Consider the following 53,283-nt stretch of genomic DNA (forward strand, 5'->3'; position numbering starts at 1 on the left):
CGCCATAAACTCCCGGTTACTCACCGGCAGCCTGGAGATGGCAAAAGCAGGAAGCTCGATTTCGAACCGCGGCTTTTCGTTGTCAAAGGCAAAGTCTTCATGGGCGAAGGCCTCTGACTCTCCGGGCATTCCGATCAGCCAGCGCCCGGCGGGAATAACCGCGTCGCCTCGGGCCTGATCGTTACCGGGCTCACCCGGGGCAACCCGCTCGGGCTGAAAGTCCGGAATGGCCGGATAACCAATGGTCTGGCGACACCAGATAATCGATTCGATGTGCATGTTCTGATGAAAAATCGAGTAGCGGTAAAGGTATAGCTCCCGGTCCGTGAGGGTTTTAGTTTTGATTCGTGCAGCCACCCGGTCGTAGATGGTGTCGAAGTAGGCAAGCGTTTCCTCACGTCCGGGAAACAGGTCACGACGCCAGCGGTCCCTGTGGTCAATGTGGAACGAATCCCAGAGCTCGTCCATGGCCGGATCATAACTGGCAGTGCCGTCCAGCAGGTTGAACACGAACACTTCGTAAAAGAAGGCGGCATGCCCCATCTCCCAGAGTGGCGGATTCACTCCCGGATGGTAGGGAACATCCAGCTTGTCCTCGGGCAGGGAGGTAATCAGGGCGCGCGTCCGCTGACGCGCGGTCTCAAGCTCGGCTAACAGGGTTGCTTTATCCACGCGCTGTCTCTCCGGGTGAAATTTCCTAGACGCTACGATAACAAACCAGGATTCAGATGAATGCACTGTCTGCACTTCTTTCCTTTTCCCCGCCACCATTTTGTGGACCGATTCAACACAAAAAGCCCCGCCGGGATCACCGTGCGGGGCTCTTCAAGCCTTCAGGACTGTTTCAGTCGTTCAGGACTCTTTAAATTGTTCAGGACTGCTTCCTAGAACTGGTTCATGGTGTTGTCTTTACCGCCGGCCTTGAGCGCCGCATCACCTGCGAAGAACTCTTTGTGATCATCGCCGATGTTGGAACCGGCCATGTCCTGATGCTTCACGGTTGCGATGCCCTGTCGGATTTCCTTGCGCTGGACACCCGCAACGTAAGCCAGCATGCCCTCGTCACCGAAGTAGCCTTTGGCCAGGTTGTCGGTAGACAGCGCCGCCGTATGGTATGTCGGCAGGGTGATCAGGTGGTGGAAGATACCGGCTTCGCGAGCGCCATCGCGCTGGAAGTTGGCTGTCCACTGATCCGCCAGCTGGCCAAGATCGGTGTCATCGTACTTGGCGTTCATCAGGTCCGCACGCTCGTACGCGGAAACGTCCTTGCCCTCTTCCTTCCAGGCATCAAATACCTGCTGACGGAAGTTCAGGGTCCAGTTGAAGGACGGGCTGTTGTTGTAAACCAGCTTGGCGTCGGGCACCACTTCCCTGATGCGGTTAACCATGGCTGCGATCTGGCCAACATGGGGTTTCTCGGTTTCGATCCACAGCAGGTCAGCGCCGTTCTGCAGGCTGGTGATACAGTCCAGAACCACCCGGTCTTCGCCAGAACCCGGCTTGAACTGGAACAGGCCGGACGCGAGACGCTTGGGACGAACCAATTGGCCTTTCTGCTTGATCACAACGTCGCCGTTGTTGATGTCTTCGGCTTTCTCGATCACTTCGCCGTCGATAAAGCTGTTGTACTGGTCGCCCAGATCGCCCGGCTCATTGGTCACGGCGATCTTCTGGGTCAGGCCTGCGCCCAGCGAATCAGTGCGCGCAACGATGACGCCGTCATCAATGCCCAGCTCAAGGAACGCCAGGCGCACAGCATTGATCTTGGACAGGAAGTCGGCGTGAGGAACGGTCACTTTGCCGTCCTGGTGGCCACACTGCTTTTCGTCCGACACCTGGTTTTCCAGCTGGATGCAGCAGGCGCCGGCTTCGATCATCTTCTTGGCCAGCAGGTAAGTGGCTTCCGCGTTACCAAAACCAGCGTCGATGTCGGCAATGATCGGCACAATGTGGGTTTCGTGGCTATCGATCTGCTTGATCAGCTCTTCCGCCCTGGCATTGTCGCCGGCGTTTTCGGCTTCTTCCAGGGCGCGGAACAGGTGGTTCAGTTCCCATGCGTCGGCCTGGCGCAGAAAGGTGTAAAGCTCCTCGATCAGTCCGGAAACCGCCGTCTTTTCGTGCATGGACTGGTCAGGCAGTGGGCCGAACTCGGAACGCAGGGCGGCAACCATCCAGCCGGACAGGTACAGGTAGCTGCGCTTGGTAGTACCGAAGTGCTTCTTGATCGACAGCATTTTCTGCTGGCCAATGAAACCATGCCAGCAACCCAGTGACTGGGTGTACTTGGAGGTGTCATTATCGTAGTTCGCCATGTCTTCGCGCATGATCTTCGCGGTGTACCTGGCGATATCAAGACCGGTCCTGAATTTGTTCTGGGCGCGCATGCGGGCGGCGTGCTTGGGATTGATGGCGTTCCAGGTAGGATGCTGCTCCAGAATGGAAGCAATGGCGTCAACGTCGTTTGCGTATGGCATATCTCAGTCCTGTCTTCTAAGGTTTGAGGTGTTCTTCAGATAAAGTTGAAAAGCGATTCCGACGAGCCAGCAACTGTCCAAAACCGATCAGATTACTGGCGTTGGCAATTACTTTAGGGGCTCTGATTTTATAATTGAAATTTATATAAATTATTTTCGGCATTTTCCTTGTGAATGATATTAACAGAATCTAGCAGGCGTCGATGTTCTATCTTAAAGCTTTCAGCCACTCTTTTCTGCACGCCCTGAAAAACTTGCTCCCGATTGTGGTGGTTGTGGTGTTTTTCCAGCTTGCAGTTTTGCATCAGGTGCCGGATAAAGCCCCAAGCATGGCCTTTGGCCTGCTCATTGTGGCTGTTGGCGTCGCGCTTTTTCTGCAGGGACTGGAATTGAGTATTTTCCCGATCGGCAAGAGCCTGTCCAACCAGTTTGCACGCCGGGGCTCAGTGCCGATTCTCCTGGCCTTCGGATTTGCCATCGGGTTCTCTGCCGTGGTTGCGGAACCGGCGCTGATTGCGGTTGCACAGCAGGCCCAGGAAATAAGCGCCGGAAGAATTGAGGCGCTGACGCTACGACTGCTGGTGGCGACATCTGTCGGCACTGTAGTAGCGCTGGGAGTATTCAGGACGATTATGGGCTACCCCCTGCACTGGTTCATGATCGGGGGGTATATCACTGTCGTCATCGTCACCTGGTTTGCGCCCGAGGAAATCGTCGGCCTGGCGTACGACTCTGGCGGCGTCACCACCAATGTGGTGACTGTGCCCCTGGTGGCAGCACTGGGCATCGGGCTGGCTGCTTCCATTCGTGGCCGGAATCCTCTTACCGACGGTTTCGGGCTGGTGGCACTGGCGGTAATGGTGCCGATGATTACAGTTCAGCTATACGGCATTGTGGTCTACTCGGGGCAACAGTCCGAAGGCGAACTGATCATGGATACGGGTTCCACAGAGTCCACGACAACCGGGCCCCTCAAGGCTCTGCTGGAGCTGGCAGAGATGGTGCGGGACGTTCTGCCCATTATCCTGACCATCCTGGTATTCCAGTATCTGGTCCTGCGGCGGCGCCTGAACAATCCCCGCAGGATCCTGTTCGGCTTTGCGCTGGTGCTTCTCGGACTCTATGCCTTTGTGGTGGGCCTGAAACTGGGGCTTTTTCCGATTGGTACCAGCATGGCTGAACAACTGATGAGCCTTGACGGGTATCATTTTGTCTACCTGTTTGCGTTCATGATCGGATTCGCCACGACCATGGCAGAACCGGCGCTTATCGCGATTGGCCACCAGGCTGAAGAAGCCGCTGCCGGCACCCTGAACGGCAATGCCATCCGGCTGTTTGTCGCTGTGGGCGTTGCCATTGGTATCACCGTTGGCGTGCATCGGATTATAGCGGGGGACTCGATTCACTATTACGTAATGGGAGGCTATCTGGTGGTAATTCTGCTGACCACTATTGCGCCCCGCTACATTATTGCGCTGGCCTACGACCTTGGCGGCGTGACCACCTCTGAGGTCACGGTACCGCTGGTCACAGCGCTGGGCATTGGCCTGGCCAGCAGTATCGAGGGCCGAAGCGTGCTGATTGACGGCTTCGGGCTGATTGCTTTTGCCTCGATCTTTCCCATTATCACCGTGATGGCCTATGCCATCGTTATTGACCACATCGCTGCCCGCAGGAAAACAGTCACATGAAATTCTCAGTACTCGTCGCTATTGTGCCGGAAGACCAGGAACAGGCCTGCATCGATGCAGCCCGGGACCTGGGGGCTGGCGGTATTACGGTCATGTCCGGGCGTGGCATCAGCAATAAGGCCAAAAAAACCTTCTTTGGCCTGACCTATGACGGCAGCCAGACTGTGCTGGTGATGGTGCTTGAAAAAGGACTGTCACTGGATATCCTGAAAGCCATCCAGCACATTCTGATGCCGAAAAAGAAGGACTCTCAGGGCCTGGTATTCACGCTGCCACTGGAACACCTGGGAGGCATCGATCTGTCCCAGGTGGAAAAATTCGAACAACATGTAAAAGACTCACTCTGAGCGGAGAACCGGCATGAAACTTGTCAAGGATGTGATGATTCGGGACACCATCAATGTGTCAGCATTTGCCAGCCTGCGTGACGCTCTCTCGCTGATGAAAAAGCACAATGTGAAATCACTGGTGGTGGATAAACAGAACGGGCACGATGCCTACGGCCTCATCACTTACACCAACATTCTCAAGGCCGTCATTGCCGAGGACGGCGATATTGATCTGCTGAATGTCTACGACGTCTGCGCCAAACCGGTGATCAGCGTCGGCGAGCATCTGGGCATCCGCCATGCGGCCAGCCTGATGAGCCAGCACCGGGTGAAGCGCCTGCTGGTTCTTCAGGACAACGACCTGATGGGCTTTGTGGTGATGGACGACATTATGGCCGCCCTGCTGGACACCATTGACTGAACCGGAGTCAGACTCACGACCTGCACAGGACAATTAACCGGTCATCGGAATTCAGGTCGAGGTAGTCGTCGCGCGGCGGATTAAGAGCCACATGGTGACCATTATGACCGGCACGCCCACGCCAGATGCCCATCGCCACCTCGCCTTTTGCCGCCACCACTTTTTCCAGTACCTTAAAATCGGCGCTGGCCGGTATCGGGTAGTCGTTGGGAGCCCGGAACTGTATCTCGGCGCCACCGACGGTGAACAGCTCATCCAGTACCACCCTCAACTCCCGCCGTAATGCCACCTGGGCAAGAACATGGCTGACAATCATCGGGCTGACCATCATTTCGCTCTGGTGGCCGGCCAGCAAATGACGATTATCCGGATCACTCAGTTCCATGATCAGCTGGGGACGCTGGCTGCCCTCACTGAGCAGGTCTTCCAGCTGGAGGTAGCCCACCATTGCCCGGGCGTCGGCCTCCTCCCCGGAGGCCAGCCGATCGCTGCTCAAAAGCATGATGGCGTCGAAGTTGAGGGGGCTGACCCGCCTGAGCTCGCCTTCGACCATGTAATCCGCTTCCACATGCCGGCAGACTACCGCGTGCTGCTCGCCCAGGTAACGATGGATTTCCTGCTGTCGCTCATGGGCGGGAACGACCGAAACAATATCCAGTTCGAACCGCCTCTGGCTGTAACTGCAGAACTCGCCGATCAGGCTTGGCACCCGGCGGTTCCAGCCCAGCACCAGGACCCGGTGCACCTTTTCAGAGAAAGTCAGGCCCTGGCTGACTGGCTCTGCGCGGTTAATCACCGGCAGTGCGGGGTTTTTAACCTGCGCGTCGGTGTCTGCATAATCCCGTGCCAGCAGGACAACCCGGTCTTCAGCAGCAATCGCTGTATCTGATGCCGCCGGCAATTGCACATTCCAGCCTTTGCCCGCCGGTTTCAGGATACCAAGAACAATGGCATCGGCCCGCCGGGCAGCCAGCTCACCCAGGGTCAAGCCCGCCAGAGTCTCGCCGCCGCGGATGTAAATTTCGCAGCCTTCACCGGCTGTCAGTAACTCATTGTAGATTTCCGACAACCCCGGATGCAGGATGTTCTGGACCATCAGTCGGCCGATCGTGGCATCACCGGCGACCACCTCCACCTCGCCGGGATAGGCCCGCTCAATCACAGGATGTTTGCGTATATCCTGAATTTCAGCCACCACAAACGGCAGAGGAGCACTCAGCTGACGCGCCTGGGCGGCGATTGAAAGCAGGGCCTTTACCGTTTCCACATCGGAGGTTACCAGGCTGCCAGCCTGATAGGCCGCGCTGGGCACGATCACAGCAGAGGCATCCAGACAGGCAACGCGCTGCAACGCATCAGGCTGAATAGCGGCGCCCGAACGCAGAATGATCTGGCGCGCCTTGCGGCCGATTCCCGGCTCTGTTCGCAATTCATGCACCTGGGCAGACGAGGCTGTCTCCGAGAGCACCACCAGCCGCAAACGATTGGTGTCGTGCTTCTCCAGAAATCGCCGCATACGTCCGGAGGAGCCCAGCAGCTCAACCAGCAAAGGCAGGGTCTGGCTGGTCCAGCCCAGCACCACAATATGATTGCTCAGGGTGACCGGGGTCAGCCCCCGCTCAAGATCGGTCATCTTGGCAATCAACCAGCGCGTGAGGATCGCTACCAGCGTACCCATGAAGACGACATAGCCGCTGACAGTCAGAATCGTGGAAACGAAACGTTGCCAGTTACCGGCATCGTCGCCCAGGTAGCCGGGGTCGGTCAGGCGCAGAAATGCCCACCAGATGGCATCGCCCACATCACTGAAGGAATCCCCCAGGGGCAGCACCAGCACACCGCCAATCAATGAGATCAGGCCGATAAATACAGCAACAACCAGGAGCTGAAACCCGGCGCCCTTGATGAGCTGGCGCTCCACCAGGAATTTGACGCGATCGATGAGTCGGAATGGCAGCATGGTCTTCCTTTGGCTTCAACCGGAAACCTAGCTAGCATAGCTTAAAACCGGAAACAAAAAGCTGACAACCGACCGTGTTTCGTGATCGTATAGCTGACTATGAAAGATTTATCCCGGACCCTGACACTACTTTCGTGCCTGTTCTTTGCGGGCTGTGCTTCGCTGCCCGCAGGTAATGCGGATGTGCTACCGCCACAATCCCAGTACGATGCCATCATTGCTGACAGCAGTGGCAGCCTGCTGACGGTCAATCAGTTGGCTGAGGCGCTGGCGCCCGCCGATGTGGTGGTCATAGGCGAATACCATGGCCATCATGGAGCCCACCTGCTGGAGGCGCTGATTCAGTCCACGCTTTACCGCAAGCGGCCGCAGCAGGTGCTGAGCATGGAGCAGTTCACCCTGACCGACCAGCCAGAGCTGGACAGATACCTGTCCGGAGAGACCGGTGAGGAGGAACTGATTGCCGATACCGGCGCCTGGTCAAACTATAAAGCGTCTTACCGCCCTCTGATTGAATTTTCCAGGCGCAATAACGTTCCCGTGATTGCCGCCAACGCCCCCGCCAAAATTGTCCGGTGCATTGGTCGCGAGGGAGAGGCCTATCTGGAGCAACTTGACAGTGATCTGCTGAAGCAACTGCCGGAGGACAGATTCCTGGATACCCCAGTCTACCGGGACAAGTTCTTCGCCGCTCTTGAGGACAACCATGGCGCAGACGAGGGTGAGGACAAAAACAGCAGTCGCATCGAGAACAGCTACAAGGCCCAGTTGCTCCGGGACAACACCATGGCGGATCAGGTGGTAACGGCTCTGCGGGAGAACCCTGGTCACCAGGTCATTCATCTCAACGGCACTTTTCATTCGGAAAACCGGCTGGGCATGGTGGCGGTGCTGGAAAAACGCCGGCCGGAACTTGAGGTTGCCGTTGTCAGCCCGGTTTTCTGGGGGCCGGAAGACGACTTTAACAGCCTGCTGGAGGAACACCGGGACAGAGGAGATTTTCTGTATTTCCTGCAGCCGCTGCCGGAGAAGTATAAAGACAGCGATCGCCAGCATGAGGCCATCATGCAGCAATTCCATAACGCCGGCAGTCTGGTCTGTGACTGAACCGTTTCCGTATCCGGCACCTGCCCCTGCAGTCAGGTAGCCTTTTTCTGACCGGCAAGAATCACCACCGCAATGCCACCCAGTATGGCGACCCCGGCAACCATCAGCCGCAGCGTCAGGGGTTCGGCCAGGAGCACGACTCCGCCCACCGCAGCAATCACCGGCACACTGAGCTGGACGGTCGCTGCCGTGGTCGCCTGCAGCAGCGGCAATGCCATATACCAGACGGCATAGCCCATGCCCGAAGCGACTGCGCCGGACGCAATGGCGTACCCCATACCCGCCATATCAATACTGGCACCGGAAACCATGACAAGACTCAACACCAGCGCCATGGGTACGGCCCGGATAAAATTGCCGGTGGTCACCGCCGTTGGTTCGCCGGCGCCTTTGGCCCGCAACGAATAGAGTCCCCAGGCGATACCGGCACTGATCATCAGCAGGGAGCTGAACAGTGGCGGCGCGGTAAGGCCTGGCAGTAACAGGCCCACCAGTCCGGAAAAGGCCACCATGAATCCTATCCACTGCCAGAATTGTGGGCGATTGCCACGGACAATACCGATACTGATCATGGTGGCCTGAACAGCACCAAAAAGCAGTAACGCCCCCATGGCCGCAGACAGACCGCCATAGGCATATGAGAAAGCCCCGGCATAGACGAACAGGGCCAGCGCCGAGCCCCAGGAACCCTGCTTCACCGGTAGCCGGTTGCCGCGCAAGCTGAGCAGCAACCAGAGCATCAGCGCGCCGGACACCAGCCGGACACTGGTAAAAGTGGCGGCGTCGATACTGGTATCCCGCAACGCTGCACGGCAGAGCAGTGAGTTGCCGGCAAAGGCGGTCATGGCGATCGTGGTCAGCAACAGTACTCGTGCGGTGGGCGGGATCACTGGGTCTGCACCATTTCGTCGCTGACCTGATAGAAGCCGGCAAGCCATTTCACAATTTCTCCAGCCGCCGGGTGGTCAAAGCGACCATAGCATTCAGCCAGCGCCCGGTGCCGGTCTTCGCTGATTCTCTGCAAACCGGTGTCCTGCAACACAAGCAGATCGGCACTGAGCTGGCAGGCGAGGTCGGCACCGAGCACCTCTTCCGCGGCCTGGCGGAACGCCTTCATATACTGATAGTTTGTTCCCTGCTGATAGCTCTGCGCCAGGGTGATGGCAGGAATGGTGGTAAGCAGTGGCTGCAAGGCGGGATTGATGGCATGCCCGGAAAGGTGCTGGCTATTGGCGGCCGGCCGGCCGGTAAAACCCCGCAGATGCAGGTGGCGGGACATGCGGTCGCCGTCGTTTACCGGATAGTTATCCCAGAGCACCGGTTTGCGACCCAGTGCTTGTGCAATCCGCTGCAGGTGTCCCGGCGATATTTCCCGGGAGCAGACTTCTTCCCCAGTCCAGAACACCTGGACAGATGGAGCCAGAGCACGCCCCAGGCTCTCCAGATAATGCTCGGGGCGCTGGCCGAACACCCGGTCCAGCACCGGGTCATCCGAATAATAGCTGGGGCAGACGGCCAACTGGCCGGCACCGCTTTGCTCAGCCACCCAGTGAATAATCTCTGCCTGGCGAGCTGCCAGATCCGGCGTGGCGCTTTTCATGTCGTCAAAAAGGATCGCCAGATCGGTAATGCCCAGGTCATCAAAAGCCGCCAGCTTGTTCTTAAGTGCGGTTTTTGCCGCAGCGTCGAAATTGTTGAAGATTTCAAAAGGGCTCAGACCAATACCGAACCGCACACCCTGTTCATGGCAGAAGCGGGCAAACCCGGTCAGTTCCCGTGCTACGCTATCGGGGTGGGGTTCGCTCCAGCGGCGCCGCAGAAAAGCATCAGCCTTGGGCGCATACCAGTAATTCCGGTAGCCATGGGGGGCCAGCAGCTGCACTACCTGCCGGCGCTCGTGCCAACTCCAGAGCGGGCCATAGAAGCCTTCAATAATGCCCAGGGGGGGGTGGTTCGACATTGCTGAATCCATTTTACAGGTGCACATAAAAACGCGGATTTGCCGAGATTATCGCATCGCGATGCTGCGGTCACCGGACATTTGCCGCAATCTTCGCTAGACTTCGCAAATACTCAATTTAAAGGACATCGCCAGTCCAGGTTTGAAAAAGGAGCCCGAACAATGGAAATAAAAACTTACGAGGACCTGATTGAATGGGCTCGTCAACTTCATCTGCACCTGTCCCGGTGCTTCTCCGAGTGCGCCAAAAACAATCCGGATGAACGTGCCAGTGCACTGCTCGATTACCTGGCAGGCCATGAGGCCGAAATCGGGCAAATGACCGCAGAGTTCGAGAAACAGACAGAGGAAAAAGTGCTGAAAACACGACTCTACGATTACTATGAAAGCGAGCATCGCGCGATCAGAAACCACGGTCACTGTGATGACCATTACGCCGGGCTGGACTTTGACACCATCGCCCGGGAAGTCTTCGAGTTCCACGACCAGCTGACAGAGCTCTACAAAAGCCTTAATCTCAAGGCGGAAATACCCGAGGCAAGTGATCTTGTAGAGTCACTTCGCGAAATGGAGGAAAACGAATCAATGAGGCTGGCACGGCAGATCGGCGCAATGAATGACGTCTGAGGCCAGGGCGCCGGCAACGAAAACTGGAATTTGTTAAACACCAGGAGTACTGTACATATAAACAGTACTCCGGATTCTGCCATGAAAACCCGCGCAACACCGCTTAACCCCCACAACCGCTTCCAGCCGATCGTCACTGACCGTCAACACGGCGATGGCCCATATGATGATGGTTGGTATCGGGACCCGGCAGACGACATCTGCCCCGACTCCCTGGCTACCGAAGTGACTGACGAGCGGGTGCGCTCGATCATCAGCCATAACCAGTCACCTGACGTGCCCTTCGATCAATCCATCAACCCTTATCGGGGCTGCGAACACGCCTGCATCTATTGCTTTGCCAGGCCCACCCATGCCTATTGGGACATGTCACCGGGGCTGGATTTCGAAACCCGCCTGATAGCCAAACCCAACGCAGCCGACCAGCTGCGCCGGGAGCTGGACAAGCCCGGTTACTGGGTATCTCCCATTGCCCTTGGAGTAAATACCGATGCCTATCAGCCCATCGAAAAAAACCGGGAAATTACCCGGGACATCCTCAAAGTGCTGGCCGAATACCAACACCCGGTAACAATCATCACCAAGGGTGCCCTGATTCTGCGGGATCTCGACCTGTTATCGGAGCTGGCAGGCAAGGGTCTCTGTTCTGTCCGCATCAGCCTGACGACACTGGATAATACCCTCAAAGGCCGGATGGAGCCCCGTACAGCGGCGCCCGCCATGCGCCTGAAAATCATCCGTGAGCTCAGTGCTGCCGGGGTACCGACCGGTATCATCCTCGGCCCGGTAATTCCATTTATCAACGATCACGAGATAGAGGCAATACTGACAGCCGGCGCGGATGCAGGCGCCCAGAGGGCCAGCTGGATCATGCTGCGGCTGCCACTGGAGCTGGATGAGCTGTTCCGGGACTGGCTGCAAAGGCATTTCCCCGAGCGGGCAGAGCGGGTAATGGGCCGCATTCGGGATTTGCGCGGAGGCAAAAGCTACGATGCCACCTTCGGGCGCAGAATGACCGGAACCGGCCCCTACGCCGACTTGATCCGTCAGCGCTTTTCAAAGCGGGCGAGGCAGGTGGGACTCGGCCTGCATGAGCCTGAGCCACTTCGCACAGACCTGTTCCGGCGGCCTGGCGGAGAGCAGATCCACCTGTTCTAGACCGGCCGGACTCGCTGGTCAAAAAAGCTCATGGCTGTCTTGCAGCCCCGTACTACGCCGCCGGCTCGGGCAGCCGGGATTCGCACCGTCGCCGGGACCGCCCCCGCGCCCGGCGGGTTTCAGTCGCCGGTGAGCGGGAAAATGTGCAGGTGCATGGATTTCTGATCATAGAGCGTGCCACTGCCCTGCAGATTCAGGTGGACCACCGTTTGGTCACTCCAACCACCGGCCACCGATTTGGCGCCGGCCAGACCTCCGCTGCCGCCCACTATGACCAATCGCTGACTGATCGTATGCATGCTGCCGCCTGCCGCCTTCAGTGTCACCATGACAGCGGTATCGCCCATGGGACTGACATCGGAGATACTGACGCCGCGTACCGAAGTCATTACCTTGTAGCTGGGTTCGCAGTAGTGCGGTGGCATGCTGCCCATATCGTGACACATCTGCATCACCTGGCCCGGTTTGCCGCCGTGCCCCCCGCCCTTCTTCATGCCCTTGCTACCGGACATGCCACCGGACTTACCGCCGGACTTGCCGGCATCGGACGTTTCCGCGCCCGTGTCACCGCCGTGACTGGAATGATCGACCTGCGCCAAGGCGCCCGGCGCAGCCAGGGCGAGCGCACCGGCGCAGACCAGAGCAGAGATCAGGGGTCGATGAATCGCTGTGAATGGCATCCTTGGAATCCTCTATTGCCGCTGGGTGAAATGGTCGCTCTTGTTCAGCGCGAGCCGACAGGAACAATCAAGTATAAAGCTGAGCGCTGGCAACGCAACGCTGGAACAGATTCCTCTGCACTTGCAGCTAAACGCCACCAGACATTCATGGTGGCAATAATAGCAGCGTACGCGTAAGAAACCGTCGCTGCACTGGCCAAGACCTATGTAGAACAGACACCGGTTTTTCGTTACATTGATTAACGTATATTGTTAACTTGAACTAGAGTAAGGAACTATAAGGGCGTTATCTCGCCAGATAACCACCTTGAATTAAAACAAAGACAAAAGAGGCTAGCTCAACAATGAGAATCCGTTCTGTTCTATCCGCGGCTGTGCTGACCGTAGCGACAACCTTCGCTGCCACGCACGCCTTCGCGCAGGAAACATTCACACTCCGCCTGGCTGAGACCTGGGGGCCCAACTTTCCGATCTTCGGTGACACCACCAAAAACTTCGCCGAACGCGTCGAAAAAATGTCCGACGGCCGGCTCAGGGTTCGAATCGATTCCGCCAACAAGCACAAGGCACCGCTGGGCGTTTTCGACATGGTCAAAGCCGGCCGGTATGACATGGGGCATTCAGCGTCCTACTACTGGAAGGGCAAGGTTCCGGAAACCCTGTTCTTCACGAGCATGCCGTTCGGCATGACCGCTGTCGAACAGTGGGCCTGGTTCTACCACGGTGGTGGCATGGAACTGATGCAGGAAGTCTACGAGCCGCACAACATGCTGTCCTTCCCCGGCGGCAACACCGGTGTCCAGATGGGCGGCTGGTTCCGCAAGGAAATCAATTCTCTGGACGACCTGAAAGGCCTGAAAATGCGCATCCCGGGCTTCGCCGGCGAAGTCTTTGCGGAAGTGGGCGTCAACCCGACCAACATCGCTCCGGGTGAGCTTTACACGGCCCTGGAACGTAACACCATTGATGCCGTGGAATGGGTAGGCCCGGCACTGGACCTGCGCCTTGGTTTCCAGCAGATCGCTGACTACTACTACACCGGCTGGCACGAGCCCGCCACGGAACTGCAGTTCCTGGTCAACAAAAAGGTTTGGGACAAGCTCCCCGCTGACCTTCAGGAAATCATGCGGATAGCCATGCGCACTGCATCTTACGACATGCTGATTCATTCCCAGCACGCCAACGCTGAAGCCTGGGCAAACATCAAGGAAGAGCATCCTAATGTGCAGATCAAGCAGTTCCCGGAGGATATTTTCCAGGCGATGTACGATGCCAACCAGAAGCTGCTCGATGAAGCTGCCGCGGAGAACGAGCAGGCCGCACGGATCGTGAAGTCGCAGGAGGAATACCTGGAGCAGACCCGCGCCTATACCGACATTTCAACCCGCGCGTATCTCAACACCATGGCAGAAGTCGAGTAACCTGACTGGCGCCAACCCAACCGGGATCACCTCAGGGGATCCCGGTTTTTATCGCTTATAGCAATCAGAAATCGCCAGTTGACCTGGCGGAGGACAGGCAATGCGTTGGATTATCAAGCTGGATGAGAAGCTCGCCTGGCTTTCCATTTTTTGTGGCTGGGTAGCCTGCACCGCAATGATATTGATGGCGGGCAACGTGTTTTATGATGTTGTCACCCGTTACGTCTTCAATGACGTTTCCATCGGCATGCAGGAAATGGAGTGGCACCTTTACTCGGTGGTTTTCCTTCTCGGCATCCCCTATGCCCTTCGCACCGACGGACATGTCCGGGTTGATGTCCTTTACGCCCGCTGGAGCGACAAGACCAAGGCCTGGATCAACCTCATCGGCGCAATCATTTTCATCATCCCGTTCTCCTACCTGATCTGGCATTACGGCTATGGCTTCGCAGTCGAGTCTTACAGTATGGGAGAGACCAGCGCCGACCCGGGCGGCCTGCCGCACCGGTGGATTATCAAAAGCGTGATTCCCATATCCGCCGTGTTCACCGGGATAGCCGGGCTTAACATGGCAACACACGCCCTGCGGGTAATGTCCGGTGAAAAAACCTACGAAGCGAAACACGGCGCGGAGGGACTGGCATGATTGGCATGATCATGTTTGGTGTGGCCCTGGTAATGCTGATGCTCGGCTTTCCGGTTGCCTTTACCTTTGGCGGTGTTGCGCTGTTCTTCGGGATCTTTGCTGAAGGCATGGATCTGTTCGCCTTTATGCCCTACCGGATCATGAGTGTGATGCAGAACACCACGCTCATGGCAGTACCCCTGTTTATCTTCATGGGTGTTGTGCTTCAGCGCACCAGACTGGCGGCGCAGCTACTGACGTCCATGGGCCGGTTGTTTGGTGGTTTGCCCGGTGGCCTGGCAATTTCCACCATCCTGGTGGGTGCCCTGCTTGCCGCCTCTACCGGTGTGGTCGGTGCCAGTGTGGTTGCCATGGGCCTGATTTCGCTGCCGGTCATGCTTGCCCATGGCTACGATAAACGACTGGCCACGGGCACCATCTGCGGTGCCGGCACCCTGGGCCAGATCGTGCCACCGTCTATTATTCTGATTATCCTCGGTGATGTTCTGGGGCTTCCGGTGGGGGACCTTTTCAAGGCTGCGGTGCTGCCCGGCGCGGTGCTGATCGGGCTGTACATCGTCTATATTCTTGTTCTCACCCGCTTCCGGCCTGAAACCGCGCCGGCAATGCCGGATGACAGCGGTCTGTCCCGTGGCAAGGAAATAGGGGCGGCACTGCTTGCCATCATCCCGCCGCTGGCACTGATCATTATTGTGCTGGGCTCCATTTTCGCCGGCATTGCCACACCGACCGAGTCTTCGGCGCTCGGTGGTGTTGGCGCCGTCGTCCTGGCCCTTATATACCGACAGTTCTCCTTCAGGATGGTCTGGGACGCCTCCAAGGACACGGTCAAGGTAACTGCCATGGTGTTCGCCATTCTTATCGGTGCAACGGCCTTCTCCATGGTGTTCAGCTACACCGGCGGCGATTACTTGCTGGAAGAGTGGATGCTGCAGCTTCCGGGCGAGAAGTGGGGATTTGTCATCCTCTCCATGCTGGTCATCCTGGTGCTGGGTTTCTTTATCGATTTCGTGGAGATTTCCTTCATCATTGTGCCGATTCTGGCGCCGGTCGCCGAGGCGATGGGCATCAACATGCTGTGGTTTGCCATCCTGATTGCGATGAACCTGCAAACCAGTTTCCTGACACCGCCCTTCGGGTTCAGCCTGTTCTACCTCAAGGGTGTCTCACCGCCAGAGGTCAGAACCACCGACATTTACAAAGGTGTGATGCCTTTCATCATGATTCAGATAGTCGTGCTGGCCGCAATTTTCATTATGCCTGAGTGGTTTGGTATGAGTTCAAGCTACTGATTCACCTGCCCCCCTGGCTGGTATGACAAAATCGATTTGTTATCTATACTAAAGTCTAGATAGATATGGCCAGAGGGGATTATGGCGCATGAGTGACAGCACCACTCGTAACACCGGTGATTACGCAGACCGGACCAGCAATCAGCAATCCAACCTGCTGACACTGCCGACGGCTGTGGCCACGACAGACCGTCGTCCCCACGCCTATGAACGCTGGTTAATTGCAAAACTCCTGCGTACGGCAGGCTCACCGCCTCTTCGCTTCCAGCTCTGGGACGACGAGTTTATCGAACCGGAAGACACCACTGCGGAATTTACCATTCGCCTCAACGACCCGAAAGCGCTTCTGGCTCTGCTGACCAACCCCAACCTTGCCTTCGGCGACCTCTACAGCGCCGGACGATTGCAGGTAGACGGCGACCTGCCGGACCTGATGGAAACACTTTACTCCAGTATACACCGGGCCCAGAAGAACTGGCCGAAATGGCTGGAAGCACTCTGGCGCAACCATAACCCGCGCTCCACCGGGCTCTCTGAAGCCAAACAAAACATCCATCACCATTATGATCTGGGTAATGATTTTTACCGGCTCTGGCTCGATGATGCCGAAATGCAGTACACCTGCGCCTATTATGAATCTCCGGACATTACCCTGGAGCAGGCCCAATTGGCCAAGCTGGAGCATGTTTGCCGGAAACTGAGGCTGAAACCCGGCATGACGGTTGCCGAAGCTGGCTGCGGCTGGGGTGGCCTCAGCCGGTATATGGCCGATAACTACGGAGTCAAAGTCCGCGCCTATAACATTTCCGGAGAGCAGCTGGTTTATGCCCGGGAGGAAGCCAGACGCCGGGGCCTGGACCATCTGATTGACTACGTCGAAGACGACTACCGCAATATTGATGGCCAGTACGATGCCTTTGTCTCTGTCGGAATGCTGGAACACGTCGGCAAGGAACGTTTTCCCGCCATGTCGGAGCTGATCCGCCGCGTTCTCAAGCCCGACGGCATCGCCCTGCTCCACAGCATCGGTCGCAACCGCCCAATGCTGATGAACGCCTGGATCGAAAAACGCATTTTCCCTGGCGCCTATCCGCCCAGCATTGCTGAACTCATGAGCATCTGCGAAGCAGGCGAATTCTCTGTGCTGGACGTTGAGAATCTGCGGCTTCATTACGCCCGGACTCTGACCCACTGGATGGAACGATTCCAGAATCATCGTGACCAGGTCACGGCAATGTACGATGAGCACTTCACCCGGGCCTGGGAAATGTATCTGGCCGGTTCTATCGCCGCCTTCCGCGTCGGCAGCCTGCAACTGTTTCAGGTGGTATTTACTCACGGCTCAAATAACAGCCTGCCCCAGACCCGGCGGGACCTTTATAAATCCACTGCCGTACCGAAGGCCTGAGCATGGAATATTATGACCTGATCATCGTGGGAGCCGGGCCCGCCGGCTCCACCCTTGCCAACGCCCTGCAGAATAGTGGCAAGCGCATCCTGGTACTGGACAAACAGACCTTTCCCCGGGACAAAACCTGTGCCGGCTGGGTCACGCCCGCCGTGATGGACACCCTGAACATTGACCTTGAGGATTACGCCAGGAGCCGGACCCTGCAACCTATCAGTCAGTTCCGCATTGGCATGATGGGCCAGTCCGCCCTCGAAAACGATCATCGCGAAGTGGTCAGCTACGGCATCCGGCGCTGCGAATTCGACGCCTACCTGCTGGACCGGGTGACCTGCCCGAAAAAACTGGGCACTCCGGTAAAAAGCATCGAGCGGAATAACGGCAACTGGGTCATCAACAACACCTGGCAGGCTCCGCTGCTGATTGGCGCAGGAGGGCACTTCTGTCCGGTAGCCAGGCTGCTGGGCGAGCGCACCGGCCGTCATGAAACCGTGGTCGCGGCCAAGGAAGTAGAATTCGAGATGACCGCCGAACAGGTCCAACGGTGCAAAGCCCGAGGTGACACCCCTGAGCTATGGTTCTGCAGGGACCTGAAAGGCTACGCCTGGATATTCCGCAAGGGTAATTTCCTCAACATCGGCCTGGGACGGGAAGATAATCACAAGCTGAATGAACATCTGGACAACTTTGTCGAGGATATGAAAGCCGCCGGCCGCATTCCTGATGATCTCCCCGGGCGATTCAAAGGTCATGCCTACCTGCTTTATGACCACGCGAAACGCCCCCTGGTCGACGAGGGATTGATACGGATCGGCGATGCGGCAGGGCTGGCCTATACCCAGAGCGGCGAAGGTATCCGCCCGGCCATTGAATCCGCACTGATGGCGGCAGGCCTTATACGGAATCTGGAGGAATTCTCCGCCGAATCACTGCAACCCTATGGTGAAGCCATCGCCGGCCGTTTCGGCAACCGGGCGGAAAACCCGAAAGCCGGTTTCCAGGTGCCTGACTGGGTCAGGTTGCGACTGGCAAGCACCCTGATGCGTTCCCACTGGTTTACCCGTAAAGTGGTGACCGAGAAGTGGTTCCTGCATCAGGAAGTACCACCTCTTGAGATGGTCAAGGGTTAAAAGGACATCTCGCGGGCAGATTCATATTCAATCTGATTGCTGGTGGTCTGTGGCTGGGGTGTAGAGTGTACAATCCGGGGAGTATAGTCACGGGGCATCCGAATTGCTTTCGTGGCCGTAAAGCCTTCAACTCCAACCCAGCAGGTACCCCATGCCACAGCATACAGCCGCCACCCATCCTGAACCGGCACACCGCCTTCCCTGTCGCGGTTGCCTGACTGACTGCCCCAATTACGCCACCTGCGATGGCAAGCCATGGCGGGCTGATAAAACACCGGCTGCGGCAGACGGTAAATTGCGCACTGGTGTCTGAACTGTCTGAACAGGGCCGGAACGCGCGATAATGCTTATATACTTCCTCTGCGTGCTGGCCATTATCGGCTTCTCGGTTTTTTATCTGTTTTTTTACCGCGGCTGGTTAAGAGACCTGAGGCTCAGGGAGCCCTTCCCTGAACATTGGCAGGACCTGCTGCGGAAACAGCTGCCGGTCTATCGCTCCCTGCCGCCTCAGCCCAGACATCAACTTGAACAGCATGTGCAGTTGTTTCTGGCGGAAAAGTCCTTCTATGGCTGCGATGGCTTTGAAGTGGATGACACCGTCCGTCTGACCATTGCCGGGCATGCCTGCCTGTTGATTATTGCCCGCAGTTTCTCCGATTTCGACGACATCACCAGTATCCTGGTGTATCCGGACGCGTATCGGGTCAGAGAGATCGAGAGTGATGGCCTGGTGGTCAGCGAAAGCGAGCAGATCCGCGCTGGCGAAGCCTCCAGCCGCGGTCAGGTCGTGCTGGCGTGGGCAGAGTGCGAGCAAGGCGCCGTCAACCCGAACGGACACCACAACGTGATCCTTCACGAGTTTGCCCACCAGCTGGATTACCTGGACGGTACTGCCGACGGCGCCCCGCCACTCGGCGGCGAGCAGGCCCGGCACTGGCAGAAAACCATGACCCTCGCCTACGAACACCTGCGTCGTTCACTCAGCCATCACCACAAACCCTGGCTGGATCCTTATGGGGCTACCGAACCGGCAGAGTTTTTTGCTGTGCTGACGGAAGCATTCTTTCAACAACCCGACCATCTAAAAGCGGAACAACCCGAGGTATTCGAGGCGCTTCGCGGGTTCTACAGGCTGGACCCCATAACCTTTGATGAAAGCCCGCCATAATCAGGTCCGCTGCGTGAGCCTGGTCCACAGCGGCTCGATAAAAACCGCCAGGCAGATGATCAGCATGGCCATAATCTGGAAGCCGGTGGCCGGTTGCGACAGAAAGTACCAGGTCAGCAACGCGGCAATCACCGGCTTGAGGAAGAACAGGTAGCTCCCCCGGGTGATATCAGGCACCGCCGCCAGACCACCAATCCAGAACAGTTGGGTGATCACCGTATTGAACAGTACCAATACCAGGATGGCCGACCACTGCTCGGTGGGACGATAGAACAGCGTGGCCGGGTTGACCCAATCACCCCAGGCGATGCCAACCAGCAGCCACAGACCGATACCACCGATGAACATGGTCAGGCTGGTTATACGCAGGGCGCCATAGCGGCCGATTACCGGTTTGATGGCTACGGTGTAAGCGCCCACGCAGATGGCACAGGCCAGCGCCATGAGTACACCGATAAAGGTGTTGCCACCCTCCGCCAGGTCCAGAAGGTAGCCGTCGGTAATCAGCAGGGCGACCCCGAACAGGGCTGCCAGTCCGGTCAGAATTTTCACCAGTGTGAACGGTTCCTTGTTCAGATAGCGATTGACCAGGCCCACGCTGATGGGTATCGCTGTCACCATGGTGGCCACCTGGGGCACGGTGGCGAAATCCAGGGCCCAGTGGAAGAACAGGTAGCCTATGGTCACCCCGATGAAAGCAAGGACCACCAGGCGTACCGGTACTTCCCGCAATGGCGTGATCAGGTCCCGGCAACCGGGCAGCGCCAATGACAGCAGAACCAGCCCGAAGCCGCCGAGCAGAAACCGCCAGGAGGACAGTTCCGGACCGGCCACACCGGTCACCACGGCGACGAACTCACTGGAGCCATGGCCGAGCACGCCGATAAACACTGCCAGATAGGCGATTGCGGGGGACCGGTGCCACAGACTCATGGCAGCTCCCCGGCAAATTTCAGCAGATGTCGGGTGAGTTCCTCCGGGCGCTCCACCGGAATCATGTGGGCGGCATTGCTCAGATCGACCCGTTGCGCTGTGGGCAGACGCCGGTAGAGCTGGTCCACATCGTCGGGATCCAGAAACAGCCGGTCTTCCCGTCCGGTAACGACCAGGACAGGCAAGGTCAGATCCTGATACGGCACCTCCCAGTCCGCGCCGCGGGCAGCGCTGAGCAGCCGGTAGATACCATGATCACGGGGCATCGGCTGGTAGGGCGCATCAGGGAAAAAGTTGGCGCGCTGCTCTGCCAGAAACTCCTCGTTGAACAGTCCGAAGCCATACAGATCCTTGAGCAGTTGCAGACCGCCGACCTCCAGCGCTCGCACCACCGCTTCATTGAGCCACTGGATACGGGCACCCGGGCGCCGCAGCATGTTAACCAGCACCAGCCCTTCGGCACCGGCGCTGCGCAGCCAGTAATGCGCGGCATAAAGGCCACCGATGGAAAGGCCGACAAATACCGGGTGCGGCGGTTGTACCGCGGCGAGCAAGCGGCCGGTGTCCTCAACGATCAGATCGGTATCAAGCTCGATATCGGGCGCGGCCGGGCTATCCGCCTGGCCGCGAAAATTCCAGCTCAGGGTGCCGTGGCCTGCCTTGCGCAGTGCCGGTGCGACCTGCCCTTCCCATGCGTTCAGGTCACCCGCAATGGCATTGAAGAAAACGAACGTCCTCCCCGTCTGAGAGGCCGGTGCGTGGTACTGGTAACAGATGGCGTCGAGTTCGCCGATGGGCAATGAGGACACGGTGACTTCTCCGGTTATTGTTACTAATGAGCATGAAAGTAGGCGGACACGTCCGCCTACTCTCTTTCAGCTTAGTAGATTTACCGGGGCACTATAGCCTATTACAGCCCCGCCACCCAATGGATCAAAGGTGTGGGGTATACCCCCAGAAACAGAATCAATACCGCTACCACCAGGAGTGTCAGGCCGCCAATCCGGCTGCCCCAGTCACTGGTCGCATCCCGGTGGCGCATGCCGGGCTCCGGCAGATAGAGGGTGACCATGACCCGCAGATAGTAGAACATGCCGATCGCGCTGCCCGCCACGATGCCAGCCACCAGCCACCAGCGGGCATCGGCAACACCCATGGCCAGCACGTAGAACTTGCCGACGAAGCCGGCTGTCAGTGGAATGCCTGCCAGCGACAGGAAACTCACTGTCATAACGGCCGCCAGCCAGGGCCGGCGCCAGAACAGGCCCCGGTAGTAATGCAGCCCGGCGGCGTCTTCGCCCCCGAACGGACTGGACAGCATGGTAACCACACCAAATGCCGCCAGGGTGGTTACCAGATAGGTAATCAGATAGATGCCCACCGTTTCCACCGCCATCGAACCACCCACAACGAGCGCCACCATCAGGTAACCAAAGTGGGCAATAGAAGAGTACCCCAGCAGGCGCTTGAGATTCTGCTGGAACAACGCCAGCAGGTTACCACCGACCATGGTCAGCACTGCCAGCACCGTAATCAGGGCGTCCAGCCAGTCACTGTCAAAGACCGGTGCTGTCATCACCAGCCGCAGCAAAACCACGAACACCGCCAGCTTGCCGACCGTGGCCAGGAAGATGGTGGCTGGCGCGGGGCCACCCTGATAGACATCCGGTGTCCACAGGTGAAAAGGTACGATGGAAAGCTTGAAGCCAAGCCCGACCAGTATCAGCACCGCCCCGGCAAGGGTCCAGACATCGGGCCCGTTTGCCAGCCCCGCAGCAAGGCCAACGGACAGCCCGGCCAGGTCCATGCTACCGGTGCGGGCATAGATCAGCGCCATGCCAAACAGCAGGAATGCGGTAGCGGCGGCGGACAGAATCAGGTATTTGATGCCCGCCTCCAGCGACCTCTCAGCGCGGAAGCTATAGGCCAGCATGCCATAGAGCGGCATCGACAGCAGCTCCAGGCTGATGAAGAGGGTGGCCAGATGGTCGCTGGCCACCAGCCCCAGGGCACCGGTTACCGCGCACAGCAATAACAGATAGAACTCGTCCCTGGGGCCGATGTAGCCGGTCAGGTAATGATGGCTCAGCGCCACTGTCACCAGCGCGCAGAGCAGCACCAGCACGGTGCCCATGAGCGCCAGCCCGTCCATGATCATCAGCGGCGGCGGTGACAGTGCCGAAGACGCCAGTGGTACCAGCGCCAGAGCCAGCACCAGACCCGCCGCCGACAGCACTGCGGTGAGATCGTGGTTGCGCCGCCAGGCGATACCCAGCATCACCACTACAGCGGCGGTGCCGACTGCGATCAGGGGAAGCACAGCAACCAGATTTGCCAGGGTCAGCATCAGTTCACCTCCCCGGCCTGAACCGCCAGCTCGGTACTGCCGGTAAACAGCTCTGCTGCCGGACCGGCGACTGCAGCGGTGGTATCCAGCAGGGGCTGCGGATAAAGTCCGACAACGAGTGTCAGTATCAGCAGTACCAGCATCATGCCGTATTCCCTGGCGTCCGGCCCGGCCAGAGCTCCCTGGGTGTACTGCGGGCCATAGTGCACACGCTGCATCAGCAGCAGCGAATAGATGGCCGCCAGTACCAGCCCGATACTGGCGATAACGGCCACTACCGGAGCCTCGGGGAAGGTTCCGAACAGGATCATGAATTCACCCACGAAGTTCGCCGTGGCGGGCATACCCAGGGAGGCGGCGACAAAACACATGGTAAACCCGGGCAGCACCGGTATGCGCCCCCAGAGTCCACCCATGATGTTCATATCACGGGTGTGGAGGCGCTCGTAGAGCTGACCGCTGAGTATGAACAGCCCGGCGCTGGAAAAGGCATGGGCCACCATCAGCACGACAGCGCCCTGAATGGCCAGTTCCGAGCCGGAGTACAGCGCGATCAGCACAAACCCCATATGGGAAATACTGGTGTACGCGATCAGACGTTTGATGTCCTGCTGGCCACAGGCCAGCACGGCCCCGTAGATGATACTCACCAGCCCGAGGCTCATAGCGATGGGAGCGAAAGCCTGGGACTCTTCAGGGAACAGGGGCAGTGCGAAACGCAGGATGCCGTAGGCTGCGGTTTTCAGCAGTATGCCGGCCAGGTCGACACTGCCGGCCGTGGGCGCCTGAGCATGGGCGTCCGGCAGCCAGCCGTGAAACGGGACCACCGGCAGTTTGACCGCAAAGGCAATGAAGAAGCCGAGCATCAACCAGGGCGCCATCGCTTCCGGAATGTCGGTGGCCAGTAAAGTGTCATAGCTGAAGGACATCTCGCCGGTGTTGCTGAAATGCACGAACACCAGGGCGATAATCGACACCAGCATCAGCAGACCACTGGCCTGGGTGTAGATAAAGAAACGGGTCGCCGCGCGGATCCGGGTCTGCCCTGCCGAACCGCTGTGCCCCCACAGAGCGATCAGGAAGTACATGGGCACCAGCATCATTTCCCAGAACAGGAAAAACAGGAACAGATCCAGGGCCAGGAACACCCCTACCACACCGCCGAGGATAAACAGCAGGTTGAGGTGAAAGAAGCCCACGCGATCGGAGATTTCCTGCCATGAGCAGAGCACCGCCAGCGCGCCCAGAAAGCCGGTCAGCGCCACAAGAATCAGCGACAGCCCGTCCATGGCCAGGTGAATCTCGATGCCGAAACGGGGAATCCATGGCACTCGCCATTCCAGCAGCCACTGGCTGGCCCTGCCGGCCGCCGGCAGGCTGAAGTCCCCGGTCAGCCACAGGATCACGCTGATCAGCAGCACAAACAGCATGGTGCCCAGGGCAATCCAGCGGGGTACCTGTTCGCCCCAGCGCTCTGCCTGCCAGCACAGCAGTCCGCCAATAAAAGGAATCAGTATCAACCACACCAGGATCATGCTGCCCCTCCCGGCATCAGTGCCAGCGCCACCAGAATCACCGCGGCACCCAGCACCATCACCAGGGTATAGCTGCGCACCCGGCCGTTCTGGCTTCGCACCAGACCTGTATTAAGCACTCGTGCGACCACCGCCGGCAGGTTCATCACCAGGTTCACAAGATCGACCCGCAGATATTTCACCGCCAGTTGCCATGGCTGAACCAGCATCCGGTCAAACAGGGCATCGAATCCCCAGGCCTGGTGCCACAGGGTCCACAGACGGGCACCTGGACCCTGGCGAACCTTGTCGGCAAGCCAGTCCCGTCGCCACAGAAACAGCCAGGCTGCCAGCAGCAGACCGGCGATGGCAGCACCCATCGCCAGCACCTGCAGCAACGTGTGGCCGGCGCTGGTGTGCTGGCCCGGCGCTGCCGGGAAAAGCTCACCCAGACCCGGATACACCCAGGCCCCGATAAAGCTGGAAAGGACCGCCAGCACCACCAGCGGCAGGTGGTGGGTCAGAAGACTGGTGCCGGGTTCCGGGTGGCGGGCATGGTCGCTGCCCGGCTCACCATGAAAGGTGCCCAGCACCAGCCGCACGGTGTAGAGCCCGGTCAGCACTGCCCCCAGCAACCCTGCCAGCAGCAGCCCGGTCTGGTCCGCCGCCATCGCCTGCCACAGAATTTCGTCTTTGCTGAAGAAACCGGCGCTTACCAGTGGCAGCGCCACCAGCGCAGCACTGCCGGCGATGAAGCCACCGTAGGCCACTGGCAACTTGCGCCACAGCCCGCCCAGTCGGCGCATGTCCTGTTCGTGGTGGCAACTGATAATCACCGCGCCAGCGGACAGGAACAGCAGTGCCTTGAAAAAGGCATGGGTCACCAGATGGAAGATGGCGGCATCAAAGGCGCCTACTCCCAGGGCAACAAACATGTAGCCAATCTGGCTCATGGTGGAATAGGCCAGCACCCGCTTGATATCGGTCTGGGCCAGGGCCGCAAAGGCAGCCACCAGTAACGAGACCGCACCGATTACGCCGACCAGCAACAGCACATCCGGCGCCAGCAGGAACAGACCGTTAAGACGGGCAATCAGATAGACTCCGGCGGTGACCATGGTGGCCGCGTGAATCAATGCCGACACCGGCGTGGGGCCGGCCATGGCGTCCGGCAGCCAGGTATGCAACGGCACCTGGGCGGATTTGCCCAGGGCGCCACCCAGCACCAGCAGCGCCGCCAGATTCGCGCTGACACTGCCCTGCTCCCAGAACTCCGGCGCCCGGGCCAGAATCGTGGCGATATCCAGGGTGCCCAATTCCATGAAAATCAGGAACAGGCCCAGCGCCAGGAACACATCGCCGATCCGGGTCACCAGAAAAGCCTTGAATGCCGCCTGACCGTTGGCACTGGTCTGGTAATAGTAGCCGATGAGCCCGTAACTGCAGAGGCCGACGCCTTCCCAGCCCAGGAACAGCAAAAGCAGATTGTCCCCCAGCACCAGAAGCAACATGCTGAACACGAACAGGTTCATCCAGGCATAAAAACGGGTAATTCCCTCTTCCCCGGTCATGTACCAGGCCGCGAACAGATGAATCAGAAAGCCCACGCCGGTAATTACCGACATCATCACCAGCGCCAGGCCATCTATCGCCAGCCCGATGGTGGGCTGAAAGTCGCCCACGGCGATCCAGTTCCACAGGGTCACCGACGTCGCGCTGCCGCCGCCAGGGTGTGTCATCACCAGAAATACCGTGGCCAGAGCCGCCAGCCCGACACTGCCAACACCAATCACCGCGCTGGCACGTGCGCCCAGACGACCGGCGGAAAAGGCCAGAATCAGCGCGCCCGCCAGCGGGAACAGAAACGAGAGTACCGTCGCCATCGCCATCATCCACGCATCCTGCTGGCCTGATCCAGATTGACTGACCGGAATCGCTGGTAAAGCTGGATCATCAACGCCAGCCCGACACTGGCTTCCGCCGCCGCCAGAGTGATCACCAGCAGAAACATGGCCTGGCCCTCTGGCTGGTTCCAGGCCGTGGCGCCCACCACAAAGGCCAGGGCAGCGGAATTAAGCATCACTTCCAGACTCATCAGCACGAACAGCATGTTGCGACGCAGCATCAGCCCCAACAGCCCGAGACTGAACAGGATGGCCGCGAGGATCAGGCCATGTTCCATGGGGATACCGGTCATGATCTGTTCCCTCGTTTGCGCACCGGGTTGCTGCGCCGCCCCACATGGGAGGCCGTGACCAGCGCTGCCAGCAGCAGGATCGCCGCCAGTTCCACCACCATCAGCCAGGGCCCGAACATGATCAGAGCGACGGCGCGGGCGGTAAGAAGTTCGCCATCAATGGCCTGCCCCACGCCACCCTGGCTGATCAGGGTAAAAAGCGCGCCAAGCAGAACCAGAGCCAGCACAGAGGGGCCTATCCAGTGGCGTGGCTGGCGCAAGGTCTGGTCCCGGTCCGAGTCCCGGCCGAGATTGAGCATCATCACCACGAACACAAACAGCACCATGATCGCCCCGGCGTAGACGATGATCTCCAGGGCACCGGCAAACGGTGCCCCCAGGGCGAAAAACACCAGCGCCACGGCAATCAGGGACACGATCAGGTACACCACCGCATGTACCGGACTGGTGCCGAAAATCACCCCCACCGTGGCCAGCACAGCCACCAGGCCGCTGAGGTAGAAAGCCAGTTCCATCAATGCCTCCGTGTCTGATCAGGGTAGCAGCGTGCGCACATCTTCCGGTGCTTCCTCATTCCTCGCCTGGCCCTTGTCTTTGCCGCCAATGGCCAGGCCCGCGACTTTGTAGAAGTGGTAATCATGGTCCTTGCCGGGACCGTTGATCAGCAGATCTTCTTTCTCGTAGACCAGTTGCTGGCGATCGTATTCGCCCATCTCGAAATCCGGCGTCAGCTGGATGGCAGATGTCGGACAGGCTTCTTCGCACATACCGCAGAAGATGCAACGTGAAAAATTGATGCGGAAGAACTCCGGATACCAGCGCCCATCCTCCTGTTCCCCTTTCTGCAACGAAATGCAGTCTACCGGGCAGGCGACGGCGCACAGGTTACAGGCCACACAGCGTTCCTCGCCGTCCGGATCACGAGTCAGCACGATGCGGCCCCGGTAACGGGGTGGCAGGTAGACCTGTTGTTCGGGGTAGTTCACCGTTTCCCGCTTGCGGAAACTGTGCATGAATACCATGCCCAGGGTGCGGATCTGGGACCAGGTCGCCGGTACCAGCCGCAGAAACGAGGTCGAGGACAGCGAACGGATCACCGGAACCGAGCTCTTATGCTCTTTTTCTTGCTTGCCCATAAGTCCTCCTATCCGTCTACCAGGAGCATCAGCGCTCCGGTGGCCAGTAAGTTAATCAGGGTCAGCGGCAGGCAGACCTTCCAGCCAAAGTGCATCACCTTGTCATAGCGGGGCCGTGGCAGTGAGGCCCGCAGCAGCATAAAGATCATCAGGAAGAAGCCGGTCTTGAGCGCAAACCACAGAATCGGTGGCAACCAGGGGCCGTGCCAGCCGCCGAAAAACAGGGTAACAATCAGTGCCGATACCAGCACCATGCCCACGTATTCGCCGATAAAGAAAAGGCCGAACTTCATGCCGGAGTATTCCACGTGGAAGCCGTCTGCCAGTTCCTGTTCCGCTTCCGGCTGGTCAAAAGGGTGCCGGTGGGTCACCGCCACGCCTGCGATGAAGAAGGTAACAAACCCCAGGAACTGGGGAATGATGAACCAGAACCCTTCCTGGGCGTTGACGATATCCCGCAGGTTAAAGGACCCGGCCAGGGCCACTACGCCCATCAGCGACAACCCCATGAACACCTCATAGGACAGAGTCTGGGCCGAGGCCCGCATGGCACCCAGCAAGGCGTATTTGTTGCCACTGGCCCAGCCTCCCAGCAATACTGAATACACATTGATGCCGGCCATGGCCAGGAAGAACAGCAGCCCGATGTGCATGTCTGCCACGCCCCAGCCGGGCGTGATCGGAATGACCACGAACGACAGCAGCAGAGTTGCAAAGGCGATGATCGGCGCCAGCATAAACAGTGGCCGGTCGGCAAAGGGCGGAATCCAGTCTTCCTTGAAAAAGATCTTGATCATGTCAGCGATCAGTTGCAGGGTGCCGAAGGGGCCCACCCGGTTGGGGCCATAACGATCCTGCCACAGACCCAGCAGGCGGCGCTCCACCACCGTCAGCACGGCGCCCAGCAGCACCGCGCCCAGCAGAATCACCAGGGCCTGGAACATGGCCCACAGGATAGTGGCCAGTCCCGGGGTCCACCAGCTCATGCCTCACCTCCGGCTTGCGCGCGCACCGTTATCCGCTGCCCTTGCAGAATTCCGGCAAAGCATCCGGCCGGCAGGCCTGCCCAGCCCTGCGGCCAGTCCTCCTGCTCCCGCACCGGCAGCGCCGGTCCCCCGGCAATGTTCAGGGTATCGCCTGTCCTTACCGCCAGGCGCCGGGCATCATCGGGGTTTAGAATGAAAAAGGGCTGCTCTGCCCGTTGCTGGATCGGCGCCGCCAGCGCCGAAGTTTCCTCACCCCCGAATAGCCTTGGCAGAATCAGTGCCCGCAGGCTTTCTCTAGCTTCCGTGGTTTCGGTGGCTGCTTTGCCCCGAACCGGCAGACTGTAACTGCCCTGCCCGGGCACCGGATGAATCAGCCGCACCCCGGGGTCACCGCCGCGCAGGTGTCCACCCACCTCATCAGTAAATTTGTTCCAGGCCTGGGGCGAATTCCAACCCGGCGCCCAGGCAAAGGGTACCTGCTGACGCGGTTCCTGATAACCGCTGTAGCCCTCCATGGAATGGCTGAAGGCCGAGTCCGGATCCTTTGGCATTGCCGGTTCACTGACATTCTGGTTGGCGCGCATGGCGGTGCGACCGCTGTAGCGGTGGGGTTCCCGGGCCAGGCGCTGGCCATCGATACGAAAGTTCGAATCAGGTGCCGCAGAGACCATCCCGGCCAGGGCCGGATGGGCATTGGCACAGGCCTGCACAACCGCATCCAGGTTGATATCGCCGGCTTTTTCGCCCCGCAGGTTTGCCGCCAGCGCATGCAGCCAGCGCCAGCTTTCATGAATGCGGGTTTCCGGGCGCAGGTAACCCGGGTCGTATACCTGGAAAAATCGTTGGGCGCGGCCTTCAAGGTTCACCAGCGTGCCGTCGGACTCGGCAAAACTGGCCGCAGATAGCAGAACGCTTGCCTTCTCCGTGGTCGCCGTGCGCTGGTGGTCCAGCACAATGCGGATCTCCGCCCGCGCCAGTGCGCTATCCACCCTGTCGGCGGGCAGGCGCTGGTAGAGGTCGTTTTCCAGCACCACCAGGGCATCGGCATTGCCACCGGCCAGTTCCTCCAGCGCCCAGTCCAGGGGCTGGCCACCCAGCAGAGACAGGCCGGTGCTGTTGGCTTCGCGCCGGATCAGCACCAGGCCACCGCGCTTTGCCCGCCGGGACAGGGCGCGGGCAACACTACCTGCGGCTTCAAGCACGGCTTCAGACACCAGTGAGCCACCACTGACGACCAGCGGTCGCTCGGCTGCCATCAACGCTTCGGCTATGCGGCGGGCAGCGTCGGCATCGGCGGGAGCCAGATTTTCCACCACCGGGGCGGCCGGATCAATGGCGTGAGCCACCGCAAAGCCGAGCCGGGCAATCCGGTCCGGATCCATTGCATAACGGGCTTCAGCCACATCATCCAGATCCGTGGGTGCAGGCCAGGCGATAAACAGCGGGTAGTAACGATCCTGAGCCAGAGTCTTGAGCGCCTCGGCGTTCCATTGCGGTATGCCGAGGGTCTGCCCCAACGCCTCACGCCGGGCCAGCGCCGCCTGCCGCAGATTGAGGCCAAGACGGCCGGCGCTCTGCACCGGATCCTCACCGAGCACCAGTACGGCGTCATGATCTTCGATCTCCCGGGGGGTCGGAGTCGGCAACCCGGCATGGCGCTGAAGCTGGTTCATAACATCCAGACAGGCCTGTTCCCCGGCTTCGATGCCGGTGGAAAAGTGGGCCTCGCCTACCATGGTCTGCAACTGGTGATTGCTTTCCAGACTGGCCCGTGGTGAGCCGATGCCGATAACCCGGCGCGCATGGCGCAGGGCGTCGGCAGCCTGGGACAGGGCCGCATCCACCCCGACTTCGACCGGCTCGCTGGCCTCGCTCTCCCGCCACCCTTCCCGATATTCGGGCACACGCGGCCGGTCAGAGCGGTTGACGTAGCCGTAACCAAAGCGACCGCGATCACAGAGGAAATAACCGTTCACTTCACCGTGGTAGCGATTCTCGATCCGGCGGATTTCACCATAGCGTTCGCCCGGACTGGTATTGCAGCCCATGGCACACTGATGGCAGATGCCAGGGGAAAACTGCATGTCCCACTTGCGGGTGTAGCGATCGGAATGGCTCTGGTCGGTAAACACGCCGGTGGGGCACACTTCGGTCAGGTTGCCGGCAAACGGGCTTTCCAGGGTGCCTTCCTGGTAACGGCCGAAGTAGACATTATCCTTGGCGCCGAATACGCCCAGGTCGGTACCGCCAGCGTAATCATTATAGAAGCGCACACAGCGATAGCAGGTGATGCATCGGTTCATTTCATGGGCAATAAATGGCCCCAGGTACTGGTTGCGTCGGGTACGCTTGCGAAAACGGTAACGGCGACGGTCGTGGGCGGTCATTACCGTCATATCCTGCAGATGGCAGTGACCGCCCTCTTCACAAACCGGACAGTCGTGGGGATGGTTGATCATCAGCCACTCCACCACGCTGGCCCGGAAAGCCTGCGCTTCCTCATCTTCGATGTCGATGCGGGTCTGATCCGCCGCCGGGGTCATGCAGGACATCACCAGCATGCCCTTGTCGTCGTCCTCGTCCTTGTACTGGCGAACTGCGCACTGACGGCAGGCACCCACGCTGCCCATGGCCGGGTGCCAGCAGAAATAGGGAATATCCAGGCCCAGGGACAGGCAGGCCTGGAGCAGGTTCTGGGCTCCGTTGACCTCGTAGCTTTGTCCGTCCACATGAATCGTTGCCATGGTTCTGTCTATACCTCTGCCGCTTTGGACCGGGCTGTGACCCCCTGTTCAAATTCGTGTCGGAAATGCTTCAGTGCTGTCTGCAGGGGCATGGCGGCGCCAGGGGCGTGGGCACAGAAGGTCTGTCCCGGGCCGCAATCCGCCGCCAGTTTATCCAGCAGTTCAATATCGCCGGCTTCTCCCTGCCCAAGTTCCAGCGCCTGCAGCAGCTTCACCGTCCAGGGCAGGCCGTCGCGGCAGGGGGTACACCAGCCGCAGGACTCCCGGGCAAAGAATTCCTCCAGATTGCGCATCACCGCAACCATGCTTTTGTCCTGCGGCACCACCGTCAGCAAACCGGTGCCCAGGCGACTGCCTTCCTTGCCTACTGTGTCGAAATCCAGCGGCAGGTCGAGATGTTCGGGTAACAGGAAACCGGTACTGGCACCACCGGGAAGCCAGGCTTTGAGTTGCCGGTTTCCGCGCATGCCCCCGGCCCGCTCCAGTATTTCCCGACCGGTGATGCCCATCGGCAGTTCCCACAGGCCCGGTTTTTCCACCGGGCCGGAAACCCCATAGAGCTTGCTGCCGCCGTCATCGGTGCGCCCGCCGGAGAGGGCCTGATACCAGTCGGCGCCGTTCAGGATCACGGCCGGCACATTACACAGGGTCTCCACATTATTCACCACCGAAGGCTTGCCCCAGGCACCGGACTGGCCCGGAAACGGCGGCTTGGTCCGGGGGTTGGCACGCTTGCCTTCCAGCGAGTTGATCAGGGCTGTTTCCTCGCCACAGATATAGCGGCCGGCGCCGGTGTGTACAGCAATGTCGAAATCGAAGCCGCTGCCGTTGATGTCCGGGCCCAGCCAGCCAGCCTCACGGGCTTCCTCCAGGGCCCGGTTGAGCACCCGGGCTGACTCCAGGTACTCGCCCCGCAGGAAGATGTAGCCGTAGCGGGAATTATTGGCGTAGGCAGCCAGAATCATGCCCTCAATCAACAGGTGCGGCTGTTGTTCCATCAAGAGCCGGTCCTTGAAGGTGCCCGGCTCCATCTCGTCGGCATTGCAGATGATGTAGCCCCGGGGCATATCCCCCCCTTGCAGGGTCAGGCTCCATTTCAGCCCGGCGGAGAAACCGGCACCACCGCGGCCCCGGACATTGGCTTCTTTCAGGGTGGCGATAATAGCCTTGGGATCACCGTTGCCGAGTGCCTTGCTGACCGAATCGTAGCCCTCCTTGCGAAGGTATTCCGCAAGCCAGACAACCTCACCGTCGTCCCTTAACCGCCAGGTCAGGGGGTGGGTGTCGGCACTGCGCTCGGACTCCGGCTGCAGCAGCCGGCTGCGATAGCGAACTGACTGGCGCTGACTGGCAATCGACTGGCTCATGGGTAGGCCTCCAGCAGGCCCGGCAGATCATCCGCTGCCACGGGGCCGTAGGTATCGTCGTCAATCATCAGGGCCGGGGCGCCATCGCAGGCGCCCAGGCAGCATACCGGCAACAGGGTGAAACGGTTGTCTGTGGTGGTCTCGCCGTAATCAATCCCCAGCTCGCGCACCAGCGCCTGCTTCAGCTCATCAAAGCCGGTAAGAAAACAGGAACTGCTGTCACAGACCAGCACCACATGACGCCCCACCGGCTGGCGGAAGATCAGGCTGTAGAATGTGGCAACGCCTTCCACCTCACCCGGGCCAATACCCAGGACCCGTGCGATCGCCGCAATGGCCTCATCGGGGACCCAGCCATGGCGACGCTGGACAATCTTCAGCGCCTCGATACTGGCCGCCTGGGGCTGCTCGTAGTGGTGCGCCTCTGCCCGCATCGCAGCCTCGTCCGCCGGATGCAGCTGGAAGCCATCGCTGCCGATAATCCTTTCTGTCTGTGGTGTCGTTGCCATCATCAGCGGTCCACGTCTGCCATTACGAAGTCGATACTACCCAGATGGGCAATCAGGTCCGGCACAAACCCGCCGCGCATCACCGAGGGTATCTGCTGCAGGTGCGGGAAACTCGGGGTGCGGATCCGGGTGCGATAACTCATGGTGCTGCCGTCACTGGTCAGGTAATAACTGTTGATACCCTTGGTCGCCTCTATCATCTGCATGGATTCCTGGGCTTTGAGCACCGGCCCCCAGGACACCTGCAGGAAGTGGGTAATCAGGGTCTCGATGTGCTCCAGCATACGTTCCCGGGGCGGCGGTGTGGTCAACGGGTGGTCCGCCTTGTAGTCACCGGCCGGCATATGGTTCACACACTGCTGGATGATTTTCAGGCTCTGGCGCATTTCTTCGATGCGCAACTGGCCGCGGTCGAAGACATCGCCGTTATGGCCCAGCGGCACTTCGAAATCAAACTGGTCGTATCCGGAGTAGGGCCGCTTCTTGCGCAGATCGAAGTCGCAGCCAGTGGCCCGCAGATTGGGCCCGGTCACGCCCCACTTCAGCGCATCAGCGGTATTGAACGCGGCCACGTGACGGGTACGATCCCTCACGATGGCGTTTTCCATCATGACCTTTTCATACTCCCGCAGCCGTGGCGGCATCCAGTCGAGAAAGCCCTGAACCAGCTTCTCCCACCCCTGGGGCAGATCCTGCATCACGCCGCCGATGCGATACCAGGCGGGGTGCATGCGAAAGCCGGTAATGCCTTCGATGACCTCGTAGGCCCGCTGCCGGTCGCTGAAGGTATAGAACACCGGCGTCATGGCCCCCAGGTCCTGCAGATAGGTGCCGAGGAACAGCAGGTGACTGGTGATACGGAACATTTCCGCCATCATCACCCGGATCACCTTCACCCGGTCGGGCACCTCGATACCCGCCAGTTTTTCCGCCGCCAGCACATACGGCAGGTTATTCATCACTCCGCCGGTGTAGTCGATGCGATCGGTGTAGGGAATGAAGCTGTGCCAGGACTGGCGCTCGCCCATCTTCTCGGCGCCCCGGTGGTGGTAGCCGATGTCCGGCACACAGTCGACCACCTCTTCGCCATCCAGTTGCAACACCAGGCGGAAGGCACCGTGTGCGGACGGGTGATTCGGCCCCAGGTTGAGGAACATGAACTCGGCGCCGTCGCGCTCACGCGTCATGCCCCAGGCTTCCGGGTCAAACCGCATGGCCTCCTGCTCTTCGTCCTGACCCTCTACGGTCAGGGTGTAGGGATCAAACTCCGTGGCCCGGGCCGGGTAGTCCTTGCGCAGGGGGTGGCCGGTCCAGGTCACCGGCATAAGAATGCGGGTCAGATGGGGGTGGCCGGCAAAGGTGATGCCGAACATGTCCCAGACTTCCCGCTCATACCAGTTCGCAGCCGGAAACACACCCGTCGCGGTAGGCAGGCTCAGATCATCAGCCGGGAGACCCACCTTGAGCATGATGTCGGCGTTCCGGGTAATCGAAAGCAGCTGGTAGAACACCGTGAAATCAGCCGCCGGAAGCCCGTGCCGGTGGCTACGCCGGCGCTCATCAATGGCGGAAAGATCGTAGAGCAGGTCATAGGGTGCACCCAGGCTCTTGCAGTAACCGAGCACAGCCGTCAGCGCGTCCCGGGTCACCCATACCACAGGCATACCGGTGAGGGTGTGCTGCGTATGCAGCACACGGTCGCCAAATTCCCTTCTGAGGGTTTCGGCCAGATTGTCACCGGCGAGTTCCGGATTACTGATAGCATCCGGATTACTGACGGCATCGTTGTTCATGGTCGTAACTCGGCTCCTGGCGATAGATGTCGCAATGCAGTGGTGAAACGACGCCGGACGGGTCAGAGTTTATCGGGCGTTCTAAGTTCTGTGGCCTGAATGCGCTGATCGCGCCACTTTTCCCGTTGCGAAGGCATATCTGCCTTGTAAACGCCCTGGTCGCCTACAACCCATGACAAAGGGCGGCGTTCTTCCTGGATCGAATCCTGCAGCAGCTGCAACCCCTGCAGAAAAGCCTCCGGCCGGGGCGGGCAACCGGGTACATACACATCCACTGGCAGAAACTTGTCCACCCCCTGCACCACCGAGTAGATATCGTACATGCCACCGGAATTGGCACAGGAGCCCATCGAGATCACCCACTTGGGTTCCAGCATCTGGTCATAGAGTTGCTGGATCACCGGCGCCATCTTGATGAAGCAGGTGCCGGCAATAACGATGAAATCCGCCTGCCGGGGCGAGGCCCGGATAACTTCCGAACCGAAGCGCGCAATGTCATGGGGCGCAGTGAAAGCCGTGGTCATCTCCACATAACAGCAGGACAACCCGAAATTGTAGGGCCACAGCGAGTTTTTCCGGCCCCAGTTGACCGCATTATTGAGCACGTCGCTGAGCTTGCCGGTAAACACATTACGCTCGAGCTGCCGCTTCAAGGGATCGTCGGAGGGTTCCTGCTTTTTTACCGGATACCGGCTACCGGCCTTCGTCGGTTGATCTGCGCGGGTCAGGGTATAACTCATGTGTTGCCTCCGGATGAGGATGATTCGGGCGCCCAGTCAAGGGCACCAGTGCGACTGTCGTAGAGCAGGCCAGCCAACAGAATAAAGATAAAAACAGCCGCACCCCAGAACCCGGTCCAGCCCACGTCCTCGATAACAATGGCCCAGGCAAACAGGAACACGGCCTCGATATCGAAAATCACGAACAGCATTGCCACCAGGTAGAATTTGACCGAAAAACGCTGGCGCGCATCACCGGTGCCAACAATGCCCGACTCGAACGGCAGGGATTTGCTGACACCCTCGCTACGTCCGCCCAGCAGACTGGAGGCGCCCACCATAAAGGCACATAGCCCCAGAACAGCAACAACGAAGAAGCCTGTGGCCCAGTAGCGGGCCAGCAGGTCAGTGACGGGGTCGACCATGTTTTATCCAGAGCAGCGTCTCAGCTGCCGTTCAGAAACGATTAGTACTTACAAAAAGCAGTGTGTGAAATCTAACAGTGGACCGGTGAATGCGCAAACAGCCAGGAGGACAAATCGATACCTTGGGAGCCTCTGAATAGCTCCCTTGCATCCACCGTGCTACAAAAATTCGTCACTTATGTTAGATTTAACTTGAATAAGGTTAAAACTTCATTCATTGACACATCGCAACGGAGATATGTCATGTCCAAAAAAACTCCAAGCATAGTAGTTGCCTGTGATGGTTCAGAGCATTCACTGAACGCAGCCAAGATGGCAGCAGAACTATCAGAAGCGACCGGTCACCCTCTGAAACTGCTGACCGTGTTTCCGGGCTCCAGAGCCGAAAAGCTGGTTATTAGTGGTGTATGGCCCAGTGACATTGAACAGGAACAGAAAGATTTTGGAAATAAAGCATTCGACGCCGCGAAAGAAGCCCTGAGTGGCACAGTCGAGCCAACCGAACAGATCCTGCTGAGAGGTGACCCCGCCCACGAAATCATTGAATACCTGGAAGAACATCCGGGCACTCACATGGTTCTGGGTCGGCGCGGACACTCGATGGTGCGCAGCCTGACTCTGGGCAGCATCAGCGAAAAGGTTATGCGGCATGCCACCGGTCCGGTCACTGTTGTAAGTAAATAACATCGGGGCTGATGCTGGAGTGTGGAAGCTCCAGCCATCGGGCTTGCTCTTTCGTCACCCCACGGTCGCCGATTGCCCCGTCAATTGATTCAGGTCAACTGCGCTTTCGCCATACCGCAAAACCGAGGTCCAAACACTAAATTTCTGATGATTCATGCTAACTTGAAATGACACCCAACGGACACGGAGACTCCATTATGTCGAACATAGTCGTCGCTTGTGACGCTTCAGAGCACTCAAAGAAAGCCGCAAAAATGGCAGCGGATCTTGCCAAAGCGACAGGTCAACCGCTGAAACTGTTGACCGTGTTTCCGGGCAGCAAGGCTGAAAAGCTGATGTTTACCGGTGTATGGCCCAGCGACCTTGAGCAGGAACAGAAGGAATTTGGCGACAAGGCCTTCAATGCTGCCGAAGAAGCCATCAACGGCAAAGTCGATCCTGAAGAAAAAATTCTGCTCAGAGGCCATCCAACCCGTGAAATTACCGAATACCTGGAACAACATCCGGACACCCACCTGGTGTTGGGTCGGCGCGGACACTCGCTGGTGCGCAGTCTCACCCTGGGCAGCTTCAGTGAAAGTGTCGTCCGTAATGCCAGCGGGCCGGTGACTGTCGTAAGCGAATAGAATCAATTCTGACACGCGGGCTCAAATGCAGCCCGCGTGTCAGTCTCCATTCAGCATCCCCGTCAGCGCACACCCAACCGATCAAGGTAGCCGTGAAGCTCTGCCTCGCTGATGTTGACGTATTCCACTACCCGCCCATAAAGCATCACCGTCGGTACATTACGACCGTTCAGCTCCCGCTGGGTCTGTTGCAGCACAAACAGAATGATGCGCTCCGTGCGGGTCAAGCCGTCGCGGGCGTCAGGAATGGTGTCCAGCAGGATTTCCAGTTCTTGCGGAGTCATGGCGCTATTTAATCCGGCTGCCTAGCGCACCGGCTGGCAGCCGCGAACAGCAAGGGCAAAATTATCCCATAGCGTAGCACAACCCGAGTCGAAACCAGGAAAACGCGCCAACTCCTGCTACTGTGAAGGCTGGCTCACGAGGATTTTGTTATGGCAGAAGTACCCCCGAAACAGTCCGGAACCAGTGGTTACTCCTGGAAACTGTCGGCTATAGCTGCCGTGGCGTCAGTTATTGGCGCAGTTTTCACCCTGGGGGAAGTTTCACCAATCATCACCGGACTGATTCTTCTTACCGCCGTCGGTTGGGGACTTACCGCCCGGGACAACAGGCGGGCGGCGGAACACACAGCCAAGTCCCTGCCCGCGCACGATCAAACCGGGGAATAACGGCCATGCTTGAAACCACCTACTCCGCCAGGGGCATGTTTGTCGCCCCGCATCATCAGGCCGCACTTGCCGGTCGGGATATCCTGAAGGACGGCGGTAACGCCGTCGAGGCCATGGTTGCCGCCGCCGCTTCGATCGCAACGGTCTACCCCCATATGAATTCCATCGGCGGTGACGGTTTCTGGCTGATCCATCAGCCGGGTAAGGCGCCGGTCGCCATTGATGCCTGTGGCCGCGCTGCTGCCGCCGCCAGCCCCGGGTTCTACCGGGGCCACAGGCAGATACCTGCCCGTGGCCCGCTGGCAGCAGTGACCAGTGCCGGCACTATTGCGGGCTGGCAGCAAGCCCTTGAAGTGGCAAAGGACTGGGGCCGGCCGAAGCCACTGTCCCGGTTGCTGGCAGCGGCAATTGAGCAGGCCCGGGACGGAACGGTTGTTACCCCGGGCCTGACTGAACTGATCACCAGAAAAGCTCATGAGATGACGGATTGCCCCGGATTCCTCGACACCTTTGTCCCGGGTGGCCATGTCCTTGCCGCCGGGTCACTGGTAAAACAGCCGGCACTGGCCGCAACTTTCGAACAACTTGCCCGCGCGGGGCTGGATGACTTTTACCGCGGCGAACTGGGCAAGGCCATGGGTGACGAGCTGTCCCGGCTGGGCAGCCCGCTGGTGGCGGAGGATCTGGCCAGCTATCAGGCGCTGAGAGTCGCTCCCCTGCAGACACGGCTTCGTAATGCCACAATCTTCAATCTGCCCCCACCCACCCAGGGCCTGGCTTCGCTGATGATACTGGGGATTTTCGATCGACTGGGGATCACTGAAGCAGAAGGGTTCGATTACGTTCACAGCATGGTGGAGGCCACCAAACAGGCCTTCCGGATCAGGGATCGCCTGGTGACGGACCCGGACCACCTGCCGCAATCGCCGTGGCACTACCTGACCCCGGGCCGTCTGGCCGAACTGGCCACCGGCATAGACCGACACACGGCCACGCCATGGCCGCATCCGGCCGAGCCGGGAGACACCGTGTGGATGGGCTGTATTGATTCCGAAGGCCGGGCGGTCAGCTTCATCCAGAGTATCTTCTGGGAGTTTGGCTCCGGAGTTGTCCTCAGGGACACCGGCGTAAACTGGCAGAACCGCGGCATCAGCTTCTCGCTGGACCCGGGCTCGCTGCGAGCACTGGCGCCCGGCCGCAAACCCTACCACACACTCAACCCTGCACTGGCCCACTTCAATGATGGCCGGGTGATGAGCTACGGCACCATGGGCGGCGAGGGCCAACCGCAAACCCAGGCCATGGTGTTCAGCCGTTATGGCCTGTTTGGCCAGCCATTGCAGCAGGCGGTGACCGCGCCCCGCTGGCTGCTGGGCCGGACCTGGGGGGACACTACCACAACCCTGAAATTTGAAAACCGGTTCGATCCAGCCCTGCTCGACCAGTTGCAGGCTGCCGGACACGATATCGAACGCCTTGACGAAGCTTTCAGCGACACCATGGGCCATGCCGGGGCACTGGTAAGAAGGCCGGATGGCACCATTGAAGGCGGCGCCGATCCGCGCAGCGACGGGTGTGTCGCCGGGATCTAGTGTCCTGGGGGTTGTCAGTAAAACACACTGCGTTAAGCTGGTCATAAATCACCCATAAAGGCAGGTTTTAACTATGGGAACAGCAACCAGCAAATTCAGCGATATCACACCCACCATACCTCCGCTCGACCCCGCCAACATCCTACTCTTTGAGAGCGCAGGTCTGACCGTCAAGGAGCTGCAACCGCTGGGTGTCGAGATTTATGGTGCTGACGTTCGCGCCGGGCTGCCCGATGCAGTCATCGCGGCGTTAGAGCAGGAAATGGCGAGTCGTGGGTTCATCGTCTTCAAACACCAGGCCGGCCTCTCCGCTGACGAACTGGTCAACGTCAGCAAATGGTGGGGCGCGGGTGAGATCCATTCCACCCATGGTGTGCATCCGGCAACGCCGGGAATGAACAGGGACATCTTTCGCTGCTCCAATGACAATCGCCATGGAATCCTCGGGGTTGGCCCCCAGTGGCATAATGATGGCAGTTTTGAAGCCGCAACCTTTTCGCATTCGGCCTATTACATGGCCCGGGCGCCTGAACAGGGCGGCGGCACACACTTCGCCCATCAGGGCGCCGCTTTTGATGTACTGCCAAAAGCAAAACAGGAGTTCTGGCAACGCCTGGTCTCTGTCAATTCCACCACAGGGGTGACCCATCCGGTGGTTCACACCCACCCCATTTCCGGGCGCAAAAGCGTGTGGCTGCATCTGGGCATGACCGGGGGCGTCATCGAACGGCTACCGGAAGACGGTGTGCCTATCGACCAGTTGCAAACCGGACCTGCAAACACCGACCAGCTGCGTCTGCTGAACGAAGAGGAGATGAAACAGCTTTTCAATGATTACAATGACCTGATGAATGCCTCCTTCGAGAAGGGCTACGGCATCCGCTATCATTACGACACCGGCGATTTACTCTACATTGACAATTGGGCAGTGGCTCACAGGGCGGCACCCGAAGCCCACATGCCGGCAGAGAAACAGGGATTGAGGATCATGGATCGTGTAACGATCAAGTCAAAACGGAATCTGGCGCCCCACTTCGGATTGCCGCAATATATCAATATATCCAGGCCTCACCCACTCAACCGGGATGGCGTGTGGCAGGCTGGTGGCATTGGATTCCGCTGGAAAGACGATATTCCCATGCAGAACTGATCAGCGCTCTGCCTCGGGGGGAGAGCTCCATCATGCAGGCGAGTCCGCACTGGCTCAGGTTTCACGCCAGGCGGTAAGTTGCGATCGATAGGCGAGGATGCCATGACATTAGCCCACATTAACGGGATCGGCACAGCAGTCCCTGAGCATGATATCCATAAGCCTATCAATGCAGTGTTGCGCAGCATGCTCCCCGACCAGCGCACTCGCCGGGTTTTCGACCGTATGGCCGAGCATTCCGGTATTGGCCACCGCTATTCCTTTATGCGTACCAACGAACGGGCCGAGGAACCGGACGTCGATGCCGGCGGCTTCTACCGGCGTGGCAAGTTTCCCGGCACTCATGCCCGGATGGCACTTTACGAAACGGAAGCCCCGGGCCTGGCGAAACGTGCCGTGGCGGCACTGAAACGGGAAATCCAGACAGACACGCTGGATGACATTACCCATCTGGTGGTTGCGTCATGTACCGGCTTTACAGCCCCGGGCCTGGACCTGCAACTGGCGGCCGACCTGGGTCTGCGACCCGATGTCCAGCGCACCCTGGTTGGCTTTATGGGCTGTTCTGCGGCCGTCCCCGCCCTGCGGGTGGCTTACCAGGCCGTGCATGCGGATCCGGCGGCCAGAGTGCTGGTTGTCAATCTGGAATTGTGTTCGCTGCACCTGCAGGAAACCTCAGACCTGAATTCGCTGTTGTCACTGACATTATTTGCTGACGGTGCCAGTGCGGCACTGGTGACGGCGCGGCCTGCCGGCATTGCCCTGCTTGACTTCCTGGCGATCATCATTCCCCACAGCAGCGACCTTATTACCTGGCATCTGGGCGACCAGGGTTTCAATATGCATCTCTCGGGTCAGGTGCCGCGGCGGATCAGCGAGGCCCTGCGCGAGGAAATGAACCAGGCCGGCGCTAACAGGCTACTACACGGCGAGCAGGTTACGGATTATGACTTGTGGGCCATACATCCTGGTGGCCGTACGGTGCTTGACGCGGTCGAAACCGGACTGGGACTGACGGCGGATGATCTGGACAGTTCCCGTCGCATTCTCTACAACTATGGCAATATGTCCTCAGCCACCGTCATGTTTGTATTGCAGGACATGCTGCGCCTGCATTGTAACCATCACCACAAAGCGCGGGGTCTGGCGATGGCTTTTGGCCCCGGCATGGTCGCTGAAACCTTCCGCTTCCAGATGGCGGGCTAATATCATGAGGTGGCTGGAACAGCGCAGCGCCGAGCCAGAGCTGATGGATAACGACGACGTCAGCACCGCCGATTACCAACAATGTCTGGCCGATCTGACATCGGTCAATCGTATAACCCGGACTCATCAGGCAACATTGCAGTGGCTGGATCAGGCAATACGCAGCCTGCCTGCAAGCACTCCTGTTACCATTCTGGATGTCGCCTGCGGCCAGGGTGATCTGCTGCGGCTGATTCATCGTTTTGCCGCCCGGCGAAATTTCAGGATCAGCCTGCAGGGCGTGGACATGAACCCGAACAGCCGCGTTGCCGCCCGGCGGGCCACCCCACCGGAGATGGATATTAGCTATTACACCAGTGATGTCTTTGATTTTAAACCGCCAGCGTCCCCCGATTTCATCGTGAGCTCACAGTTCACCCACCACCTCAGCGACAGTCAGGTCGTTAGCTTTCTGCAATGGATGGAGCGCCATGCGCGCTATGGCTGGTTTGTGGCCGACCTGCACCGTCATCCCCTGGCTTATTATGGCTATTCACTGCTGGCCCGGCTGGCACACTGGCACCCTATCGTCCGTCACGACGGCGCCGTCTCTGTTGCCCGCAGTTTCCGTCGTGCCGACTGGCAGGCTCTGCTGACGCAAGCGGGCCTGCTGGCGGATATCCGCTGGCATATGCCGTTCCGTCTGTGTGTCGGACGGCTGAAATAAAGCCCATGCAAACCACCGCTCCCGCGAAAATGTTACCGACGACAGCGGAAGTGGTCGTTCTGGGCGGTGGTCTGGCAGGGGCCGGGGCCGCCTGTGTCCTGGCGAAGGCAGGTCGCGAGGTATTGCTGCTGGAGCGTGAGGCTGCGGCCACCCACAAAATCTGCGGCGAATTTCTCAGCGCTGAAACACACGGCTACCTCAGGCGACTTGGCCTGAATCTGGATGCACTCGGTGGTCACCCGATCTCCCATCTGCGGCTCGTCCACGGCAGGAAAATCGTGGCGACGGCCCTGCCGTTCAGCGGCCTGGGGCTGTCACGCTACCGTCTTGACGAGGCCCTGCTGGATCATGCATCTCAGAGTGGCGCCTCTCTCTGGCGTGGCCAGCGCGCTGGAGTTTCTGAAATCGACGGGTCTGTTGATCTTGAGGTTCAGAGCGCAGGAACCGTCAGTGCCGACACACTGTTTCTGGCCACGGGCAAGCATGATCTGCGCGAATTGCGGCGTAATCCGGAAACCCCTCCCGAAGACCTGGTCGGCTTCAAGATGCATTTCGAAGTCGATAGCGCGCAGCTCCGTGCCCTCGCCCATCATGTCGAACTGATCCTGTTTGCTCATGGCTATGCCGGACTGCAACGGGTCGAGGATGGCCGGGTCAACCTCTGCCTGTTGGCTGACCGCAGTTGGCTGAAGGCCTGCGGCGGTAACTGGCCCGACCTGCTGGAAGAACTGTTGCGGACCTGTCCACACCTCCAGCGGCGCCTGGCTGGTGCGATACCCCTGCTGCCACAGCCGCTGTCCATTTTCCGCGTGCCTTATGGTTTTGTGTATGACCCGCCAGCCGATAAACCGGGCAACATCTATCGGTTGGGTGATCAGGTCGGGGTGATTTCTTCGTTTTCAGGGGACGGGATGGGTATTGCACTCCACAGCGGCTTACTGGCTGCCAGCCATTACCTCCATGGCCTGGATGCAGGCCATTATCACCGCCGGATTCGTCACGATATTGCCAGCCAGATCTGGCGCACAGGCCTGCTCTATCGTGCCAGCCGCTGGCCGCCCGGCCGGCGGCTGCTGATGGGCTGGACCGGATTGATGCCCCGCAGTCTTCGCCTCGCCGCCCGCCAGACCAGGGTACCTCACGCTGCCGTGAGGCAGGTCATGCAACTAATGCCGTGACAGCCAGACGGCTCACATGGCCCCGGTTCTCTGTTCACGGCATTCGTGGGAGCCCATTTCAAATTCCCGACAGATCCACGGGCGGTTCTCGTAAATGGTGCACAGGAAGGTGTCCCGATCCAGAGCGGAGCACCACCCGTCTGCCAGACGCAACATGGTTTGACCGCCCCAGCGGTCATAAGCAATATGCCGCTCCGGGACCCCGGTGTCAGAAATAATCATCACCTCCAGCTGACAGCAACAGGCGCGGCAATTTGCGCAGGAAACCCCGGTGTCGGTTATATTTTCAACAGCTATGGTCATGAATATACCCGGATCAGAAAGGGACCAGTGTGACCCCGCGCGGCTCACCGTGTCACGGCTGCCGGTCATAAACGTCGACATCATCCGGTATCGAATACCAGTCCTGCTTCTCGCTGACCCAGATATGTGCGGTCGGTTCAATAATGCTGGTATCAGACAGGTTGGCAGGCTTCAGCTTGATTTTCCCCGGGTCATCGGGGTTGAAATGATACATCCGGTTGCCGCAGGTCGGGCAGAACTTCGCAGCGCTCACGTTACCGCTCTCGGCGGTTCTGCTCCATTGCTTCATCTCGCCCTGAAACTCGACTGCGTCTGCCTCTACAACAGCGGTTATACTGAAGGCACTGGTAGAGAGTTTCTGACACTCCTTGCAATGGCAGGCAAGGACCATCAGCGGCGCCGACAACAGCTGATATCTTACTCCCCCACATTGACACGAACCTGCGATTGGAAATTTCATAACGGTCTCCGGGGTTCTGTTCCTGCATCTGGATCTAGGTGCGCATGGTATCTCTATTCCATTGGCGGGTCACATGACTGCAGGGTTCAGACCCTGAATAACGTGAAACCGGACGCATGACAGCAACTGGATCTGTCTCCGTTTGCGCCGACACTAGGGTTTCCAGCCGTCCTTGTATCTGTCCCATTCCGGTTCGATCTTGTCTTTCCAGAGTTCTGCGATATTGACGCTCAGAGTAATACCGATATCCCCGTCACGATCAGTAACCCCCACACTGTAGGCGCTACTGAAGGTAAGTTGTCCGCCATATCCCCACTCTTCGGTGCCTGCCCGGTCGCTGTAGGTGGCAATAAGTCCGGCCCCGGTCAGTCTGGTGAATCCCAGATCCAGTTGGTCCTCTTGCCGCCAGAAGTTCACGCCCAGCACTTCAACCAGGAGACTGGCTTTTGTTCTGTTACCATCCCGGGCGTCATTCACATTCTCGAATGCCACCGTCGGGTGGAGCAGAAAATATTGCCTGTCAGGTGGTCCGGCGAAGCCTTTGCCATAGTACTCACCGTTCATTCCAATTCTGTCCTGAAGCCAGATATCCAGAGGAAGCTGGGTTTTTGACTGGTACAGGAACTGGTTCCAATCGCTTTCATACTTCTTCGAATCCTTGGCAAGGTCCCCAAGGAATTCATCAGTGTAAACAGTGGATGCCTGCTGCATGATCAGGATTTCCGGCAACAGTTCGCGGGCAAGACTCAGGGTCTGGGGGCATCCACCCTGCCCGGCTTCACGCTCTTCGGCACAGGCCAGGGACAGGTCCTCTGGCAGATTCTGCTGGGGAAGAGCCGCCACATAATCCGGCGAACCCGGGTCCAGTTCCGATGCCTCGGTTTTGCATTCATCCAGAAAGAACTGGGCAAAACTGACCCAGCAACCCTCTTTGAAGGCTCTGCTGTTATCAAGGGTACGCTCGCCAAGCTCTTTGAGTGCGAGTTCGACTCTCTCATTAAGCGAAGCCAGGGATTTTTCCAGGGGCGGATAACCGTCGTACGATGAACGCAGAGTCCCGATTTTGCTGGCCACAGCCCTGACTGTTTCGCCATAAACGATATATGCGTTTTCCTTCTCGTTTTCCGAGAGGTCTGCTTTTACTTCCTGCTGGTAGGCGGCAAACATACCCTTGAGGATATCCGCGTCAGCTTTACAGTTTTCACCATAGTTCGTTATGGAGGCAGCCAGATTGTCCTCGGTTATAGTGCTGCTGTCGCAGTCTGCAGCAGTGGCCCGGGACATCAACAAAAAAAGCCCGATACAGAGAATTCCACTGGTAAATACAGACCTTATGACTGGTGCGGATGCGGGAAAGTGAAACATGGGATGAACCTCCTGTATGTCATTCAGATAGTAAAGTCACCCCGGAAGCTCCGCAGAAGCTTGCCCTGATCCCTGATGGCGTCGATAAGCGCATCAATCGAGTCCATGCTCGAGTAGTCGGTCGCTTTCAGCTTGTCCACAAGTTCTTTCGCGGCGCCACTGAGCGTAAGCTTCTCCCAGTTCTCGCGGTACTTTTTCAGGCTCTGCTGGTCAGGTTTCAGGGTTGTCCCGTAAATCAGCGTGGAAAAGACGTTTTCGACGACCTCGGGATCCCGGAAATAGTGATTGATGGAGTGAATGTATCTTGACGTGATCTTGTCAAGCCTGAGGTCCCTGATCCGCTTTCGGGTATTGTCGTCCTGCTCGACCCAGTTTGTTGACTCCGGATTGAAGGGAGCGATTTTTCCTACGGGATCATAGTCGTTGTTGATATTGATAAAGAAATGACACTCATCCTGATTGCTGTTCCCCGGCCCCGGGGCGCCAATATAGAAGTCTCTGGCCTTGACATGCCTCAGGGTAAAGCTGCAGTTGGCCACCTGGATAATGGAATGGAACTTGAAATTGCCCCTCAGGGTGTCCTCAATTTCGTGCTCCGTTAAATTCAGGAACCTGACCCGGACGCTATGATTGAAGATGATGGACAGCGCATCGTTGAGCATCGCCGTGCCCATGGAATGGCCCAGCACGGAAATATGATCCCAGCGGTTAGCTTCCCGGATCTCTTTGACTTTCTGGATCAGCTTGTTGGCAACATGCTCCACCAGACGCGTCCTGAGGGTGACCGAGGACCGATAGAACAGCAGATCGATCGCGTGAGTGGCAATCGGGTCATCACTCTCACGCAGCTCTTTCGACTTTTTCGCGTACTGTTTATACCAGTCAACGGATTTCGGAAGGTCTCCGATATGGGATAAATCCGTGGTCAGAGTTGCAAGTGTGGTTTGCCACTGATCAAGAATCTTCTCGATTTCAGGATCATAGGCAATGCTATGGAGCTCGAAATAATCCTCGAACTGCCTTTCTGGAAACATGACAGCGAACTGCTCCCTGAACAGCTGCGCAAATGTCCTGTCGTTCTCGATTTTTTCTTGATGTACCCAGTCGTCAGGATGCTTGCCTATCCCATGAACACAGAGCAGATGATGCTTTGCCATGACGAACCCTCCTTAGCGTGATTGAACCCCGATGCACAGGCACTGGTTGCAGGCGTCTGACAAAACATCTGTCCCGGGCTGTCACGTCTCTGCGTAATGCCGTTTGCGCGAGGTCTTGCCGATGCCGGGATTAAAGGTATTGGTCGGATCGCAGGCGCAATAATGCGCGGCCAGCCCCGGCTTCGCATGGTAGAGATGCCCGACATTGTGCTCCGCCGGATATTCCGCGCCCCGGGCGTCGAGCAGTTCGAGCATTGCCTTCTTCAGCACTGCTACATCGGCGCCCTTCCTGACAATATAATCCTGATGCAGGACATGGCACATGAAATGGCCATAATAGAGCTTGTGCACAAGCTGGGACTCAACCTCGTCTGGCAGCACTTCGAACCAGTCCCCGTCATTGCGCCTGAGTGCGATGTCCAGCGCCAGTATTTCCTCAACCTCACGCTCGTGCAGCGCCTGGTAACGCACTGCCGCACCGGCGGCAGCAAAGCGGTGCAGACCGGCGATCCTGGCCTCCCGGTTATCACAGGTGAAATACTCACCCTCGCGGTCCTGAAACAGTCGCTCCAGGGCCTGCTCCGCTTCCTTGATACCGCCGTCGTGCATCTTGAGGATCAGGTGGTGTTCATAGCGGTCACGAAAGCCGCGCATTCGCCCTGGCAGGATATCGGGCCAGACCCGGGCAAAAACCTGCATGAACTTGTCGGTAAAACCGCGGGTCAGACGCCACTTGTTCAGATGGGCATCAACGGCGCCCTTGACAGCAAAGAAGAACGGCAGTCGCGCTGTGCCCAGCTTGTCAATCAGCACAACGGTATCCTTGCCGTAGCGATCGGATATATCAAAACAGTCACGGTGCATGTACTCGGCACTGACAGGCAGCGTTTCGAACCCTGACAGAATGTTGCGGCGCAGCTCGGTCAGATCGCTGGTGTCGTTGGTGCCGATATAGAAAGTCTGTTCGACTGCATTCAGCGGATAGGTATCAAGCACAACCGCAAATACCGCGAGTTTGCCGGCACAGCCCGAGGCCTCGAAAAGCCGTCTGGTATCAGCGTTGAAACGGGCCGGCGTGTCGGCATCCACGTCACGCACGCGGGTGGCATAGTCGGTGTCTGACGCCTTGCGTTTACCGGCGTCGGCGGCATTGAAAGAGAAATCGCCAGCTTCCAGGCGCGTCAGTATTTCTTCAGGCGTTGATCCGAGATCGAGCCCCAGGTGGTTGACGAGCTCCAGCCGTCCGTCATCAGTAACCTGCGCAAAAAGCGCGAGCTCCGTGTAGGATGGCCCGCGCTCGACCAGTGAACCGCCGGAATTATTGCACACACCGCCGATGACAGACGCGCCAATACAGGATGAGCCGATGACCGAGTGCGGTTGCCTTCCCAGCGGTGCCAGCAGCTTCTCGAGCTGAAAAAGTGTGGCCCCGGCCAGGCCAACCACCTGTTGCCCATCATTGACGGTGTGAACCGTGGCTATCCGCATGGTGTTGATGATCACTGCATCGCGGTCGTACTGACCTTTCGGCGTCGAACCCTCGGTCAGGCCGGTATTGGCCGCCTGCACAATAATTATTTTGTCGGCGTTAACGCAGGCATCAAGCACACGCCACAGTTCAAGCAGCGTGCCCGGACGTACCACGGCAAGGGCGGCGCCCTCGCCGGAGCGGTAGCCCTTGCGAAAGCGTTCTGTCGCGCGCTCACCGGTAAGGACATAACGCGACCCGACAATACTTTTCAACTCACTCAATACTTCGGCATCTGCCACTGCGGTGTTCTCCCCTGGTAAAAGTGAAATCTGCCGTGCCCGCAGTGCCACGGGCTTCGGCATTGGCTCCGCACCAGTTAGATGGCTTGCAGCCTTAAATATAGTTGATTGCGTGTATAGCTCAATCATCTTCGGCAGTTGGAAATTAAGCGCTCCATTAGCTCCTTTCTCTAACCACATATCCAGAGCCGCAATGCCCAAGGAAATCCCGAAAATTTATCCCCTGAGTTCGAGATTCGATGGCTCTGTCTGAGGCAAAAACCGATGGTCCCAGACCCGCTCAATGGCCTCGAACAGGCTGTCCACCGTTAGCGCCAGCAAGCCGATCAGAATTGCTCCCTGCAGCACATAGGCCGTGTTGCCGTTGACCAGCCCGGCGATCACCGGATCACCCAGGGTGCGGGCGCCGATGGTTGAACCGATGGCCGCGGTGGCAATGTTGATGGTTACCGAGGTCCTGATCCCTGCGAGAATCACCTTGCCAGCCAGCGGCAGCTCCACCCGCAACAACACCTGCACCGGCGACATGCCCATACCCAGCGCTGCCTGCCTCACGGTTTGATCAACGCCCTCAAGGCCCGCCAGGGTATTGCGCAGGATGGGCAACAGGCCATAAAGAGTCAACGCAACAAGAATGGGTGCCTCACCGAAGCCGAGAACCGGCACCGCCAGTGCCAGCACCGCGACCGGCGGAAAGGTCTGGCCGATGGACGCCACCTGGCTGACCAGCGGCAGGAAATCCCTGCCAGCCGGCCGGGTCGCGAAAATACCGCCGGCAACCGCAGCAACCGAACTGACAAAGGCGGAAATCAACACCAGCACCAGGTGGTTCTGCAGCAGGAACAGGAAGCTATCCCGGTCATAGATCACCTGCCTTTTATCCGGCTGTACCCATTCGAACAGCGGCTCCAGGGCCGGCATACCCACGCTCAGCACAAACAGGACAATGGCCAGCAGGGCCGGGGGCATCCAGATTCGCATTACCCGCCTTCCTGCATAATTTGCTCACGGGAGATCACCCCGGTTTCGTCGCCACTGGCGTTGAATACCGGCATCCGGTTGCAGTCCTGCCAAAGCATGACAGACAGGGCAACACGTAGACTGTCATCTTCCCTGAGACCCTCGGCTCCGGGCTCCGGGGGCTTGGGATCCGGATAAGGCTGCATCAGATCCCGCACTCTGCGCAGGCTTATCAGCTTCAGGCCGCGATCCTGCTTGCCCACCAGATTCTCAACAAATTCAGACGCCGGTCGCCGCAGGATATTCTCGGGGGTGTCGTACTGAATGATGCGCCCCTTGTCCATAACGGCAATCCGCGTCGCCAGCTTCAGGGCTTCGTCGATGTCATGGGTAACAAACACCGTCGTTTTCCGGACCTCTTTCTGGATCCGCAGCATCTCCAGTTGCAGCGTTTCCCGCGTGATCGCATCAAGCGCACCGAAAGGTTCATCCATCAGCAGAATGTTTGGGTTCGCTGCCAGCGCCCTGGCGACTCCCACCCTTTGGGCCTGACCCCCGGACAGTTGCTGGGGGTATTTATCGGCGTGGGTGGCGGGGTCAAGCTCCAGCAGGGTCAGCAACTCATGGACCCGTTCTTCGATCTGCTCCCGGGGCCATTTCAGAAGTTGCGGGACCATGGCGATGTTGCGGGCCACTGTCCAGTGGGGAAACAGGCCGGTGCCCTGAATGACATAGCCCATATTCAGCCGCAGCTGCTCCGGGTTGATGGCGGTAATATCCTCACCGTCCACCAGAATCTCGCCGGCGCTGTGGGGCAACAGGCGGTTGATCATGCGCAGGGTGGTGGACTTGCCGCAGCCGGAGCTGCCGACCAGCACGCACACCTCACCGGTCTCGACCGTCAGGTTGATCCGGTCCACGGCAACGGCTTCACCAAAGCGACAGGTCACATTTTTCAGTTCTATCATCCGGACAAATCCTTTCCCCTGTCAGGCCGTTGCCGGTGTCGGCTTGAGGCTGTCGGCAAGCATCGTTAGCAGAGCGTCCGTCAGCAGAGCGAGTGCAATGGTGGGCAAGGCGCCGAGCAATACCAGATCCATTGCCGCCTGCCCCAGACCCTGGAAAATAAAGCTACCGAAGCCACCGGCACCGATCAGCGCTGCAACCGCCGTCAGGCCGATCGCCTGAATCGCGGTGATGCGAACACCCTCGACAATAACCGGCAATGCGAGCGGCAATTTGAGTTTGAAAAACAGCTGCCTCTCATTCATTCCCATACCCCGCCCGGCATCGGCCAGGCTTTCCGGAACTTCGGTGAGCGCCACAAACGTATTGCGCACCATGGGCAGCAGACTGTACGCCACCAGCGCCAGCAGTGCCGGTGCCCAGCCAATGCCACCGATGCCAAGCGTCTGCAGAATCGGGAATGCGGCGGCCAGAGCACCGAGCGGTGCAATCAGCAACCCGAAAACCGCCAGACTGGGAATGGTCTGGAGAAAACTCACGGTACCGAGAATGGGCCGACGCCAGCCAGCGCTGCGAATCATCTTCAGCGCCAGCACGAAGGCCAGTCCGACGCTGATGGTTACGGCCCCGAAAGCCAGCGCCAGATGAGTCCAGAGGGCCTGCTCAAACTTTGCAGGCCGGGAGTTGAATTCCCTGACCAGAGACAGACTTTCCAGGCCGTCGCCCCGGAGAAACCATACCCAGCTTCCGCAGATTACCGTGAGAATGATGAGTTGCAACCCCCGCCCTGTACGGAGGCGACCCAGAACTTCAATTAACATCAGCGACAGCAGGAACAACAGGCACCAGAAACCGGCACCAATGGCGGATCGCGCATAGGGAGCATCTGCCGGCAGATGGCGGCTGGCAAATACCTCCAGCAGGACAGGCAGCAAGGCCAGGGAAACGCCCAGCAGGACCAGAATGGGAAAGTAGCGCCCGCGCAGTGGCAGGAGAGACAGCAGCACGCAGCCGACCAGAATCAAAGTGACCAGGCCCCCGCCAACCCAGCCAACGGCCGCAACCAGACCGTGGCCGGTACCCGGAACAATGCGATTGGGCTGAATGACGCCCAGATCCAGAAACCAGACCAGCGCAAGGGCAAGCAGCCCCAGCACTGGCAGGACACGGTTTGGAGCTGAGTGATCAGGAGCGGAGCTGAAAATCGACAAGCTTATTCTCTGGCCAGGGAATCAAGATAATCCCGGGCGACAGTGTCTGCCGGCACGCCCCTGACTGCAACCTGACCATTGAGACGCTGGAGTGTTTCCAGGTCCAGCGACTCGAACACCGGATTCAGCGCCTCCCGAATGCCCGGATAGCTATCCAGCACCTCGGCACGCACGATAGGCGCCGGCTGATAGACCGGCTGGACACCCCTGGTATCTTCCATCACCTTCAGATCCAGGGCGTTCAGGCCGCCATCGGTGCCATAGGTCATGGCACCGTTCACATCATTATTGTTCAGGGCGGCGGCGCGGAGTGTTGCCGCGGTGTTGCCACCGGAAAGAATCAGCAGCTGGTCAGACTCCAACCGGAAGCCGTACGCCTCCTGGAACGCCGGCAAGGCACTGGCGGATTCGACAAACTCGGCGCTGGCAGCAAATTTGAACGCGCCGCCTTCATTGATATATTGCGCCAGATCTTCGAGGGTGTTCAGGCTATTTTCCTGCGCCAGATCCTTGCGCACGCTCATGGCCCAGGTGTTGTTCGCTTCCGCCGGTTTCAGCCAGACGATGCTGTGGGCTTCCCGATCAAGGCGGGCCGCTTGGTTATAGGCTTTATCGGCATCTTTCCAGATATCCCGGTCGGCCTGATCATGGAAAAAGGCGGCATTGCCGGTATATTCCGGGTAGATATCTATTTCGCCAGCCTTGATCGCATTGCGCACGATGCTGGTACCGCCCAACTGCAGGCGGTTCTCAACCGGAATGTCGGCTCCCTGGAGTGACTGCAACACCATCTGCCCGAGGACAGAGCCTTCGGTATCAATCTTGGAGGACACCACAACCGGGTCAGCGGCCATTGCCGGACCCGAGACGATTAACATGATAGCTGCTGCTATCTGGCGAAAAATGGAGCTGGGGGCCACAACGATTCCTCCCATTTGTTGTCACGGCTCAATAAAAGGGCTGCCGAACACGCCTGTGTTCCTGCTCTGGACAGCTACTATTCAGTCTATGGGACTGATTTACGAAGGCAAGGCGAATTTGTATTGGAAATCCCATGGCTGCCGGACAAGAACCGGGCGACGGGATTGCAGATCAGATTGCCCTGATCGAGTCCAGCACCGCGTCGACCGCTGGCA

51 protein-coding genes are annotated in these 53,283 nt (G+C 58.8%); 20 read left to right on the top strand and 31 right to left on the bottom strand.

Annotated features, from left to right (window positions below):
• Both VJ956_RS12685 and VJ956_RS12690 read right to left on the bottom strand, forming a co-directional pair.
• A partial coding sequence (locus tag VJ956_RS12685) for a DinB family protein (RefSeq protein WP_324085409.1) occupies nt 1-672 on the bottom strand: 672 nt, incomplete at its 3' end.
• A gap of 212 nt (nt 673-884) precedes the next feature.
• Complete coding sequence (locus VJ956_RS12690) at nt 885-2,474, bottom strand: isocitrate lyase (protein ID WP_324085410.1); 1,590 nt, start codon at nt 2,472-2,474, stop codon at nt 885-887.
• A gap of 203 nt (nt 2,475-2,677) precedes the next feature.
• On the opposite strand from VJ956_RS12690, the gene VJ956_RS12695 reads away from it, so the two are divergent.
• From VJ956_RS12695 to VJ956_RS12705, 3 genes are read left to right on the top strand one after another with little or no spacing between them, the layout of a single operon-like run.
• Nucleotides 2,678-4,165: a DUF1538 domain-containing protein gene (locus VJ956_RS12695; protein ID WP_324085411.1), complete on the top strand. Its 1,488-nt coding sequence runs from the start codon at nt 2,678-2,680 to the stop codon at nt 4,163-4,165.
• Nucleotides 4,162-4,512 (top strand): transcriptional regulator, encoded by a 351-nt coding sequence (locus tag VJ956_RS12700; protein WP_324085412.1) that lies wholly within the window; start codon nt 4,162-4,164, stop codon nt 4,510-4,512. Before VJ956_RS12695 ends, VJ956_RS12700 begins: the two co-directional genes overlap by 4 nt.
• Nucleotides 4,513-4,525: 13 nt before the next feature.
• Nucleotides 4,526-4,915, top strand: a complete 390-nt coding sequence (locus VJ956_RS12705) for a CBS domain-containing protein (protein WP_324085413.1) — start codon at nt 4,526-4,528, stop codon at nt 4,913-4,915.
• A gap of 13 nt (nt 4,916-4,928) precedes the next feature.
• On the opposite strand, the gene VJ956_RS12710 is transcribed toward VJ956_RS12705, so the two are convergent.
• Nucleotides 4,929-6,875: a CASTOR/POLLUX-related putative ion channel gene (locus VJ956_RS12710; RefSeq protein WP_324085414.1), complete on the bottom strand. Its 1,947-nt coding sequence runs from the start codon at nt 6,873-6,875 to the stop codon at nt 4,929-4,931.
• Between the two features lie 99 nt (nt 6,876-6,974).
• Here VJ956_RS12710 and VJ956_RS12715 point away from each other — a divergent pair, with 99 nt between their 5' ends.
• Nucleotides 6,975-7,982 (top strand): ChaN family lipoprotein, encoded by a 1,008-nt coding sequence (locus tag VJ956_RS12715; RefSeq protein WP_324085415.1) that lies wholly within the window; start codon nt 6,975-6,977, stop codon nt 7,980-7,982.
• A 32-nt stretch (nt 7,983-8,014) separates the two neighbouring features.
• Here the strand turns inward: VJ956_RS12715 and VJ956_RS12720 are convergent, their stop codons facing one another.
• Both VJ956_RS12720 and VJ956_RS12725 read right to left on the bottom strand, forming a co-directional pair.
• Nucleotides 8,015-8,869: a DMT family transporter gene (locus VJ956_RS12720; protein ID WP_324085458.1), complete on the bottom strand. Its 855-nt coding sequence runs from the start codon at nt 8,867-8,869 to the stop codon at nt 8,015-8,017.
• Complete coding sequence (locus VJ956_RS12725) at nt 8,869-9,942, bottom strand: beta-N-acetylglucosaminidase domain-containing protein (protein ID WP_324085416.1); 1,074 nt, start codon at nt 9,940-9,942, stop codon at nt 8,869-8,871. Before VJ956_RS12725 ends, VJ956_RS12720 begins: the two co-directional genes overlap by 1 nt.
• A 162-nt stretch (nt 9,943-10,104) precedes the next feature.
• Between VJ956_RS12725 and VJ956_RS12730 the strand changes: the two genes are divergently transcribed.
• Together VJ956_RS12730 and VJ956_RS12735 are read left to right on the top strand one after the other, a co-directional pair.
• Nucleotides 10,105-10,569 carry an ATPase gene (locus VJ956_RS12730; protein WP_324085417.1) on the top strand — a complete coding sequence of 155 codons (465 nt, stop codon included), beginning with the start codon at nt 10,105-10,107 and terminating at the stop codon, nt 10,567-10,569.
• Nucleotides 10,570-10,650: 81 nt separating this feature from the next.
• The gene (locus tag VJ956_RS12735) at nt 10,651-11,727 is read left to right on the top strand and encodes a PA0069 family radical SAM protein (protein ID WP_324085418.1); all 1,077 of its coding nucleotides are present in this window, start codon (nt 10,651-10,653) and stop codon (nt 11,725-11,727) included.
• Between the two features lie 119 nt (nt 11,728-11,846).
• On the opposite strand, the gene VJ956_RS12740 is transcribed toward VJ956_RS12735, so the two are convergent.
• The gene (locus tag VJ956_RS12740; protein ID WP_324085419.1) at nt 11,847-12,407 is read right to left on the bottom strand and encodes a hypothetical protein; all 561 of its coding nucleotides are present in this window, start codon (nt 12,405-12,407) and stop codon (nt 11,847-11,849) included.
• A 344-nt stretch (nt 12,408-12,751) separates the two neighbouring features.
• Between VJ956_RS12740 and VJ956_RS12745 the strand changes: the two genes are divergently transcribed.
• From VJ956_RS12745 to VJ956_RS12770, 6 genes are all read left to right on the top strand, one after another.
• On the top strand, nt 12,752-13,828 hold the full coding sequence (locus VJ956_RS12745) for a TRAP transporter substrate-binding protein (protein ID WP_324085420.1): 1,077 nt from the start codon (nt 12,752-12,754) through the stop codon (nt 13,826-13,828).
• Between the two features lie 100 nt (nt 13,829-13,928).
• The gene (locus VJ956_RS12750) at nt 13,929-14,474 is read left to right on the top strand and encodes a TRAP transporter small permease subunit (RefSeq protein ID WP_324085421.1); all 546 of its coding nucleotides are present in this window, start codon (nt 13,929-13,931) and stop codon (nt 14,472-14,474) included.
• A complete protein-coding gene (locus tag VJ956_RS12755) occupies nt 14,471-15,766 on the top strand; it encodes a TRAP transporter large permease subunit (protein WP_324085422.1) in 1,296 nt (431 codons plus the stop codon). The genes VJ956_RS12750 and VJ956_RS12755 overlap by 4 nt, the downstream gene beginning before the upstream one ends.
• Nucleotides 15,767-15,854: 88 nt before the next feature.
• Nucleotides 15,855-17,174, top strand: coding sequence for a cyclopropane-fatty-acyl-phospholipid synthase family protein (locus VJ956_RS12760; protein WP_324085423.1), 1,320 nt, complete (start codon nt 15,855-15,857; stop codon nt 17,172-17,174).
• A gap of 2 nt (nt 17,175-17,176) precedes the next feature.
• Nucleotides 17,177-18,304 carry an NAD(P)/FAD-dependent oxidoreductase gene (locus tag VJ956_RS12765; RefSeq protein WP_324085424.1) on the top strand — a complete coding sequence of 376 codons (1,128 nt, stop codon included), beginning with the start codon at nt 17,177-17,179 and terminating at the stop codon, nt 18,302-18,304.
• Between the two features lie 343 nt (nt 18,305-18,647).
• Nucleotides 18,648-19,472: a M90 family metallopeptidase gene (locus VJ956_RS12770; RefSeq protein ID WP_324085425.1), complete on the top strand. Its 825-nt coding sequence runs from the start codon at nt 18,648-18,650 to the stop codon at nt 19,470-19,472.
• Here the strand turns inward: VJ956_RS12770 and VJ956_RS12775 are convergent, their stop codons facing one another.
• From VJ956_RS12775 to ndhC, 15 genes are all read right to left on the bottom strand, one after another.
• Nucleotides 19,473-20,405, bottom strand: coding sequence for a DMT family transporter (locus VJ956_RS12775; RefSeq protein ID WP_324085426.1), 933 nt, complete (start codon nt 20,403-20,405; stop codon nt 19,473-19,475).
• Entirely contained in the window at nt 20,402-21,214 is an 813-nt protein-coding gene (locus VJ956_RS12780; RefSeq protein WP_324085427.1) for an alpha/beta fold hydrolase, read from the bottom strand. Before VJ956_RS12780 ends, VJ956_RS12775 begins: the two co-directional genes overlap by 4 nt.
• A 101-nt stretch (nt 21,215-21,315) precedes the next feature.
• Complete coding sequence (gene nuoN / locus VJ956_RS12785; protein WP_324085459.1) at nt 21,316-22,755, bottom strand: NADH-quinone oxidoreductase subunit NuoN; 1,440 nt, start codon at nt 22,753-22,755, stop codon at nt 21,316-21,318.
• Entirely contained in the window at nt 22,752-24,287 is a 1,536-nt protein-coding gene (nuoM, locus tag VJ956_RS12790) for an NADH-quinone oxidoreductase subunit M (protein WP_324085428.1), read from the bottom strand. The genes nuoN and nuoM overlap by 4 nt, the downstream gene beginning before the upstream one ends.
• On the bottom strand, nt 24,284-26,158 hold the full coding sequence (gene nuoL, locus VJ956_RS12795; protein ID WP_324085429.1) for an NADH-quinone oxidoreductase subunit L: 1,875 nt from the start codon (nt 26,156-26,158) through the stop codon (nt 24,284-24,286). Before nuoL ends, nuoM begins: the two co-directional genes overlap by 4 nt.
• Complete coding sequence (nuoK, locus tag VJ956_RS12800; protein ID WP_324085430.1) at nt 26,155-26,463, bottom strand: NADH-quinone oxidoreductase subunit NuoK; 309 nt, start codon at nt 26,461-26,463, stop codon at nt 26,155-26,157. The genes nuoL and nuoK overlap by 4 nt, the downstream gene beginning before the upstream one ends.
• Nucleotides 26,460-26,978, bottom strand: coding sequence for an NADH-quinone oxidoreductase subunit J (nuoJ, locus tag VJ956_RS12805; RefSeq protein WP_324085431.1), 519 nt, complete (start codon nt 26,976-26,978; stop codon nt 26,460-26,462). The genes nuoK and nuoJ overlap by 4 nt, the downstream gene beginning before the upstream one ends.
• Before the next feature lie 18 nt (nt 26,979-26,996).
• A complete protein-coding gene (gene nuoI / locus VJ956_RS12810) occupies nt 26,997-27,599 on the bottom strand; it encodes an NADH-quinone oxidoreductase subunit NuoI (protein ID WP_324085432.1) in 603 nt (200 codons plus the stop codon).
• An 8-nt stretch (nt 27,600-27,607) separates the two neighbouring features.
• Complete coding sequence (gene nuoH, locus VJ956_RS12815; protein ID WP_324085433.1) at nt 27,608-28,585, bottom strand: NADH-quinone oxidoreductase subunit NuoH; 978 nt, start codon at nt 28,583-28,585, stop codon at nt 27,608-27,610.
• Nucleotides 28,582-31,329, bottom strand: coding sequence for an NADH-quinone oxidoreductase subunit NuoG (gene nuoG / locus VJ956_RS12820; protein WP_324085434.1), 2,748 nt, complete (start codon nt 31,327-31,329; stop codon nt 28,582-28,584). Before nuoG ends, nuoH begins: the two co-directional genes overlap by 4 nt.
• Before the next feature lie 8 nt (nt 31,330-31,337).
• Nucleotides 31,338-32,696 (bottom strand): NADH-quinone oxidoreductase subunit NuoF, encoded by a 1,359-nt coding sequence (gene nuoF, locus VJ956_RS12825; RefSeq protein ID WP_324085435.1) that lies wholly within the window; start codon nt 32,694-32,696, stop codon nt 31,338-31,340.
• Nucleotides 32,693-33,208, bottom strand: coding sequence for an NADH-quinone oxidoreductase subunit NuoE (nuoE, locus tag VJ956_RS12830; protein ID WP_324085436.1), 516 nt, complete (start codon nt 33,206-33,208; stop codon nt 32,693-32,695). The genes nuoF and nuoE overlap by 4 nt, the downstream gene beginning before the upstream one ends.
• Complete coding sequence (gene nuoC, locus VJ956_RS12835) at nt 33,208-34,998, bottom strand: NADH-quinone oxidoreductase subunit C/D (protein ID WP_324085437.1); 1,791 nt, start codon at nt 34,996-34,998, stop codon at nt 33,208-33,210. The genes nuoE and nuoC overlap by 1 nt, the downstream gene beginning before the upstream one ends.
• 62 nt (nt 34,999-35,060) lie before the next feature.
• On the bottom strand, nt 35,061-35,738 hold the full coding sequence (locus VJ956_RS12840) for an NADH-quinone oxidoreductase subunit B (protein ID WP_324085438.1): 678 nt from the start codon (nt 35,736-35,738) through the stop codon (nt 35,061-35,063).
• Entirely contained in the window at nt 35,735-36,142 is a 408-nt protein-coding gene (gene ndhC / locus VJ956_RS12845) for an NADH-quinone oxidoreductase subunit A (RefSeq protein ID WP_324085439.1), read from the bottom strand. The genes VJ956_RS12840 and ndhC overlap by 4 nt, the downstream gene beginning before the upstream one ends.
• A gap of 243 nt (nt 36,143-36,385) precedes the next feature.
• On the opposite strand from ndhC, the gene VJ956_RS12850 reads away from it, so the two are divergent.
• Both VJ956_RS12850 and VJ956_RS12855 read left to right on the top strand, forming a co-directional pair.
• The gene (locus VJ956_RS12850) at nt 36,386-36,826 is read left to right on the top strand and encodes a universal stress protein (protein WP_324085440.1); all 441 of its coding nucleotides are present in this window, start codon (nt 36,386-36,388) and stop codon (nt 36,824-36,826) included.
• A gap of 197 nt (nt 36,827-37,023) precedes the next feature.
• On the top strand, nt 37,024-37,452 hold the full coding sequence (locus VJ956_RS12855; RefSeq protein WP_324085441.1) for a universal stress protein: 429 nt from the start codon (nt 37,024-37,026) through the stop codon (nt 37,450-37,452).
• Nucleotides 37,453-37,514: 62 nt separating this feature from the next.
• Here VJ956_RS12855 and VJ956_RS12860 read toward each other — a convergent pair whose 3' ends face one another.
• A complete protein-coding gene (locus VJ956_RS12860) occupies nt 37,515-37,736 on the bottom strand; it encodes a hypothetical protein (RefSeq protein ID WP_324085442.1) in 222 nt (73 codons plus the stop codon).
• A 150-nt stretch (nt 37,737-37,886) separates the two neighbouring features.
• On the opposite strand from VJ956_RS12860, the gene VJ956_RS12865 reads away from it, so the two are divergent.
• From VJ956_RS12865 to VJ956_RS12890, 6 genes are all read left to right on the top strand, one after another.
• Nucleotides 37,887-38,123, top strand: coding sequence for a hypothetical protein (locus VJ956_RS12865; protein WP_324085443.1), 237 nt, complete (start codon nt 37,887-37,889; stop codon nt 38,121-38,123).
• A 5-nt stretch (nt 38,124-38,128) separates the two neighbouring features.
• Nucleotides 38,129-39,715 (top strand): gamma-glutamyltransferase family protein, encoded by a 1,587-nt coding sequence (locus VJ956_RS12870; protein ID WP_324085444.1) that lies wholly within the window; start codon nt 38,129-38,131, stop codon nt 39,713-39,715.
• A gap of 73 nt (nt 39,716-39,788) precedes the next feature.
• Nucleotides 39,789-40,865, top strand: a complete 1,077-nt coding sequence (locus VJ956_RS12875) for a TauD/TfdA dioxygenase family protein (protein ID WP_324085445.1) — start codon at nt 39,789-39,791, stop codon at nt 40,863-40,865.
• Between the two features lie 102 nt (nt 40,866-40,967).
• Nucleotides 40,968-42,071: a type III polyketide synthase gene (locus VJ956_RS12880; RefSeq protein WP_324085446.1), complete on the top strand. Its 1,104-nt coding sequence runs from the start codon at nt 40,968-40,970 to the stop codon at nt 42,069-42,071.
• Between the two features lie 4 nt (nt 42,072-42,075).
• Nucleotides 42,076-42,777, top strand: a complete 702-nt coding sequence (locus VJ956_RS12885) for a methyltransferase domain-containing protein (RefSeq protein ID WP_324085447.1) — start codon at nt 42,076-42,078, stop codon at nt 42,775-42,777.
• Between the two features lie 5 nt (nt 42,778-42,782).
• Nucleotides 42,783-43,955: an NAD(P)/FAD-dependent oxidoreductase gene (locus VJ956_RS12890; RefSeq protein WP_324085448.1), complete on the top strand. Its 1,173-nt coding sequence runs from the start codon at nt 42,783-42,785 to the stop codon at nt 43,953-43,955.
• Between the two features lie 12 nt (nt 43,956-43,967).
• Here VJ956_RS12890 and VJ956_RS12895 read toward each other — a convergent pair whose 3' ends face one another.
• The 9 genes from VJ956_RS12895 to osmF all read right to left on the bottom strand — a co-directional run bounded on the left by VJ956_RS12895 (nt 43,968) and on the right by osmF (nt 53,025).
• A complete protein-coding gene (locus tag VJ956_RS12895) occupies nt 43,968-44,258 on the bottom strand; it encodes a YkgJ family cysteine cluster protein (RefSeq protein WP_324085449.1) in 291 nt (96 codons plus the stop codon).
• A 52-nt stretch (nt 44,259-44,310) separates the two neighbouring features.
• Nucleotides 44,311-44,718, bottom strand: coding sequence for a GFA family protein (locus tag VJ956_RS12900; protein WP_324085450.1), 408 nt, complete (start codon nt 44,716-44,718; stop codon nt 44,311-44,313).
• A gap of 153 nt (nt 44,719-44,871) precedes the next feature.
• Complete coding sequence (locus VJ956_RS12905; RefSeq protein ID WP_324085451.1) at nt 44,872-46,083, bottom strand: hypothetical protein; 1,212 nt, start codon at nt 46,081-46,083, stop codon at nt 44,872-44,874.
• A gap of 23 nt (nt 46,084-46,106) precedes the next feature.
• Complete coding sequence (locus VJ956_RS12910; RefSeq protein ID WP_324085452.1) at nt 46,107-47,240, bottom strand: hypothetical protein; 1,134 nt, start codon at nt 47,238-47,240, stop codon at nt 46,107-46,109.
• An 81-nt stretch (nt 47,241-47,321) separates the two neighbouring features.
• Nucleotides 47,322-49,073, bottom strand: a complete 1,752-nt coding sequence (dld, locus tag VJ956_RS12915; RefSeq protein ID WP_324085453.1) for a D-lactate dehydrogenase — start codon at nt 49,071-49,073, stop codon at nt 47,322-47,324.
• Nucleotides 49,074-49,226: 153 nt separating this feature from the next.
• Nucleotides 49,227-49,991, bottom strand: coding sequence for an ABC transporter permease (locus VJ956_RS12920; RefSeq protein WP_324085454.1), 765 nt, complete (start codon nt 49,989-49,991; stop codon nt 49,227-49,229).
• Nucleotides 49,991-50,938, bottom strand: a complete 948-nt coding sequence (locus VJ956_RS12925) for an ABC transporter ATP-binding protein (protein ID WP_324085455.1) — start codon at nt 50,936-50,938, stop codon at nt 49,991-49,993. Before VJ956_RS12925 ends, VJ956_RS12920 begins: the two co-directional genes overlap by 1 nt.
• 21 nt (nt 50,939-50,959) lie before the next feature.
• A complete protein-coding gene (locus tag VJ956_RS12930; protein ID WP_324085456.1) occupies nt 50,960-52,147 on the bottom strand; it encodes an ABC transporter permease in 1,188 nt (395 codons plus the stop codon).
• A 2-nt stretch (nt 52,148-52,149) separates the two neighbouring features.
• A complete protein-coding gene (gene osmF, locus VJ956_RS12935; protein ID WP_324085457.1) occupies nt 52,150-53,025 on the bottom strand; it encodes a glycine betaine ABC transporter substrate-binding protein OsmF in 876 nt (291 codons plus the stop codon).
• Between the last annotated feature and the right edge of the window lie 258 nt (nt 53,026-53,283).

This window comes from Marinobacter sp. (genome assembly GCF_035268745.1).
Taxonomy (GTDB): domain Bacteria; phylum Pseudomonadota; class Gammaproteobacteria; order Pseudomonadales; family Oleiphilaceae; genus Marinobacter.

Bases quoted from the DNA above. Each gene is read 5' to 3' on its own strand.
- VJ956_RS12870 (WP_324085444.1), top strand. From the start codon at position 38,129: ATGCTTGAAACCACCTACTCCGCCAGGGGCATGTTTGTCGCCCCGCAT.
- VJ956_RS12910 (WP_324085452.1), bottom strand. From the start codon at position 47,240: ATGGCAAAGCATCATCTGCTCTGTGTTCATGGGATAGGCAAGCATCCT.
- VJ956_RS12745 (WP_324085420.1), top strand. From the start codon at position 12,752: ATGAGAATCCGTTCTGTTCTATCCGCGGCTGTGCTGACCGTAGCGACA.
- VJ956_RS12855 (WP_324085441.1), top strand. From the start codon at position 37,024: ATGTCGAACATAGTCGTCGCTTGTGACGCTTCAGAGCACTCAAAGAAA.
- VJ956_RS12860 (WP_324085442.1), bottom strand. From the start codon at position 37,736: ATGACTCCGCAAGAACTGGAAATCCTGCTGGACACCATTCCTGACGCC.
- VJ956_RS12890 (WP_324085448.1), top strand. From the start codon at position 42,783: ATGCAAACCACCGCTCCCGCGAAAATGTTACCGACGACAGCGGAAGTG.
- osmF (WP_324085457.1), bottom strand. From the start codon at position 53,025: ATGTTAATCGTCTCGGGTCCGGCAATGGCCGCTGACCCGGTTGTGGTG.
- VJ956_RS12920 (WP_324085454.1), bottom strand. From the start codon at position 49,991: ATGCGAATCTGGATGCCCCCGGCCCTGCTGGCCATTGTCCTGTTTGTG.
- VJ956_RS12760 (WP_324085423.1), top strand. From the start codon at position 15,855: ATGAGTGACAGCACCACTCGTAACACCGGTGATTACGCAGACCGGACC.
- nuoG (WP_324085434.1), bottom strand. From the start codon at position 31,329: ATGGCAACGATTCATGTGGACGGACAAAGCTACGAGGTCAACGGAGCC.
- VJ956_RS12865 (WP_324085443.1), top strand. From the start codon at position 37,887: ATGGCAGAAGTACCCCCGAAACAGTCCGGAACCAGTGGTTACTCCTGG.
- VJ956_RS12730 (WP_324085417.1), top strand. From the start codon at position 10,105: ATGGAAATAAAAACTTACGAGGACCTGATTGAATGGGCTCGTCAACTT.
- VJ956_RS12850 (WP_324085440.1), top strand. From the start codon at position 36,386: ATGTCCAAAAAAACTCCAAGCATAGTAGTTGCCTGTGATGGTTCAGAG.
- ndhC (WP_324085439.1), bottom strand. From the start codon at position 36,142: ATGGTCGACCCCGTCACTGACCTGCTGGCCCGCTACTGGGCCACAGGC.
- VJ956_RS12715 (WP_324085415.1), top strand. From the start codon at position 6,975: ATGAAAGATTTATCCCGGACCCTGACACTACTTTCGTGCCTGTTCTTT.
- VJ956_RS12895 (WP_324085449.1), bottom strand. From the start codon at position 44,258: ATGACCATAGCTGTTGAAAATATAACCGACACCGGGGTTTCCTGCGCA.
- VJ956_RS12690 (WP_324085410.1), bottom strand. From the start codon at position 2,474: ATGCCATACGCAAACGACGTTGACGCCATTGCTTCCATTCTGGAGCAG.
- VJ956_RS12735 (WP_324085418.1), top strand. From the start codon at position 10,651: ATGAAAACCCGCGCAACACCGCTTAACCCCCACAACCGCTTCCAGCCG.
- VJ956_RS12725 (WP_324085416.1), bottom strand. From the start codon at position 9,942: ATGTCGAACCACCCCCCCCTGGGCATTATTGAAGGCTTCTATGGCCCG.
- VJ956_RS12750 (WP_324085421.1), top strand. From the start codon at position 13,929: ATGCGTTGGATTATCAAGCTGGATGAGAAGCTCGCCTGGCTTTCCATT.
- nuoF (WP_324085435.1), bottom strand. From the start codon at position 32,696: ATGAGCCAGTCGATTGCCAGTCAGCGCCAGTCAGTTCGCTATCGCAGC.
- nuoE (WP_324085436.1), bottom strand. From the start codon at position 33,208: ATGATGGCAACGACACCACAGACAGAAAGGATTATCGGCAGCGATGGC.
- nuoC (WP_324085437.1), bottom strand. From the start codon at position 34,998: ATGAACAACGATGCCGTCAGTAATCCGGATGCTATCAGTAATCCGGAA.
- nuoI (WP_324085432.1), bottom strand. From the start codon at position 27,599: ATGGGCAAGCAAGAAAAAGAGCATAAGAGCTCGGTTCCGGTGATCCGT.
- nuoL (WP_324085429.1), bottom strand. From the start codon at position 26,158: ATGATGGCGATGGCGACGGTACTCTCGTTTCTGTTCCCGCTGGCGGGC.
- nuoK (WP_324085430.1), bottom strand. From the start codon at position 26,463: ATGACCGGTATCCCCATGGAACATGGCCTGATCCTCGCGGCCATCCTG.
- VJ956_RS12770 (WP_324085425.1), top strand. From the start codon at position 18,648: ATGCTTATATACTTCCTCTGCGTGCTGGCCATTATCGGCTTCTCGGTT.
- VJ956_RS12880 (WP_324085446.1), top strand. From the start codon at position 40,968: ATGACATTAGCCCACATTAACGGGATCGGCACAGCAGTCCCTGAGCAT.
- VJ956_RS12700 (WP_324085412.1), top strand. From the start codon at position 4,162: ATGAAATTCTCAGTACTCGTCGCTATTGTGCCGGAAGACCAGGAACAG.
- VJ956_RS12740 (WP_324085419.1), bottom strand. From the start codon at position 12,407: ATGCCATTCACAGCGATTCATCGACCCCTGATCTCTGCTCTGGTCTGC.
- nuoJ (WP_324085431.1), bottom strand. From the start codon at position 26,978: ATGGAACTGGCTTTCTACCTCAGCGGCCTGGTGGCTGTGCTGGCCACG.
- VJ956_RS12900 (WP_324085450.1), bottom strand. From the start codon at position 44,718: ATGAAATTTCCAATCGCAGGTTCGTGTCAATGTGGGGGAGTAAGATAT.
- dld (WP_324085453.1), bottom strand. From the start codon at position 49,073: ATGCCGAAGCCCGTGGCACTGCGGGCACGGCAGATTTCACTTTTACCA.
- VJ956_RS12710 (WP_324085414.1), bottom strand. From the start codon at position 6,875: ATGCTGCCATTCCGACTCATCGATCGCGTCAAATTCCTGGTGGAGCGC.
- VJ956_RS12840 (WP_324085438.1), bottom strand. From the start codon at position 35,738: ATGAGTTATACCCTGACCCGCGCAGATCAACCGACGAAGGCCGGTAGC.
- nuoM (WP_324085428.1), bottom strand. From the start codon at position 24,287: ATGATCCTGGTGTGGTTGATACTGATTCCTTTTATTGGCGGACTGCTG.
- VJ956_RS12925 (WP_324085455.1), bottom strand. From the start codon at position 50,938: ATGATAGAACTGAAAAATGTGACCTGTCGCTTTGGTGAAGCCGTTGCC.
- VJ956_RS12885 (WP_324085447.1), top strand. From the start codon at position 42,076: ATGAGGTGGCTGGAACAGCGCAGCGCCGAGCCAGAGCTGATGGATAAC.
- VJ956_RS12775 (WP_324085426.1), bottom strand. From the start codon at position 20,405: ATGAGTCTGTGGCACCGGTCCCCCGCAATCGCCTATCTGGCAGTGTTT.
- VJ956_RS12755 (WP_324085422.1), top strand. From the start codon at position 14,471: ATGATTGGCATGATCATGTTTGGTGTGGCCCTGGTAATGCTGATGCTC.
- VJ956_RS12875 (WP_324085445.1), top strand. From the start codon at position 39,789: ATGGGAACAGCAACCAGCAAATTCAGCGATATCACACCCACCATACCT.
- VJ956_RS12765 (WP_324085424.1), top strand. From the start codon at position 17,177: ATGGAATATTATGACCTGATCATCGTGGGAGCCGGGCCCGCCGGCTCC.
- VJ956_RS12695 (WP_324085411.1), top strand. From the start codon at position 2,678: ATGTTCTATCTTAAAGCTTTCAGCCACTCTTTTCTGCACGCCCTGAAA.
- nuoH (WP_324085433.1), bottom strand. From the start codon at position 28,585: ATGAGCTGGTGGACCCCGGGACTGGCCACTATCCTGTGGGCCATGTTC.
- VJ956_RS12905 (WP_324085451.1), bottom strand. From the start codon at position 46,083: ATGTTTCACTTTCCCGCATCCGCACCAGTCATAAGGTCTGTATTTACC.
- VJ956_RS12705 (WP_324085413.1), top strand. From the start codon at position 4,526: ATGAAACTTGTCAAGGATGTGATGATTCGGGACACCATCAATGTGTCA.